44 protein-coding genes, 1 pseudogene and 1 riboswitch (1 of these 46 running past the window's edge) are annotated in these 50,659 nt (G+C 46.1%); of the genes and pseudogenes, 27 read left to right on the forward strand and 18 right to left on the reverse strand.

Annotation, left to right across the window (positions count from 1 at the left end):
• On the reverse strand, positions 1-876 hold the start of the coding sequence (locus JCM15124_RS04235) for a 3'-5' exonuclease (RefSeq protein WP_024998431.1). It extends 1,824 nt beyond the left edge of the window; 876 of the gene's 2,700 nt are visible here — the first part of the coding sequence; it begins with the start codon at positions 874-876; the stop codon falls past the left edge of the window.
• 966 nt (positions 877-1,842) lie between these two features.
• Between JCM15124_RS04235 and JCM15124_RS13225 the strand changes: the two genes are divergently transcribed.
• Positions 1,843-3,465 (forward strand): hypothetical protein, encoded by a 1,623-nt coding sequence (locus JCM15124_RS13225; RefSeq protein ID WP_051527354.1) that lies wholly within the window; start codon positions 1,843-1,845, stop codon positions 3,463-3,465.
• Between the two features lie 50 nt (positions 3,466-3,515).
• A complete protein-coding gene (locus JCM15124_RS14530; RefSeq protein WP_051527355.1) occupies positions 3,516-3,962 on the forward strand; it encodes a hypothetical protein in 447 nt (148 codons plus the stop codon).
• Positions 3,963-4,578: 616 nt separating this feature from the next.
• Here JCM15124_RS14530 and JCM15124_RS04255 read toward each other — a convergent pair.
• A complete protein-coding gene (locus JCM15124_RS04255; RefSeq protein ID WP_024998432.1) occupies positions 4,579-5,025 on the reverse strand; it encodes a hypothetical protein in 447 nt (148 codons plus the stop codon).
• Between the two features lie 85 nt (positions 5,026-5,110).
• Here JCM15124_RS04255 and JCM15124_RS15775 point away from each other — a divergent pair, with 85 nt between their 5' ends.
• Both JCM15124_RS15775 and JCM15124_RS04265 read left to right on the forward strand, forming a co-directional pair.
• Positions 5,111-5,338, forward strand: coding sequence for a hypothetical protein (locus tag JCM15124_RS15775; protein WP_156930649.1), 228 nt, complete (start codon positions 5,111-5,113; stop codon positions 5,336-5,338).
• Positions 5,339-5,709: 371 nt separating this feature from the next.
• The gene (locus JCM15124_RS04265) at positions 5,710-6,084 is read left to right on the forward strand and encodes a RidA family protein (protein ID WP_014708736.1); all 375 of its coding nucleotides are present in this window, start codon (positions 5,710-5,712) and stop codon (positions 6,082-6,084) included.
• 1,952 nt (positions 6,085-8,036) lie between these two features.
• Here JCM15124_RS04265 and JCM15124_RS15780 read toward each other — a convergent pair.
• The 3 genes from JCM15124_RS15780 to JCM15124_RS04295 all read right to left on the reverse strand — a co-directional run bounded on the left by JCM15124_RS15780 (position 8,037) and on the right by JCM15124_RS04295 (position 9,777).
• A complete protein-coding gene (locus tag JCM15124_RS15780) occupies positions 8,037-8,282 on the reverse strand; it encodes a hypothetical protein (RefSeq protein WP_024998436.1) in 246 nt (81 codons plus the stop codon).
• A gap of 318 nt (positions 8,283-8,600) precedes the next feature.
• Positions 8,601-8,786 (reverse strand): hypothetical protein, encoded by a 186-nt coding sequence (locus tag JCM15124_RS15785; protein ID WP_024998437.1) that lies wholly within the window; start codon positions 8,784-8,786, stop codon positions 8,601-8,603.
• A 586-nt stretch (positions 8,787-9,372) separates the two neighbouring features.
• Positions 9,373-9,777 (reverse strand): hypothetical protein, encoded by a 405-nt coding sequence (locus JCM15124_RS04295; RefSeq protein ID WP_024998438.1) that lies wholly within the window; start codon positions 9,775-9,777, stop codon positions 9,373-9,375.
• A gap of 952 nt (positions 9,778-10,729) precedes the next feature.
• On the opposite strand from JCM15124_RS04295, the gene JCM15124_RS04300 reads away from it, so the two are divergent.
• The 4 genes from JCM15124_RS04300 to JCM15124_RS04315 all read left to right on the forward strand — a co-directional run bounded on the left by JCM15124_RS04300 (position 10,730) and on the right by JCM15124_RS04315 (position 14,093).
• Positions 10,730-11,440: a hypothetical protein gene (locus JCM15124_RS04300; RefSeq protein ID WP_024998439.1), complete on the forward strand. Its 711-nt coding sequence runs from the start codon at positions 10,730-10,732 to the stop codon at positions 11,438-11,440.
• A 445-nt stretch (positions 11,441-11,885) separates the two neighbouring features.
• Positions 11,886-12,632, forward strand: coding sequence for a hypothetical protein (locus JCM15124_RS04305; protein WP_024998440.1), 747 nt, complete (start codon positions 11,886-11,888; stop codon positions 12,630-12,632).
• A 125-nt stretch (positions 12,633-12,757) separates the two neighbouring features.
• On the forward strand, positions 12,758-13,417 hold the full coding sequence (locus JCM15124_RS04310) for a ParA family protein (protein WP_024998441.1): 660 nt from the start codon (positions 12,758-12,760) through the stop codon (positions 13,415-13,417).
• Positions 13,418-13,568: 151 nt separating this feature from the next.
• Positions 13,569-14,093, forward strand: coding sequence for a hypothetical protein (locus JCM15124_RS04315; protein WP_024998442.1), 525 nt, complete (start codon positions 13,569-13,571; stop codon positions 14,091-14,093).
• Positions 14,094-14,752: 659 nt separating this feature from the next.
• Here JCM15124_RS04315 and JCM15124_RS04325 read toward each other — a convergent pair.
• Both JCM15124_RS04325 and JCM15124_RS04330 read right to left on the reverse strand, forming a co-directional pair.
• The gene (locus JCM15124_RS04325) at positions 14,753-15,349 is read right to left on the reverse strand and encodes an OmpH/Skp family outer membrane protein (RefSeq protein ID WP_024998444.1); all 597 of its coding nucleotides are present in this window, start codon (positions 15,347-15,349) and stop codon (positions 14,753-14,755) included.
• Positions 15,350-15,381: 32 nt separating this feature from the next.
• Positions 15,382-15,576: a hypothetical protein gene (locus JCM15124_RS04330; protein ID WP_024998445.1), complete on the reverse strand. Its 195-nt coding sequence runs from the start codon at positions 15,574-15,576 to the stop codon at positions 15,382-15,384.
• Positions 15,577-15,652: 76 nt separating this feature from the next.
• Between JCM15124_RS04330 and JCM15124_RS04335 the strand changes: the two genes are divergently transcribed.
• Positions 15,653-17,104 (forward strand): aminoacyl-histidine dipeptidase, encoded by a 1,452-nt coding sequence (locus tag JCM15124_RS04335; RefSeq protein WP_024998446.1) that lies wholly within the window; start codon positions 15,653-15,655, stop codon positions 17,102-17,104.
• A gap of 879 nt (positions 17,105-17,983) precedes the next feature.
• Positions 17,984-18,604 carry a hypothetical protein gene (locus JCM15124_RS04345; protein ID WP_156930651.1) on the forward strand — a complete coding sequence of 207 codons (621 nt, stop codon included), beginning with the start codon at positions 17,984-17,986 and terminating at the stop codon, positions 18,602-18,604.
• On the opposite strand, the gene JCM15124_RS15790 is transcribed toward JCM15124_RS04345, so the two are convergent.
• A complete protein-coding gene (locus JCM15124_RS15790; protein WP_156930653.1) occupies positions 18,561-18,863 on the reverse strand; it encodes a hypothetical protein in 303 nt (100 codons plus the stop codon). The two genes, JCM15124_RS04345 and JCM15124_RS15790, sit on opposite strands and share 44 nt — an antisense overlap.
• A 77-nt stretch (positions 18,864-18,940) precedes the next feature.
• Positions 18,941-19,090 carry a hypothetical protein gene (locus JCM15124_RS15795; RefSeq protein ID WP_156930655.1) on the reverse strand — a complete coding sequence of 50 codons (150 nt, stop codon included), beginning with the start codon at positions 19,088-19,090 and terminating at the stop codon, positions 18,941-18,943.
• A 272-nt stretch (positions 19,091-19,362) separates the two neighbouring features.
• Positions 19,363-19,547: riboswitch (cobalamin riboswitch) on the forward strand.
• 1,124 nt (positions 19,548-20,671) lie between these two features.
• On the opposite strand from JCM15124_RS15795, the gene JCM15124_RS04360 reads away from it, so the two are divergent.
• Positions 20,672-22,300: an anaerobic C4-dicarboxylate transporter gene (locus JCM15124_RS04360; protein WP_024998449.1), complete on the forward strand. Its 1,629-nt coding sequence runs from the start codon at positions 20,672-20,674 to the stop codon at positions 22,298-22,300.
• A 266-nt stretch (positions 22,301-22,566) separates the two neighbouring features.
• Here JCM15124_RS04360 and JCM15124_RS04370 read toward each other — a convergent pair whose 3' ends face one another.
• The gene (locus tag JCM15124_RS04370; protein ID WP_024998450.1) at positions 22,567-23,166 is read right to left on the reverse strand and encodes a porin family protein; all 600 of its coding nucleotides are present in this window, start codon (positions 23,164-23,166) and stop codon (positions 22,567-22,569) included.
• Between the two features lie 28 nt (positions 23,167-23,194).
• On the opposite strand from JCM15124_RS04370, the gene JCM15124_RS15800 reads away from it, so the two are divergent.
• The 6 genes from JCM15124_RS15800 (at position 23,195) to JCM15124_RS04395 (ending at position 31,388) form a co-directional block, all read left to right on the forward strand.
• Complete coding sequence (locus tag JCM15124_RS15800) at positions 23,195-23,395, forward strand: hypothetical protein (RefSeq protein WP_156930657.1); 201 nt, start codon at positions 23,195-23,197, stop codon at positions 23,393-23,395.
• A gap of 674 nt (positions 23,396-24,069) precedes the next feature.
• Complete coding sequence (locus tag JCM15124_RS04375; RefSeq protein ID WP_024998451.1) at positions 24,070-26,247, forward strand: hypothetical protein; 2,178 nt, start codon at positions 24,070-24,072, stop codon at positions 26,245-26,247.
• A gap of 9 nt (positions 26,248-26,256) precedes the next feature.
• A complete protein-coding gene (locus JCM15124_RS04380) occupies positions 26,257-26,451 on the forward strand; it encodes a hypothetical protein (RefSeq protein WP_024998452.1) in 195 nt (64 codons plus the stop codon).
• Between the two features lie 547 nt (positions 26,452-26,998).
• Entirely contained in the window at positions 26,999-27,397 is a 399-nt protein-coding gene (locus JCM15124_RS04385; protein WP_156930659.1) for a hypothetical protein, read from the forward strand.
• Positions 27,313-28,077 (forward strand): hypothetical protein, encoded by a 765-nt coding sequence (locus tag JCM15124_RS04390; protein ID WP_156930661.1) that lies wholly within the window; start codon positions 27,313-27,315, stop codon positions 28,075-28,077. The genes JCM15124_RS04385 and JCM15124_RS04390 overlap by 85 nt, the downstream gene beginning before the upstream one ends.
• Positions 27,999-31,388, forward strand: a complete 3,390-nt coding sequence (locus JCM15124_RS04395) for a choice-of-anchor J domain-containing protein (RefSeq protein ID WP_198019119.1) — start codon at positions 27,999-28,001, stop codon at positions 31,386-31,388. The genes JCM15124_RS04390 and JCM15124_RS04395 overlap by 79 nt, the downstream gene beginning before the upstream one ends.
• Positions 31,389-31,536: 148 nt before the next feature.
• On the opposite strand, the gene JCM15124_RS04400 is transcribed toward JCM15124_RS04395, so the two are convergent.
• Positions 31,537-32,787, reverse strand: a complete 1,251-nt coding sequence (locus JCM15124_RS04400; RefSeq protein WP_024998456.1) for a hypothetical protein — start codon at positions 32,785-32,787, stop codon at positions 31,537-31,539.
• 1,039 nt (positions 32,788-33,826) lie between these two features.
• Between JCM15124_RS04400 and JCM15124_RS04405 the strand changes: the two genes are divergently transcribed.
• The gene (locus JCM15124_RS04405) at positions 33,827-36,370 is read left to right on the forward strand and encodes a C10 family peptidase (protein WP_024998457.1); all 2,544 of its coding nucleotides are present in this window, start codon (positions 33,827-33,829) and stop codon (positions 36,368-36,370) included.
• 38 nt (positions 36,371-36,408) lie between these two features.
• Here the strand turns inward: JCM15124_RS04405 and JCM15124_RS16920 are convergent, their stop codons facing one another.
• Complete coding sequence (locus JCM15124_RS16920; RefSeq protein ID WP_262499264.1) at positions 36,409-36,537, reverse strand: hypothetical protein; 129 nt, start codon at positions 36,535-36,537, stop codon at positions 36,409-36,411.
• A gap of 209 nt (positions 36,538-36,746) precedes the next feature.
• Positions 36,747-38,372: a DUF438 domain-containing protein gene (locus JCM15124_RS04410; RefSeq protein ID WP_024998458.1), complete on the reverse strand. Its 1,626-nt coding sequence runs from the start codon at positions 38,370-38,372 to the stop codon at positions 36,747-36,749.
• A 131-nt stretch (positions 38,373-38,503) separates the two neighbouring features.
• Here JCM15124_RS04410 and JCM15124_RS15805 point away from each other — a divergent pair, with 131 nt between their 5' ends.
• Complete coding sequence (locus JCM15124_RS15805) at positions 38,504-38,722, forward strand: hypothetical protein (protein ID WP_156930662.1); 219 nt, start codon at positions 38,504-38,506, stop codon at positions 38,720-38,722.
• Positions 38,723-38,728: 6 nt separating this feature from the next.
• On the opposite strand, the gene JCM15124_RS04415 is transcribed toward JCM15124_RS15805, so the two are convergent.
• Entirely contained in the window at positions 38,729-39,934 is a 1,206-nt protein-coding gene (locus JCM15124_RS04415) for an ATP-binding protein (protein WP_024998459.1), read from the reverse strand.
• Between the two features lie 320 nt (positions 39,935-40,254).
• Here JCM15124_RS04415 and JCM15124_RS16445 point away from each other — a divergent pair, with 320 nt between their 5' ends.
• The 7 genes from JCM15124_RS16445 to JCM15124_RS16455 all read left to right on the forward strand — a co-directional run bounded on the left by JCM15124_RS16445 (position 40,255) and on the right by JCM15124_RS16455 (position 44,689).
• Positions 40,255-40,899 (forward strand): leucine-rich repeat domain-containing protein, encoded by a 645-nt coding sequence (locus JCM15124_RS16445; RefSeq protein ID WP_232220078.1) that lies wholly within the window; start codon positions 40,255-40,257, stop codon positions 40,897-40,899.
• An 11-nt stretch (positions 40,900-40,910) separates the two neighbouring features.
• On the forward strand, positions 40,911-41,693 hold the full coding sequence (locus JCM15124_RS16450; RefSeq protein ID WP_232220079.1) for a leucine-rich repeat domain-containing protein: 783 nt from the start codon (positions 40,911-40,913) through the stop codon (positions 41,691-41,693).
• 260 nt (positions 41,694-41,953) lie between these two features.
• A complete protein-coding gene (locus JCM15124_RS15810; RefSeq protein ID WP_156930663.1) occupies positions 41,954-42,124 on the forward strand; it encodes a hypothetical protein in 171 nt (56 codons plus the stop codon).
• Entirely contained in the window at positions 42,121-43,131 is a 1,011-nt protein-coding gene (locus JCM15124_RS13250) for a helix-turn-helix domain-containing protein (RefSeq protein ID WP_051527356.1), read from the forward strand. Before JCM15124_RS15810 ends, JCM15124_RS13250 begins: the two co-directional genes overlap by 4 nt.
• 114 nt (positions 43,132-43,245) lie before the next feature.
• Positions 43,246-43,398 (forward strand): hypothetical protein, encoded by a 153-nt coding sequence (locus JCM15124_RS15815; RefSeq protein WP_156930664.1) that lies wholly within the window; start codon positions 43,246-43,248, stop codon positions 43,396-43,398.
• 455 nt (positions 43,399-43,853) lie between these two features.
• Complete coding sequence (locus JCM15124_RS15820; RefSeq protein WP_156930665.1) at positions 43,854-44,171, forward strand: hypothetical protein; 318 nt, start codon at positions 43,854-43,856, stop codon at positions 44,169-44,171.
• The gene (locus tag JCM15124_RS16455) at positions 44,123-44,689 is read left to right on the forward strand and encodes a hypothetical protein (RefSeq protein ID WP_024998461.1); all 567 of its coding nucleotides are present in this window, start codon (positions 44,123-44,125) and stop codon (positions 44,687-44,689) included. The genes JCM15124_RS15820 and JCM15124_RS16455 overlap by 49 nt, the downstream gene beginning before the upstream one ends.
• A 633-nt stretch (positions 44,690-45,322) precedes the next feature.
• Here JCM15124_RS16455 and buk read toward each other — a convergent pair.
• The 3 genes and pseudogenes from buk to JCM15124_RS13260 all read right to left on the reverse strand — a co-directional run bounded on the left by buk (position 45,323) and on the right by JCM15124_RS13260 (position 47,586).
• The gene (gene buk, locus JCM15124_RS04440) at positions 45,323-46,387 is read right to left on the reverse strand and encodes a butyrate kinase (protein WP_024998462.1); all 1,065 of its coding nucleotides are present in this window, start codon (positions 46,385-46,387) and stop codon (positions 45,323-45,325) included.
• A gap of 6 nt (positions 46,388-46,393) precedes the next feature.
• Positions 46,394-47,307 (reverse strand): annotated as a pseudogene (locus JCM15124_RS13255) (phosphate acyltransferase).
• 90 nt (positions 47,308-47,397) lie between these two features.
• Positions 47,398-47,586: a hypothetical protein gene (locus JCM15124_RS13260; RefSeq protein ID WP_156930666.1), complete on the reverse strand. Its 189-nt coding sequence runs from the start codon at positions 47,584-47,586 to the stop codon at positions 47,398-47,400.
• A gap of 867 nt (positions 47,587-48,453) precedes the next feature.
• Here JCM15124_RS13260 and JCM15124_RS04460 point away from each other — a divergent pair.
• Positions 48,454-50,523, forward strand: coding sequence for a hypothetical protein (locus tag JCM15124_RS04460; RefSeq protein WP_024998463.1), 2,070 nt, complete (start codon positions 48,454-48,456; stop codon positions 50,521-50,523).
• Here the strand turns inward: JCM15124_RS04460 and JCM15124_RS16460 are convergent.
• On the reverse strand, positions 50,475-50,659 hold a 185-nt coding region (locus JCM15124_RS16460; RefSeq protein ID WP_232220080.1), incomplete at its 5' end, for a hypothetical protein. The genes JCM15124_RS04460 and JCM15124_RS16460 overlap by 49 nt on opposite strands.

A 50,659-nucleotide genomic window follows, 5' to 3' on the forward strand; every position in this document is an offset into this window, starting at 1 on the left:
GTCGTCGTCAGTCGCCAGCAGGTCGATGATGGCGAGCTGAATAGTGTTCAAATCCTGCACCTCGTCTACCTGAATCCATTTGTATTTGCGCTGTGTGGCACCTTCCCTATATATATTATAGGTGTAGAGCAGAAGGTCCTCGAAGTCCAACATAGCGTGTTCCGCCTTGTATTGGGCAAAGCGTTTGGCGTAGTACATCTTGGTAACGAGTGCCCGAATGCTTTCTGCCATCTGCCGGTTGATGTACGGCGAGTCGGCTTCGTCGGCATATTGCATTGCGTTGTTGTATATTTCCAGCACCGTTTGCTCGTTGTAGGGTTTGCCCTGCGAGTGGCAGATGTGTTTGATGGCTTCGCGATCGCTGTCGGTAAGGCATTCCGGGTGAAGGAAATACTTCCATTCGTGGCGATGCTCCATTTGGAACATGAGGTGCGAAAAGAGTATTATTTGCTTGTATTCCTGCTGCCGTTTGTAGTTGTTCATTACGGTGTCTTCGCTCTCTTGCCTGTATTCGGCAATGATGCTGATGGCTTCTTCGTCGTCGATGATGGACGTGTCGGCAGATACTTTCCCCTCTTCAAACAAGAATTTGGAACAGAAATGGTGCACGTTTCCTACTTGCAGACTGCTCGTGTCGTCGTCTTTCATCACCGTGCGAATGCGGTTCAGCATTTCGCGTGCGGCACGATTGGTGAACGTAAGGCACAGCATGTCAGCGTATTCCACTCCCTGCTGCCGTGCGTGGCGTATGCGTTGGGCAAGAATATACGTCTTTCCGCACCCCGGCGATGCCAAAACGAGGTGGTGTCCGTGCTGTGCGTTTACTACTTTTTGCTGACTTTCGTCGAGCAAGTCGTATGTTTCCATTTCTTTCATAGCTTGCTTATGGGTTATGCAGACAAAAGTACGAAAAAGAAAAGAGATAGCCGAACAATGGCAAGAAAAAGTGTTGAGGAGGTGTGTTTCGCCGTGCGAAGGTGCAGGCAAAGGGTTCCTGCGTTCTTGGAGGTGCCCCATGGGGTATAGAAACCCTAGGAATTCTAGGTAATCTAGGAGAACTAGGAAAACTAGATATACTAGAAAACCTAGGAAAACTAGAAAGTCTAGAAGCTCTAGAAATACTAAAAACCTAGGAAAACTAAAAATTCTAGGAGCTCTATAGCTTCTATATAATCTATGAAAACTAAGAACCCTAAAAAATCCAAGCAAAGCAACAGCCCCTTCCAAAGCCCCTTTCCGAACCTACCCCGCCCTATCTCTACGAGCGAAAAAAAAGCGATGACCCCTCTCAGGCAACCGCTTCAAATCTTCAATAGGTATTAGTGAATTTAAGGTAAAAAAGATTGTTTTCAGGATAACGCAAGCAAAGGTATGTATAAATATCTGTAGCACCAAATCTTTTTGCTGCTTTTTTCTCGCTTTTTTAATTGTGCACGATAACGGATAGGGGCTATCGGCAAGTGAAAAATAAATAAATGCGGGCATTCAACTTGCATTCGGGCGGTCTCGAACAAGCCGGGTTGTACACCTGAACCGACATTTTCGGTATCTCCGCATTATGCTACAACCATTATAAGCCGGCTTTACGTCTTTCGGATATTTCAGGGTAGCGACGCTGCCCTTGCCAAGTTGCAAGATGGTATGCCACCTCCCACCCTACTCCGCAGCGCAAAAAAAAATACATAATATTTGATAATATAAAATAAAAGTGTTATATTTGCAAACATATTATAAGAAACACTATTTATATATAAAGGAAAGACCTAATTCATCACAAAATGCCCGAGCCTTCGATACGGCGTTGCTCCAAAAGAGTTTCAACAGGGAGGTTACTATTAACAAATGAAACCAAATCTACTAAAGAACAGTTATGCAGCAATTGTTGCACTGTTCGTTGCAGTGTTTGCCTTGCCCACGACGGCACAGGCAGAGAAGTATTTCTTAGAGATTGCAGGTAAGCAGGTGGACCACTCAAACCGAAAAGACCTTACCGTGATTAAAGGGGTAACCGGAAAAGCAAGTTACGACACGGAAACAAAGACCCTGACACTCGAGAATGCTACCATCAAATCGACCATCACAGCCGTTGCTACCGACATAGATGGTTTGACTATCAACCTTATCGGTACCAACACGTTCATCTCTGAAAAGAAAAAAGGACTCTTCATAAGGCAACAAGGAAACGTTACCATCACCGGTACGGGAAAACTCATCGTGCAGGGTTCTACAACAGCAAAATATCCTGCTGACAGAACTGCCATACAAAACATGGGCATTATCAACGTCAGCGGCTGTACGGTGGAAGCCACGGGAGGTGCCATGGGTATCACGGACGGTACATGGAACTTCGACCGCTGCAACATGCGCATAAAGGGTGGCGGCGATGCAAACAACCCTAACATCGGCAGTATATGTATGATGAAAGAGAAAGCACCGCAGTTCAACGGCTGCGAAATTACCGAACCGGCAGGCACGGAATGGAAAGAACTGAAGGTGGACGGCAAGACTGTGTTCTCGCTTTTCGGTGCTGACCGGAAGGTAGTTACCGACTGGGTTACCATCAAGCCGCAGAACGCAACCGAATATCCTATCAAGATTGCAGGCACAACCATCTCGTCTGACAACTGCGACAACCTCTCGGTAATTCCCGGCGTAACAGGTATAGCAAAGTACGACCCATTGGAAAAAGTTCTCTTCCTCGAAGATGCAACCCTGACAACCGACAAAGCACCTGCCATTCTCTCTGATATAGAGGGTCTTAAGATTGATATTAAGGGCACAAGCAACCTTACGTCGGGCAAATATCCTACTATCCGATTTGAAAAACCGGCCACCATCACCGGCGGAGGCACCATCAGCCTCGAGAGCACGGACAGCTGTGGCATTCGCCTCGTGAAGACAACACTCATCATCGAAGGCTGTACGGTGAACGCAAAGGGCAAGGAAAACGGTATCGCAGGTACTGACGGAAAGGGCGAAAGGCTCACCATCAACAACGCAACCGTAACTGCTGAAGGCAAAGAAAAAGGCTCTGTAGCACAGATAGCAAAACTTACACTCGACGGCAGCGTCATTACCGCACCAATGGGAGCGAAGTTCGACAAGCAGAAAAAAGCCATCGTGCTCGACGGCAATGTAGTTACGGAAAAGGTAACCATCGTTCCCGGAACGCTCTTCAGCTTCACCATAGCCGGCGCAGAGGTACATTCTGCCAACTGCAAGGACCTCACGGTAATACCGGGTGTAAAGGGTAAGGTTGCTTACGACAACGGTACAAGAACCCTCACACTCGAAAACGCAAGTATTGAAACCACGAAAGAAGAATACAACGGCATCGCCAACACCTTGGACGGACTCAATATCGTACTCGTAGGCAACAACACCATCACAGCCGAAAAGGGCTTCGGACTGTCTAACTACGAGATTGCGCAATTACGTTCAAAGGCAACGGCAAGCTGGTTATAAAGGGTTCAACCAACGCAACCGACGCTAACCTACGCATAGGTATCATCAACATGGGTAGCGCAACCGTGAAAGACTGCGAACTCGAAGTAAGCGCAGGCGTCTACGGCATCGGAAACGGAGAATGGACTTTCGACAACTGTAAGGTACGCGCGAAGGGCAACGGAAGCAGTCAGGACGAAAACGCAGGCAGCATCTGCTGGCTGAAGAAACGCCCCGTATTTGTGAACTGCAAGATTGTAGAGCCGGAAAACACCAACTGGAAGGACGCAGAAGTGGAAGGCAAGACCTACTTCACGCTCATAGGGGCAGACGGCAAAGCCGTAACCGACTGGGTAACCATCGGCAAGGGGCAGCCTACCGGCATCAACACAGCCACAACAACAGCCGTAGCCGCAGAAGGCATCTACACACTCAGCGGCGTCCGCATGTCAGGCGAACTGAACAAGTTGCCAAAAGGCATCTACATCGTAAACGGAAAGAAAATCGTGAAACAATAAAAATGAGGTTGCAGGCACGTCGCGATGGCGTTCCTGTCTTCCTTGGATAATAAGTTAATACTGAATCTCACGTTGGGAGTGTGGTTTTTATCACGCTCCCATTTCTCGTTTCCGCACCTCGACACCGCCCCAACCGCAAATCTGCCAAACCACCACAGCGGCTTTCCTCATACCCTAACAGCACCTCGACAAACCACCAAACCACGCACAAACAGCCTTCGCACACCTACAAACCATCGCCCCCGACCCTTGCACAATGCCCTTTCCCACGTTTAAACCATCGCCCCCTACCCTCGCACAATGCCCTTTCGCACACTGAAATCACCCAAAAATACCGCGAAAAAACCTTACAATAATTCTTTCGCCGCAAAACTCGTAACAATCTGATTATCAATACCTACGCTTTAACACCCTCAAACCTGCGCTTTTGCATTCCAAAACCGTAGGTTTTGCAACGCAAAAGCGGCTGTTTCGCATCGCAAAACAGCCGCTTTGGGAAAACCAACGAAAAACCTTCGGATTTCTGTAAACATATTTCACCGCTGCCGACAAAGCGAAACGGTGCGTGCCAATAGCAGTTTCGGCATTCCGCTGCTACGTTGGAAACAGCAAAAAATCATGCCCCCGCGTTCTCGCTCGGCAGATTTCGGCGCACACGGACACGCTTTATATCTAACCGCATAGGGTGCGGAATGTGCTGCTGATGGTGCAACAGCAGGTATCGCTCGGCAACGGGGCGCACCCGAATGTTCTTTCGCGCACGTATCTTCTCCAACGTTCCCGACGGATTGTGTGGCGGAACAACATTCAGCACCGCACAAACCCGATTTACAATGCTGCGGAAACTGAGCGGCACACCACGCTCGTCGAGCAGCAAACCCGACTCCCAAACAAGGTGCGACAACTCTACAAGGTCGGTTTTCGTGCTCGCCCACTGCAGTCCCTCGGCGGGTTGGCGGTTCAACAACTCGGAAAAATCGGCAACAATCATCGCCTTAATCCTGTCTACATCTTCGCGCGACCAGTGGCGGTCGGCAACTTGCGTCTTTGTAAATAGCGTCATAATGCTTAATAAATAGTTTAGTGGAAGCGGAGCAAACGCATCAAGCGTTCCTCCGCTCGCCTGAAAAATAATTAAGGTTAAGTAGGTGTTCAAAATTAAACGTATCTATATTGCTTTTATCTTTTATGCTTTCACTTTGCCATCGTCTTCACGTCGCTTTTCCGTCAGTCTGTCGCCTTTCATCAGTCGTGTAGCCCGCTACACTCCTTCTTCAAGACGGCAGACTGACCGGGAAATAGCCGTAAATACAATGTCAATTAATTATGAACACCTACTTTATAAGCAAATCGCACACGAAACATTCGCCAAGTAAACCGGAACGCAACGGCACGACTGCAACAAAAAACTGAAAAAACAAGCCCGACGACACGCGTTCTGCTCGTTTCGGGGGCAAAGATACAAACCCGATGTGCAGTATATGTGCAATTGCAGAAAAATATTCGTTAAATATAACTAACACCATTGCACTGCCACCGCAGAAAGTTGCCACCACGGAAGACGAAAAAACGAAAAGCGAACGGCACATTTCCTGTTTTCAAAAAAAGTTCGTACATTTGCAAATACAAACGTTTTCGCCCCGTCAAATAGGCAAAGCCAAATTCATTTGAACATTGCCGTGGCGAGAAAACGCACTTTTTTTGAGAAACAAAAAAATAAGTTTAACAATTTTATCAAACTAAAATTATGAAAGTAATAAACACAAGCAAGGCACCCAAAGCCATTGGCCCATACAGCCAAGCCATCGAAGCAAACGGACTCGTGATAACCTCCGGACAGCTGCCCATCGACCCGGCAACGGGCGAATTTGCACCCGGCGGCATCAAAGAACAGACACGTCAGTCGCTCACCAACGCAAAAGCAATTCTCGAAGAAGCAGGCATCAGCCTTGCCAACGTAATGAAAACCACCGTTTTCCTTTCGGATATGAACGACTTCGCAGCCATGAACGAGGTGTACGCAGAGTTCTTCAACGAACCATTCCCGGCACGCTCTGCCATCGCAGTGAAGACTTTGCCAAAGAATGCACTCGTAGAAGTGGAGTGCATCGCAGCAAAATAAGCTGACGAACAGCAAGGAAAGAAAAAGATAAAACCCCGAAGGCAGGTTCTAAAAACTACACGTCGGAGCAGCCCAATCTGCAAAAACGGTTTTTAGAACCTACCTTTTAATTGATATTAAGAACAAAAAACAAACCCTTTCACCGACTTTAAAGCCCGCCTTTTATGGCATTAAGAAAGAAAAATAAACCCTTGCACGGTTTTTAAAACCTGCTTTTTAATTGATATAAAGAATGGAAAATAAACCCTCTCACAATTCGAATACTCCGCTTTCACTCGTTGTTGAACTGCGACAAAAAGTAAAAAACAAAGCCTTTTGGATACACACAGGCTGTCTGCTCTTCCTTTTATTATACGCCCTCAAGCCCATAATCGGTTCGTCCGATACATACCGGTGGGCTGTATCGGTTTTAGAAATAATGGCTTTGCCGTATTATTGGCTTCCATAATCGCCGGATTTAAGCGAAAACTACAATTACGGCAGCGTTCTATAGCCTCTCGAAAAACAGCATATCCCTATCTCTTTATTTCCATTTTAGGTATAATTATAAGCTACATATACCAATCAACGCCATTGCCGTTTTGGATATTTATGCTCGTTTTGAACCTACTTTGCATTTTTCTTAAAAAGCCCATAAACCATAAATAGCCCCCAAAATCATAGGTATTCTAAAATACCTATGATACCTAAAACCCCTACGCCACCTATCTCCACCGCCACAAACACCCTACCGGCCCCCAACCCTATGATACCTAAAACCCCTACGACACCTACCTCCACCGCCAACAACACCTCGCCAGCCCCCAATCCTAGAGCCCCTAGAATCCCTAGGACACCTATTCCCCCCCGCCCCACACACCTCGCCGCCCCCAACTGCGACAAAAAGGGAGGGTCGCAACGACCTTTTGTTAAAATCATCATTGCCCCAAAAGAAAATATCCCTTACATTGAAAGCGCAAACTTATCAGTTCAATTAGAGTATCATTTTCTTAATCATTATAATAGATTATATAGGAACGGATAACTGTCTGATACTCAAAACTCCCCACCATCGACCACCGACAAATAAGTAACTTACCGCCGACAAATAAGGAAACGACTGCCGACAAATAAGTAATCTTGCTGCGACAAATATGTAACTCTGCGCCATCGTCGCACGACAGAAAGGGAGAATAGCTACGACAGAAAGGGAATTTTTCACTTTTTTGACGCCGAAAGTTGCCTTTTTTACCATCGAAAACTGCCCTTTTTGTTTCTAAACCGCCCCTCCCCCACCCTTTATATATGTAATCTCGCACTGCAAAACCGCCCGAAACGCTTTACATTTGAAATATTGCAACACACTGAAAACGTGATAGATACACATTAATAAGCACATATAGCGACAAAAAAGGAACAATATTTAGAACCATAAAAAACGGCATTTGCCGACAAAAAGGGAAGAAAGCGCATACACGTGCCGAATTCCTGATGCCGTTAAAGCGTGCTTCCTCGCATCGTCCATCGTTTTTGCGCTGCTCATACTTAACCGGGCAAGCGCGCAACCCTTCCCCCTTCCCAATTTTATTTGAGCATTGCCATGGCAAGAGAATGCACCTTTCGAGGAACGAGAAAAGAACGGAAAAAAGCCAATAAAAACGTAAATATTTTTCGTAACAATATCTATCGCCTAACCATCTCATCGTCAGCGCATTACAATACCTATTGTTTTGCGTTGCAAAAGCGGCTGTTTTGCACGGTAAAACCGTAGGTTTTACATCGCAAAACCTACGGTTTCGCAACGCCAAAGCGATTATATCACTTTTTAACAGAATTATCTTTACAATATTAAACCGAAAAACGCTCACTGTTTCATTGACGAACTTGCTTAAAAACATCTGCGCGATAGCCTGTTTAATCTGCTCTCTTATGCCGAACTCACGCAATATTTACAGCCTCTTTCCCTCCCCTCCTCACCCCCAAACCGCCTGCATCTGTGGGCGTCCTTCGATATTTACAGCCTCTTTCCCTCCCTCTCCTCCCCCCAAAACCGCCTGCATCTGTGGCCGTCCTTCACTGCCTGCGGCGTTCTTCCCACCCCTACCCCGTTCTATTTGCGTAGATTTCCTTTCGCATCGATGGCGCGTAAAATTCCCTTTTGCGCCGCCGCTCTTTCGTGTTAGAAGTGAAACCGCCCCACCCCTGCATTGCTGTCGCATCGTTCGCACCTTGTACGTTGCGTGTATTCAGGCGGATAAGAGCGTACTTGCTTGCGCCCCTCCTACCCACGTTGCATACTTCCGGGTGCTTATCAACGCACGGAACACGTTGGTTTACACCTCAATAACGCCGGCAAAACCCCAAGAATTGCCATCTTAAAATCATCGTTTCCCACCTTCAAAATTCTGCTTTTCCACCCTCAAATTCCCTTCATTCCACTCTCAAAATCCTATTTTTTCACCCCAAAATCCCCTCCATTTCACCCTCAAAATCCTACTTTTTTACCCCAAATTTTCCTCTATTCCATTCTCAAAATCCTATTTTTCCACCCTTAAAATCCCGCTCTTTCGCTCTCGTTTTCCTTCCATTTCCGCCTCTCTGCCGCCGCCCGACTTCCCCACCCTACAACCCTTGAAATGCGTTTCGGTTTTCTCTCCCAATTTGTCGCACATATATCGAAAAAGAACACTTCCCTTTTTGTCGCACCATACCGTTGCTCTCATTTCCGACAATCTTACTTATTTGTCGCCCATAACTGTCCGCCGAACCCCCACAAAACGCTCTCCTACCCGGCAAAAACATCTTTTCCCCACCCTTAAAGCCTATTTTTGCTGCGACATATTAGTAACAAATATCAGCGAAAAATACGCTAATGCAGAATATTCAATCCACTACAACACAGACAAATAAAGGAAAATGCTGCATTAAAACTTAAAGGATTTACAAAACTTTTCACTTTTTTGTCGCCGTTCCCCTTTAACACACCCCTTATCTACTATGTATATCAGCTACTTACGTTGCCTTTTACATATCCGAAATATATATTCCCATTTTGTCGTACCTATGCTTTCGCCGATATTTCTTCCCTTTTTGTCGCATAAAACCTGCTCGATAGCATCGCAGCGACAAATTTTCTACATTTCTTTTTCTTGGTTCTTATCGTTTTTTGCATTCTCCCCCACCCTGCTCTCGCAACCGTTTACAATATTTTTCACTTTTTTGTTGCCCATCGAAGCCGCTTTTATCACAGCAAAATATCTTCCGTATTTGTCGCACATAATTTTGAGTTTTCTATTTCGCTCGTATTTTTCAAGCGACGAAAATCGGAAATTTACTCTCCGGAATTTTCTGTTTTACAAATCGAAACTTCAATTTGCGCTTATTGCCGGCAATACCACGCTGCGACCAAAAAAGTGTTTCCGAATTTCTATCGTCGGCAGTTGCGAATTTCAAACCGGCGAGCAAAACTTGCTTTATCGCATTCGATACACCCACAAACTTGTTTCTGAAGATGCAGGCAATTTCCATTACGGACATAAGGAGCGCAATCAATCGAGTTTTCGGTATAGCCTTGCGTGCGTTCGTCATGCTGCTGCGTGCAAACCATATAATGTAAGGGCGTGCATCGTTGCATACCTTAAACAGAATAAAAATGCAATTTTGCGAAATGGCAGACAATATGCCGAAGAAGTAATAAATATGTATTTTAAACATCGCTTGCGTTGTTTATTAATCCATTCGGTTTTGCTTGCAAATATCATAATGATGCGTCGCAATAATATTAATAATGTGCGTTCGGCAAAGGAAGGCAGGTTAAGCAGTCTATATGGCAGATGTTTTCTAACCAAGACGTCCGATGAACCGGTGCGCATTTTTCCGTTTAACTTTCTAACGACAATTCCATGAGAAAGCGGCAATTGTATTTTCGCATTGCGAAACCAGCTGTTTTGCAGCGCAAGACCGTATTTGTTTAAGCATAAAAATAAAAGTAAAGTAATATAAATATATAAAAACAAAGAAATAAAAAGAATAAAAATAAGAGTTTTAATAAAAATATATACCGACATGTTATTTAGTTGTTTGTAAATATAAATATATAAAAATAAAGAAATAAAATAATAAAGAAATAAAAGAAGATTGTTATTTTAATATTCCTGTTTATAAAAACTTAAAAAACATTTTTGCTATTTAAATGTTTTGTCGTATATTTGTATTTGCAGATTTATTTAGAAGATTATGTTTTTATATAAATATATCTTTAAAAGTCTGCGGTGTTACGTTTGTAGCGAAGTAAATGCTGAGGTGTGCGAAGAGAAATGTTGTAATGTGTTACTATATAGAATATAAAGTAAATATATAAAAATATAAACGTATTCTTTTCTCCACTCTTCCTGCTCTTTGTCTTTCGCGCAAAGCGTTCTTTGAATAACTGTTTTAATATATTCTTGTTTATTTCTATAAATATATAAAAATAGATTTAAGTTTTTATTCTAACAAGTAAAAAGAGATTATAGCTATTTCTTTGAATACGTTTTTATGAAAGAATATAGATAAAAAGATATTGTAAAACATAAAAATAGAAACGTTTATATAAGTATAAAAGTAAAGAAAGAATAATATTTAAAAGTAGTAATGTAAAGATGTAAAACCATAAATATATAAAAATATGAAGATAAAGACATTTAAAATAGCGAGCCGTCGGGTTGCAATACTTGGCTGGTCGGTGGGTTTGGGCATCGCTTTGATGGTGTTGAAGTTTTTCGAGAACTTCGGCGAAAAGGTAGATGTGTCTGCCGTAGATGTGTTTAAGGTGGTAGACGGTGCAACGAATGTGTCGCCGATAGTAGGTGCGATAGGTTTGGGAATAGCACTTTGTCAAGTGGTAGCGTGGGAACAGCTTCGCCATGCTTTGCTGAAAGCCGATAAGTTTTGGTTGCAATTGGCGCAAATAGTGGTGATGGTGCTGACGCTTTTGGGCGCGGCGGTGGCTGTAATGCCTTCCGGAGCCACTCTGACAGCATCGGGTGCGATGTTGCAGACGGGGTTTGGCGCGTTCCAAGCTGCCCTGCCATTCTACAATAACTTTGCGATTGGCATTGCAAATTTGCTCTTGGGTGCAGGTTTGGCAATGAAATTTGCCGGTAAGGTGCGCCTTTACGGAGTTGCACTCTTGGTTTTGCCGGTGCTTTCGTTGTTGGCAGGCGAATTTTACACCTATTTATATACGAGCGTTGGCGGCTTGACGTTGCAGACGTTGGAAACCTATCGCACCATGATGCTTGTATTTCAGTTTGCCGTTCAGGCAGGATTGTTGGTGTTGCTGCGCCGCACGATGAGTGGAGTAGGGGAGGGCGATGCCGAAGTCAGCGAAGCATAAAGCGCATGAATGTAGCGATTTTGTGTGTTTAAAATCGGGCGGAACTTATCCGATACATGTTTAAAAGCAATTCCCCAAATAGGCAAACATGCAGCGATGCGCATTTAAAGGCAGCCAAAAAGTTAAGCAAATATGCAGCGATACACATTTAAAAGCAGCCGAATTGTTAAGCAAACATGCATCGCAATACATTTAAATGCAGTACGGAAAGCGAAAGAAAGATGCGATATTTCGCATTTATAAGCAGGCAAAAGGCAAAATAAGAGTGTATTGATGCGCATCTGATTGCAAACAAAAAGATAAATACAATATTACCGATATACGTTTAAAGGTAAATAAAAAGATAGAAAAATAATTTTAAATATAAATATATAGAATATTGATAACAATGCTTTTACAGCGTGTTTATTTATAAATAGATTTAAAGAAATAAATATATAAAAATATGTTCAAGTTGTTAATTGCCCATTTTGACGTTCGTCCCGTAGAGCAAAAGCTGCTCACGGTGCTGGAGTTTATATTTGGTTTCAGTCTTGTGGGCTTGTTTCTTGCCGTGTTAAATCAGAGTGGCGAGAAGCTCACTGCGGGCAGCGTGTTGGTTTCCGATAGCGTTTCCATTGTGTGCGAGTCGCTGGTTTGCCTGTCGTTGGTAGGTTTGTTGGCAATTTTGCGTTGCGCTTTGTGTAGGGTAAGGCAGGTAGGCGATGTTGCAAATCGTGTGCGTTTCCTGACGGTTGCCATCGTTTCAGGCATCGTTTACGTAGTTGCGGGCAAGTTCTCGCTGTTCTATTACGGTACGGAAGAGTTTCCTTTTCTCCTCGACTTGGTAGTTACGATAGCGAGAGTCATTTTTTTATTGTATAGCGTGTATGTGTTTTCGTGGATTCATTCCCACGCCGTACGACAATTGAAACGCTATACCAACCGTGCAACCGTGGCAATTTTGGCAGCAATATTCTTTGCTTTCGTCGCCGTGTTCATTGCATTTATCGACCTGCCTGTCGCTGTTATGGGTGCATTTTGGGCAATTTCGCTTGTTGCTCTCTGCTGTTGTTTCGTGCTGTTGAGCCGCATGCTGAAGTTCGATGGCGGCGCACGCTCATCGCGACTGTCAGTGTATGAAGTCGAAAGGGTGTGTACAAAACGTTCCATGCTGCAGGACAGTTTTCCGCCAACAGACGAAAATGTGTAACATGCAGATTGATAATGCGTTCCGCTTGGGGCACAATCGGTTGCACCGTAAGGCAGAAACGCATGACGAACGAGGCGCAAGTTCTTTTTAAAAATGGAAATATAATAATATAAATATAAAAAGGTATGAAAAATATTAAGGTAGTATTTGCCAATCAGAAAGGTGGAGTAGGGAAGAGCACGCTGTGCATGCTCTTTGCCAATTATTTAAGTTGGAAGGGCAAGCCCGTGTGCATTATCGACACCGACTTGCAGAAAACCATTCTGATGCAGCGACAAAAAGATGTACAGATTTACGACGAAGAAGAGCCATACGTTGTCCAGAGCTTCGACGTAAGCGAGCCGGAGCTGATGCAACAGCTCATGGATTCGGCATCGCAAGTAGAAGGTTACGTGCTGTTCGACTCGCCGGGTAACGTCAGCGAAGACGGTTTGGTGCCCCTTTTCACCAATGCCGACTACATCGTTTGCCCATACGAGTACGAGGACAAGACGCTCGACTCCACCGGAGTCTTCGTCCAAGTGGTGAATGCGCTCAAGGAAGTGAACCCCGACATGCACGCACAGATATTCTTTGTGCCCAACCGCATCGACCCCCGCATCGGTACGTCCGACGAGCAGCGTATGTGGAGCGACACCAACGACATATTCTCGCAGATTGGCAAGGTTACGCCGATGGTGAACAGTCGCGCCACGCTGAAACGCATCAACACCTTCGAACTGCTGGGCACGCAGCGCGAGGCAGTGAAGGGCGCATTCGAATATATGATACGCCGAATGAAATAAGGCATCGCCCCGCCGCTTTCGTCCGCCGGTTGTTGCGCTGCGGATATATAAAAAATTGTAAGTCAGCGTATTACATAGCTGCGTAGGCGAATAGGGTAGGGCACGATAGTCTGCCGAAACAAACGAAACAAAAATAAAAACGACATATATTATGGCAAAGAAAAAGACAAGAGTAATCATGCCCGGCGGCATTTCCGGGTTAGTAAACAAGGTGCAGGGCATAGAGAAACCTGTTATTGCGACTCCTGCAGAAACAGAGACGGAGGAGCCGACAGCCCCTGCGCCCACCCCCGCGCCCGAACCGGTGCACACCGAACCCGTCGTGAAAACCAACCCAACGCCGAATACCGACGAGAAAGACCGTTCGGCACCGGCAGCCAAGAAGTTGCCCAAAGCCGAAGGAAAAGAGCTTGCCCGCGAATACACGCTTGCGCAAGGCGGCACCGACGACAGCTGGCAAATGTTCCTCGACCTCGCCAAAGAGTATAAGTTGCGCGACTCCAAGCTCGCCACGGTGTATATCGACTCCGACCTGAAGAGCGTGCTTGACCGTCTGAAGTCAGCCAACAGCATCAAGATGCCATCAACGGCACTGCTCAGTTCCATCGTTGCCCGCTTCGTGTTCGACCACGAGAAGAACATCAAGGAAGCCATCTACGGCGATAGTTTGCTTTAACCCCAAGGCTGCAGGTTGCGTTTTTTCTTTTTAGAACCCCCCGGGAGTGGTAGAAATTTCGGGGGGTCTAAGTTGCCTTTTGCCTTTGGAAAGGGGGGTATAGAGTTTATAGGGGCTCTAGTTTTCCTAGGGATTCTAGTTATCCTAGGGGTTTCTGCGGTTTTAGGGGAGTTTCTGGGGGTTCTAGTTTTCCTAGGGATTCTAGGTTATCCTAGGGGCTTTTGTGGTTTTAGGGAGGCTTCTAGAGCCTCTAGTTTTCCTAGGGATTCTAGGTTATCCTAGGGGTTCTATGTGGTGGTTAATGGGCGCGCGCCTTTTGGCGTGCAGTTTTTGGAGAACGCAAAAAGCCGGCTTAGAACGCAACAAAGCCTGATAAAAGCCCGCAAAAGGATAGATTAAAACTGGCAAAAAGCCGGCTAAAAGCCCGCAAAGGATAGATTAAAGCTGGCAAAAAAGCCTGATAAAAGCCCACAAAGGATAGATTAAAGCTGGCAAAAAGCCGGCTTAGAACGCGAAAATAGATAGATAAAAGCCCGCAAAAAAAGCCGGATTACCTCACGGTTGTCCGGCTTTCTAACCTTTTTCTATTGCTTCTCTTTCTATAAATCGCTTACGAAAAGAGATAAATAACTATTATCCAATATATTTCTATGATACTTTTATTTTTTCATTCCGGTGTATGCTTTGTTCATTCCTTTCACTACTTCCGACGTAATGTTGCAAGCGTCGTCGGCATAAAGAATGTTGTCGCCGCTCTTTGCAAGTATCATTACATACTTCTTGTCTTTGTTAAAGCTCTTCAAGTAGTTGTGCACACTGTCGGAAAGTGCCTTGTTATAGTTGGCAACTTCCTTCTGATACTCTGCTCCCAAACGCTGTTGCAAGGCTTCGGCATCGGCAGCTTGCTTCTGAATACCTGCCTGAATTTGCTGTGCCTGTGCCTGTGTGTACTTGTTGGTCTGAATGTTTCGCTGGAAGTTGGCTGCTGCCTGCTGCAACGTCTGCTGTTTTCCTGCGAGCGTCTTCTGTATGTTCTTTTCCTTTGCTTCAAGGATTTTAGCCACCTCTTTCCAATAAGTGTACTGCGTCATTATGGAATCAATCTCCACGTATGCTATCTGTTGCGCGCCTGCTGTTGCGGTTGCTGTGGCAGGTTTTGCAGTTTCCTTGGTGTCATTGGCTTTTGGCTGATTGTTGCAAGACATTATTCCGAATGTCATTGCTGCGACAGCCAACGCACTTAAAGTCTTTTTCATCTTTATATTTGTTTTATTAATATCGTTGTTTCTTAGTATGCCTTGTTGGCAGCACGTGCCTCTCTGTCTTGGTCGATAACGCAATGTATTCCCTTTTTGCGCAGGTACTTGCTGTCGTGAATATGCTGCGACCGGAAGCTTGCGCCCTTCTTCAGAAACACTCTTACGGAAAGCAACACCATTGCAATAGCAATTATTAACACACTCAGCAGTAAAGTTTCAACCATTTTGCTTATCTTTGCATCTATATTTTTGGCAAAGGTAACACAAATCAAGAATATACCAAAAGAAATACTATAAAAAATGACAAACATGGAATTAAAACCTGCTCGCGTATTCGAGCATTTTGCGAAAATCAACCAAATTCCTCGCCCGTCGAAGCACGAGGAAAAGATGATTGAATACCTTGTTGAGTTCGGCAAGAAACGCAACTTGGAAACGAAAGTAGACAAAACGGGCAACGTGCTTATTACGAAACCTGCAACCAAGGGTATGGAAAACGCACCCACCGTGATACTGCAAAGCCACATCGACATGGTGTGCGACAAGCTCGTTGATTTGGATTTCGACTTCCACACCGATGCCATTCAGACCTATATCGATGGCGAATGGCTCAAGGCAAAGGGCACTACGCTGGGTGCCGACGACGGCATCGGCGTGGCTTACGAACTTGCAATACTCGACTCGGACGATATTGAGCACGGCAAAATAGAATGCCTTTTCACCGTAGACGAAGAGACCGGACTGACCGGTGCTTTCGGTTTGGAACCGGGCTGGCTTACAGGCGACTACCTTATTAATATCGATTCCGAAGACGAAGGGCAGATTTTCGTGAGCTGTGCAGGCGGTATTGCCACCGACAGCGTGTTCAAATTCGAGCGCGAAGACGCTCCTGCGGGCTACTTCTTCATGGAAGCAAGCGTTAAAGGACTTATTGGCGGACACTCCGGCGACGACATTAACAAGAAACGTGCGAACGCCATCAAGCTGCTCGGACGCTTCCTTTACATGCAGCAAAGCAAAATGGACGTGCGCCTTGCAGAGTGGAATTCGGGTAAATTAGATAATGCGATACCGCGCGACGGTAAGGTTGTTTTCGCCGTGCCGTCGGCAAACAAGGAAGACGTCATGGCAGACTGGAACGTCTTTACAAAAGGCGTCGAGGAAGAATACCACGTGTCCGACCCTAACCCGGTATGGGGAATGGAGAGCACAGAGGCTCGTCCGGTGGTCGAAAAGGAAGTAGGTCGCCGCCTTATAATGGCTGTTCAGGCAGTAGACAACGGTCCTTTAACCAACTGTCAGGACGAAGCCATCGCCTATATGGTAGAAACTTCGAGCAACATAGCCGTAGTGAAGACCGAAGAAAATGCCATCACGGTTATCGCTTCGCAGCGTTCCAACGTGCCGAGTGCGCTCACCAATATGGCAAACACCATCAAGGCGTGCTTCGAAATGGCAGGTGCAGAAATTTGCCAACACGACGCATACCCCGGCTGGAAGATGAACCCGAACTCTAAACTCGTGGAAGTTGCCGTAGAGGAATACAAGAAACTCTTCGACAAAGAACCACAGGTGCTCGGCATTCACGCAGGTTTGGAATGCGGACTCATATCAGAAAAATATCCCAATGTAGACATGATGAGCGTTGGTCCTACCCTTCGCTTCGTTCATACCCCCGACGAGCGTTTGCTTATCCCTACCGTACAAATGGTTTGGGACCACTTGCTCGCCGTCTTGAAAAATATAAAATAAAGGCACTCACTTCTAAAGAAACACACAGAAACGCGCCCGTTCTGCTCGCTCCGAGCAGGCGGGCGTTTGCTATATAATAATGTGAACCCGGCATAAGCGAGCAGGTTGAACAAGCAATCTCGCAGTTGCTTTTAAGCAATTCCGCTGCCGGCATAACGAGCGTTTTTCGGTTCAAAATTGTAAAGATAATTCTGTTAAAAAGTGATATAATCGCTTTGGCGTTGCGAAACCGTAGGTTTAACGATGCAAAACCTACGGTTTTACCGTGCAAAACCTACGGTTTAAGAACGCCAAACAATAGGTATTGTAATGCGCTGACGCATAGATAGTTATGCAATAGCTATTCTTGCGAAAAATGTTTACGTTTTTTCGGCTTCTTTTCGTGTATGAACAACGTGCGTTCGGCGAAAGAAAGCTGCCCCCACAATAGCCGTGTTACAGCACTTTTCTTAAATCTTCGATGTATTTGGCTTGTTGTTTCCTCAAGTGCATCTTTACAAATGGAAGCAGAAACCACTTCTTTTGAAATCAAAAAATATAACATTGTGTTTGGCAGTATGGAGGAAATGTCGTATATTTGCAGCGTAGACGAAAGCGTGAGAAAAGCATTGCCGATGCGGCAACAACCTCAGCGATTTTATGGCAACGTATATATAATAATGTAATAGAAGCGTGAGCATTGCTCTCGACAGCCATTTCAACAATATTACGACAACGTTGCCATATAATAATGTGGTGGAATTTGACTGTTTAGAAGGCTTACCGTTTCGCTGTGAAGAGAAAATATAAGACAAAACAATTATTTATAACCCAAAACACCCATACCTCCGAAGGTGTTCCTCTCAATAGGAAGAGGTTAAGGGGAGGCGCACAAAAACAATGAGACAAAACAATTTTTTTGCGACTATGGCAGGCAAAACGCTTGTGTTCGCAGCAGTAGTGATGATGGGTATCGGCTTTACGGCATGTTCGAGCGACAATAACGATGACCCCCAAAAAGAACAGAAAGACCCAAAAGAAGACGAACCCAAGCAGGAAACATTCACAAACACCGTAAACTTCGACGGCAAAGAAGTGAAGATAGCCGTTGCCGAACTCGCAAACGTAAAAGATAACATCTACTGGCTCACCTTAGGAGTGGAAGACGGCTCCGATGTAGCACAAATCGTGGTCAGCTTTATTCCCGACATTCATAACATGGGTAACGAGATAGACCTTTCTCAACAGAACGACGAGGGCAACATGAGCAACAGCTGGTCTATCATGGGACTGAACAAAGAACAGATTATCTTCTGCGGTCAGGAAGCCACCGACATTGCTTATAAGTTCAAGAGCGGCAAGATGAAACTTAAGTTGGATATGGCAACCCGAGAAACCGAACTGACTATAACAGATGCCGTAATCGAGACTTCGCACGAAAAAGGCTTCGGCGATGGCAACGAACACCGTTTCAGCATCAGCTATAAAGGTACGGCAAAAGAGCAGGCTGTTCAGATGTAACAACCTGTTTGGCAAGCATTCGCTGCAAAAACAAAGCGACAAAAATAATAGAAATAAAATATAAAATAAGTAGGTGTTCATAATTAATTGACATTGTATTTACGGCTATTTTCCGGTCAGTCTGCCGTCTTGAAGAAGGAGTGTAGCGGGCTACACGACTGATGAAAGGCGACAGAATGACGAAAAAGAGACGTGAAGACGATGGCAAAGTGAAAGCATAAAAGATAAAAGCAATATAGATACGTTTAATTTTGAACACCTACTTAAAAGCGCAACCTTTTATCGGGTTGCGCTTTTATAGTGTGTGAGTAGGAACTGTATTGTCAGATGGTTGTATCATGTGTACCATATTTCGCCTCCTATAAAGTTGTTGTACAATGTTTCTTCGTCTTTACGATTGTTGTTTTCTACATTTTCATCGTTCCTACGTTCGTCCTTTTCTACTTTGTAACTCTTGTACCATTCTGAATAACCCCGGCTTTTCATAATAATCTCCTTTCTTTTTTATACAGTTATTAAATCACCACAAATATACTACTTTTATCTCAAAATAGCAAGTGTAGTTAGCAAAATGGGCACGTTTATTAATGTTTTTTATACAATAAGTCAGATAAATTGGTATTTTCTTTACAATTGTTCTTTTATTATTACAAAATATGAACGAAGTTGTTGAAGCTCCGAAAACTACCCGATAAAGGAAAAAATGCTTTTTTTGAATATTTTTTGTATTATCTCTTTGTAATTCAATTATTATTTTTACCTTTGCAGTATCGAATGGTTCGCGAAAGCGATTAATAGGGAATTGGGTGCGAATCCCAAACAGTCCGGCTGCTGTGTGTTGCCTCCTTAGACACAAACAGATGCCACTGAGTGTACAAAAGCTCGGGAAGGTGTTTGTGATCAGGCAACGAGTCAGAAGACCTGCCATTACGAACGACTTCAAATGTAGCCTCTTGGGATAGGCGAAGAAGCAACGACAAGCATGTACGACAAACAGAAGCAAACCGCTAAGGCTGCGTGAGTATGCCTCGCAAGCGTGTAATATGTTCCCCGGAAATGGTGGGAAGGCTCTGTTGTATGCTTAAACGGAGAACGCTGAATATCTAAACCGAAAAACGTTGCACGTTGGTTAGGAATGTATTGAGCGTTTATCTTGAAAAGCGTTGTACATTTAAAAAACTGAAAAAATTGAGGTTCCAATACTTATGAGGGTACGGACAGCTCTGCGGAGCATGTTTGAAACCAATGCGAGTGGAAATCTACTCTGCGCTGTTTAGTATCTCGTTGAAGTGTAACTATTAAGAGAAAACGTCATCGCACATAGTTATTGATTGTTGCAGAGAACGTTTTCGTTCAGCCAAATGAGCATTGCCAAATTTATTTGAACATTGCCATGGCGAGAAAACGCACTTTTCGAGGAACGAGAAAAGAACCGTTTTTCGCAGCACCTTCAGATGGGTTCGTAACATCGCACATAGTTACCGATTGTTGCAGAGAACCATTCGGTTGGGAGCAAGTCGTTGCCGGTAACAAGCGAAATTAATTAGGTTGTGAAATGAAAATAATCAGATTGTGAAATCAAGTTAATCAAATTGTGAAATTAAGTTAATCAAAATGTGAAATGAGAATAATTGGGATAAGAGATGAAATGAATTAGGTTATGATAGGTTAATTAATAAAGAATGATACTGTTACTTTTCTAAGTACAGTTATATGAGTTTATATTTTCGTATTTTATAGTTGCTTTGATAGCAACAGAAGTTTTAGAAAAGAAACAAGGTATTGTTGTGAAATAATACAATTCTTTAATTCCTCTAAACAGCAAAAAGCCGTATGTCGAGATGACACCCGGCTTTTTTTATTTCGTTTTTTTTGAAAATAATTGCTCATTTTGTTCGTATATACAAGAAATTAATGTATTTTTGTAGGGTGTTTGTGCCAATATGGCGAATACCGGTAAAAACTTTAGAGGAATTTTACCGCATGTTCAGGGGCAAGCCCATGGTTGCATAGAGGAATAAAAATGAATGTAGAGAAAATATTTACTAACATAATAACTAACGCATTATGACTTTTTTAATGATTGTTGAGCTGCTTGTGGTGCTCATCGCCCTTTGGATTGGCGCGCGCTACGGCTCGTTGGCACTTGGTGCTATTTCCGGTATCGGCTTGGCCATTCTTGTTTTCGGGTTCCAACTTAAGCCCGGCGAACCGCCTACCGACGTTATCTACATCATCATAGCTGCCGTAACGTGTGCCGGAATATTGCAGGCTTCGGGCGGAATGGACTGGATGATACAGATTGCAGAAAGGTTATTGCGCAAGCACCCCGACCGTATTACCATTCTTGCGCCGCTCACCACTTTCTTCCTTACCATTCTTGTGGGAACGGGGCACGTTGTCTACACGCTCATGCCCATTATCTGCGACATTGCATTAAAGAAGGGCATACGTCCCGAACGTCCTTGCGGCATTGCCAGTATCGCATCGCAAATCGGTATAACGTGTTCGCCTATCGCTGCCGCCGTGGTAGCCTTCGCGGCTATTTCAGCCGACAACGGTTTCCAAGTGTCCAACATTCAGATTATCATGGTTTCCATTCCGGCTTGTCTTATCGGTATCTTGGCTGCCGTGGGGTATAGTTGGAGGCGCGGATTAGACCTTGACAAAGACCCTGCATTCCAAGCAAAACTGAAAGACCCGAAGCAGCGCGAGTACATCTATGGCTCTACTGCGACCACCCTCGATAAAGAGATTTCGAAGGAAAGCAAGCGCGCCGTTTACATCTTTATGGGTGCATTGGCGATTATCGTGGCAATTTCGCTCACCGGTATGTTCGGTCTGAACGTATTGCCCGAATACAGCAACGTGAAGGCGGCGCACCATGCGACATCTTTGAACGTAACACCTACAACGCGCGATACGGTTTGCGTGCGTTCGTTTGTGGCGGTAAACGGCAAGAAAATGTTTCTCGAGGACTCCAAAGCCGAAGAAGCTGCTTTGGCAAAGGGTATGACTATCGAACACCAATCGGACACGTTAAGGGTGAAAGCCGACCCCAAGACGGTGAACATCAATGTTAAGAAGCTCGTAAGAAGCAGCATCGTGGTAGACGGCGTAACCGAAAAAGGCAAAGCACCGCTGACGATGAACATCGTTATACAGATAATAATGCTTGTGGCGTGTGCCCTGATGATAATATTCTGCAAGGCGAAACCAAAGGCAGCCATTGCCGGACCGGTATGGCAAAACGGTATGGTGGCAGTGGTAGCCATTTACGGTATTGCGTGGATGAGCAACACTTACTTCGACAACTACCAAACGGAGATGCAACTGTTGCTGGGCGAAATCGTGCACCAATATCCGTGGTCTATCGCCATTGCCTTCTTTGCCGTGTCCGTACTCATCAACTCTCAGGGTGCGGTAGTGGTCAGCATGTTGCCTCTGGCTTACGCGCTCGGCATTCCGGGCTGGATTCTTCTTGGCGTCATGCCGTCGGTTTATGGTTATTTCTTCATTCCGAACTATCCGTCAGATATTGCCACCGTGAACTTCGACCGTTCGGGAACGACCGTCATCGGCAAGTATTTGCTGAACCACTCGTTTATGATACCGGGGCTTATCCACGTTATTGTGGCAACCATTGCAGGCTTTGCCATCAGCTACGTTTACCACTTTTGGCTCGGAATGTACTGATATAATCTCGGAATGTACTGATAAATAAGGTGTATTGCCGTATGTCAGGATTTGTCGGACGGAAATAATTAAACCCCAAAATAAAAGAAGGCGCAAACACGATGAGCAGTGCTTGCGCCTTCTTTATGTATATCTGTGCATGCACACGGCATTCACGTGCGCTGCGGAACGGTTCTTTTCTCGTTCCTCGAAAAGTGCATTTTCTCGCCATGGCAATACCCAAATAAATTTGGCATTGCTCATTCGGCTGAACGAAAACGTTCTTTTTAAAGTTCGAACTTATAACCGAGTGTAATTTGGAATACCGAGTTTTTGTAGTCTCTGTTCTTGAACACCTTTGTCAGACCCCAGTTGTAGCGCGCATCTATCTGCAAGTTAGACACTTCGTAAGAAATACCTACAGGGATAGAAAAGTCGAAAGACTCTATTTCAGGGTCCATGGTTGCCCTTCTGATAACCTTTCTTTCCGTAGTCTTCTCGGTTATTTCGCTGTTCACTTTAAAGCCCGGCTGAACGCCCAACTTCACTGCCAAGCCATTTGCCACATAGACGTTAGCCATGATAGGAACGTTAATGTAGTCCAACTTTGTGGTTTTTGAATGCTCTTTATTTCCGGTTGTCCATTCTCTCTTTACACCCTGCATGGAGTAGATACCGCCAATCGACAACGAGAAGATGTCGGAAGCCTGATATTCCAACTCCAAACCTGCTGCCAGACCAATGCGCGCCTTTGCGTTGTCGTAGTCCGTAAGGGTTGCAATGTTCATACCAACCTTGGGTTGCAAGTTGATTGAACCCACTGCGTGCTGTGCATAAGCACCCACAGAAGCAAGCATAATAGCTGCTGTTAAGATGATTTTCTTCATTTTTCCTTTTATTTTATGAGTTAAGTAGGTGTTCAAAATTAAACGTATCTATATTGCTTTTATCTTTTATGCTTTCACTTTGCCATCGTCTTCACGTCTCTTTTCCGTCATTCTGTTGCCTTTCATCAGTCGTGTAGCCCGCTACACTCCTTCTTCAAGACGGCAGACTGACCGGGAAATAGCCGTAAATACAATGTCAATTAATTATGAGCACCTACTTATAAATTAACTGAACACGATGCAAATGTACGATATTTTTTCTTTTATCATCAAATGTTTTCATTGAAAGAAGGGTAAAAATAGTAAAAAATAATAAAGAGTAAATCGGTCGATTTCTTAATTATAACGTGCGTTCGGTGTAAGAATTGCGCCGGTATATTATTCATAAAATACTTCAAGAAAGAACCGATTATAATGTAATATGCCTACAATAAAAAAGCGGTGAAACTATCCCATTACATTCTTTTACAGTTTTTGACTTGCATATTTAAGGAATAATGTTTACCTTTGCACCAACTTATGAAATGGTAAAATAAAAAGAGTGTACCACGAGGAATTAAATAACTTAGAGGAATACCACTTATATTTATATAACAAAGGTATAGGCAAGTTGCAAGGAAACAAGGGTTTTCGTGCAATTTTCAGCTTATTATATCCGGTGGTTCGAATATTTTGCCAACACATAGGCGCAGCGTCGCCACACCATTGCACCCATATTTTAATGTACGCACGCAGGGTATGCGTGCAATTCCGACAGGAAAAGGAAACCAAACGATGTTCTTTTCCTGAATTGTTGTGTCCGTCAGCCCGGTAGAACAGGCAATATCAAGGACACACCGCCTGCGTTTTAATCCCAATTATACAGACTTATAAATCAAGAAAAATTAATATTTTATTTTTATTATGAAACAAACAAAACTTTTATTTTCATTGTTGTCTGCTGCCCTTTTATCGGGTTTGCCTATGCTGACGATGGCACAGGGGCAGGACGCCAACTATAAATGGAACGGTAATCCGATAGCTTCGGTAACGTCTGCCACCGATGACGACATAAAGACGGTCTACCTTTACAATGTAGGAACCGGCAAGTTCCTGAACGCCGGCAGCTATTGGTCTACCGTAACGGTGGGCTATAGGATTGGAATGGGCATCAATATCACGAACTCTGCCACCGCTTCCGGCAAGTACCAGATGAACGGCGACACACAGACAACCGAAGGACAGAAGATTGCTTTCGGGCGTAAGATGGACACACCGGGACCCGACAACCCCGAAAACTACAACCACGTATATGTAGACAGAGGGTCAATGCATAACGGACACGTAAACGGTATTCTCGATTGGAGTTTTGATGAGACCGCCGCCGGTAGCAAAACCTACATCATTCATTTCGTTAATGATGAAGATTCGGAAGGCATGGGAGGAAAAAGATACCTGCGATTGAACCCCGGCAACGGAGAAGCTAAGCTGACAATGGAATATCCCAACAATGTAAATAGAAACGACCCGTACTACCAATGGAAGATTGTAACCCGAAAAGACCTGAAAGATGCTTTCAAGGCAGCGTTTGCTTCCGATGAAGCACCTGCCGATGCTACTTTCCTGATAGAAGACCAAAACTTCAGCAGAAGCCATAAAGCGATTGCTAAATGGGTAATCTCCAGCGGACTGACAAGTAAGCCTACGGACAACAATTATAGTTTCCTCTCTAACGAAGGCACTTATTACGTCGGCATGGGGTCTGCCAGAAGCGACCGTTATCAATCCAAATATGCAGCCTATTGGATAGGAAATATCCGCAATATCGGGGACAACAACCACGCCAACGGCACTGTAACGCAGACCGTCAAGATACTGAAAAAGGGCTGGTATGTGCTCTCTTGCGACGGATTTTACAATGCCGACAATGGCAGCAACATGGTATCGTCGTTCTTTGCCAAAGTAAACGGCACCACTTCGGGCGTGTCTAACGTGTCGGCAGTGCTCAATAGATTTAACGATGAGTTTAGTTACACTGTGGAAGAACTTACCAAAGTCTATGGCGGTGATGATGTGAATACAGAAAGTCCCTATGTAAAGGCAGGCAAACTGTTCGACGATGGCAAGTACAGTAACTCGTTGATGGTTTATGTACCGGCCGACAACACCGACCTGAAAATCGGTGTCGAGGTAACCGGTTCGACCGGAAGGCTCGACTGGACAACCTTCGACAACTTCCAATTGAGGTACTGTGGCGACCGCGACATGGTGCTCGACGAGGCGCAGACTTCGCTCGACTATCTCAGAAAGCAGGGTCTTGCCCCCAACAGTGCCTATACGCTGATTTTAAAACGCACGATGACGCCCAACCTATGGAGCTCTATCACCCTTCCTGTTGCCCTCACGGCGGCACAGTTCAAGACTGCTTTCGGCGACCATGCTAAATTGGCACGCCTGAAAGGACAGGACGAAAACATTCCAACCCGTATAGATTTCGAGTCGGTTAGTTTGTCGAACGATAACGCAACCGTTATCGAACCGAGCAAACTCTATATCATGAAGTCTGTTAAAGCAGCCAATGTTGCTACCGGAAGTTACGAGAAAACCCTCAACGACCATACCAAAATCACGGTTACGGCACCGTATTTCACCATCAACAACGTAGTGCTTACCGGCATGCCGAGCGAGACTTTTGCCGAAAGTTCTAAGTCTACCACCACCGAAGCGGGCAATATTCAGTTCTGCGGTACGCAAATCAACCAAACCACAAAGTTCGTTCCTGCCCACTCGTATGTATTGGGAGCGAAGAACGGAAAATGGCATTACACGTCGTCTGCCCTGCCGATAAAGGGTTTCAGATGCTGGATAGCTACCAATGTAAACGGCACAAGTCCTGCAAAAGACCTCACTTTTGCCATCGACGGCACCGTAGAGGGCGACGTTACAGGCATAGAAGGCATAGAGAGAGATTTACCGCAAATGCGTATGAACGGCGCAGTCTACAATCTGCAAGGGCAGAAAGTGGCTGACAACGCAACAGACCTGAACAGTCTGCCCACCGGTATTTACATCGTGAACAACAAGAAAGTATTGATAAAATAACCCAGAAATATGAGAAGAAGATATATAATTCCTGAAACCGGGCTTTATTCTACCGACATAGAACAGGAGCTACTGGTAAGATTTTCACAAGTAGATAACGATGGCGACGGTAAAACCGACCAGCGACCTATCATCGACGGCGACCCCGAAGATGGCGAAATAGGTGGCAAGGGAGGCTGGTTCGATGACGATTTCGACTATTAGGCAACGCCTGCACTTATTGAAAGATGAATATAACATTCGGATATGTCTCACCGCATCGGCGGTGAGACTTTTTTTATTTTACCCGTTTTATAAGCCGAAAAAGTGTAAATATTATTCGCAATAGCATCTGCCGCCTAACCTTCTCGTTATCAACGCGTTGCAAAACCTATTGTTTGGCGTTCTTAAACCGTAGGTTTTGCAACGCAAAACCTACGCTTTTACCGTGCAAAACCTACGGTTTCGCAACGCCAAACCGAAATCATCACTTTTTAACAGAATAATCTTTACAAAACCAAAGCTGTTTTTCGGCACCGGTCTTGAGTATCGACAAGCATTTTGGGGTTTAACAAAAAACAGCTGAAAAATTTGGATTTATCAATTTTAATATCTATTTTTGCTGTCAAAAGCATATTTAAGATACTACTAATAGATACACTAAAATTATTTTAGAACTCATATTCCCCTTTGTATATAAGGGTTTTCTATGCAAAACTTAGTGCGATTTTATCGCACCGGTACTAATTGTTTAATATAAATACTGTAAACTATGATGTCAAAAAAACTCTTTTTATTGGGGGGCATGATGGCAGTGCTGTTCATGCTACCTACTGAAAGTGTCGCACAACACCATTTCAGTAAACCACCGCTAACGCCTAAAAAAGTGCGGCAACTCACAAAAAAAGAAGTGATAAGCTATGCCGGAACGCAAATCGCTGCGCCGGCAAACTTCGTCGGGCAACGTTCTTACACCGAGCAATCGCCCATTCCTTGGCTGAACAAAAAAAGCCATGCGCTCAACAAACCTATTATTACGACGCCCGACGGAACACAGCTTTGGGGAAACGTCATATATGCAGACAGTTGGAAAGAGAGTTCGGAACTTCCACCTACGGGTATGTACAGCTTTACAGCAACGGAAAATCCGGTCATGACGCCGATGGTATAGTCAATTTTCCTGCTGCTACCGGAGGAGGAGTCTATTATGATGGGAAACTGAAATATCTGTATTACCTCAATTCTTACGGATACGTCATCATGTTCCTCTATACGTATGATACCGAAACATGGCAGATGCCGACCAATCCGGTGCAAATTCAGACTTACGAGTTTTACGCCGTTTCGACCACTTACGACCCGATAACCAAAAAGGCTTACGGCTGTTACTACAACCAAGACGGAACGCAGTTGGAGATAGCACAGGTGGATTACGAAACCATGACGCACACAAAGCTCGCCGCCACCGATACCACTTACTACGGTTTCGCTGCCAATAAACAAGGAGAAATATATGCCATATCGGAAGGCGGAAACCTGTATAAGGTAGATAAAACCAATGGTGCTGTAACAAAAATCGGCTTTACAGGCGTTAAACCCGATAAGTATGTACAGAGTGCCGCTTTCGATATGAGGACCGGAAAGCTCTATTGGGCTTCGCAAGAAACAAACGGTTCGCACCTTTACGAAGTAAACACGCAGACCGGAGCAGCAACACGCATCGGCAGTTTCCCAGACCATGAAGAGGTAACATGCCTTTACGTACCATGCCTTTGGCAGAAGACGGAGCCCCCGCAGTGGTTACCGACCTTGCACTCGCATTCGACAATGCTTCTAAAAGTGGCAGCGTAACTTTCAAAGCTCCTTCCAAAACATTCGCAGGAAATCCGCTCACGGGTAATCTCACATACAGAATAAAAGCCGACGGCAACGAAGTCGGGATAGGCAGGATAGAGGCAGGCAAAACCGTAACAGCCAATGTTACAGTACCTTCTACGGGCGATGTGCTGTTTACGGTTACGACCGAAAATGCCATCGGAGTAAGTCCGGAAGTGAAACAAAAGGCATGGATAGGCTACGACATACCGGCTTCGCCCGTTGTAACATTAAAAATAGGAGCAGACAACAAAGCCACTGTGTCATGGACAGCTCCCGAAGGACTGCACGCAGGATACCTCGGTGCATTGAAGTATGACGTGGTGCGCTATCCCGACAGTGTGAAAATAGCCAATCAAACAACCGCAACGACAATATCCGACCAACTTTCCGTCGGTCAGCTGAAAGCCTATTCGTATGGCGTTACCGCTTTCACAAACGAGACAAAGGGCGAAACAGGAATGTCAAACTACGTGGCTATAGGCAATCCTATCGAAGTTCCTTACTTGGAAGACTTCAGCGATGAGGGTTCGTTTGCCCTATATACGGTTATCGATGCCAATAACGACGGCAAGACGTGGGAATGGTTTGAGGGTGCTGCAGGAACCAATGCCAACAAAGAAAAGGCTGCCGACGACTGGCTCATAACGCCGGCTGTTCACCTTGCACCCGGCTATCTGTATAGTGTATCTCTCAAAGCCCGCTCAACATTTGCTACCTTCCCGGAACGCTTCGAGGTGAAGTACGGAAAAGGAAATACCATTGCCGACATGACAACCGAACTTGTGCCGGAGGAACAAATCAGCACGCCGAAGTACAAAACATACGGCAAAGAGATTGTCGTTACCGATGATGGAAACTACAATTTCGGTATCCATTGTGTAAGCGAAGCGAATATGTACAGCTTGCTAATCGACAGTATCAACATTGTAAAGAAGGCATCTCTTGCCGCTCCCGACTCGGTAACGAACCTTGTTCTTACGCCGGGCGACATGGGAAAGATGGAGGCAACGATAGCATTCCGTACACCGACACAAACCATTGCCGGAAATTCTCTGAGCAGTTTGACTAAGATTGAGATACTCCGCAACGGACAACTCATACACACTTTCAACGCTCCTGCAACGGGAACCCAACTGTCTTATAAAGACGAAGGTGTTACATTAAACGGCATCAACAAATATACCGTCATACCTTACAATACGGAATCGGCAGGTCTTCAATACGAAACTTCAGCGTTCGTAGGCGAAGACGTACCTGCCAAACCTATGGCAAGGCTCATCGACGGACAAACGAAGATAACCATAGAATGGCTGGCATCGAGCATCGGAAAGAATGGCGGATACGTAAATGCCGACAAACTTAAGTACACCATCTATGCCATTGACAACAGCGGATATAATGAACTCATTGCCGAGAACATCTCCGGCACGAGCTACGATGTTCCTTTCAATACCGACGAAGGCGACCAACGACTCATTCAATACACCATTCAGGCAGAAGGAGTAGGGGGCAAAAGCGGATTTGTAGGAACGGAAGGAATCGTCGTTGGTGCTCCTTTCACCCTGCCGTTCCACGAAGGAGTACCGGGCGGAAAGATGACGATGCCGCTTTGGTGGATAGAATCGATGGACGACATGAACCCGTTCAGAATGTTCTATGGCATGTCTTCCGACGAAGACAACGGTTGTTTTGTATGGTATTCTATGAAGGAAAACGAATGGACATCTATGAATACGGGAAAGATAAAGACAGCCGGCGGAGGCTCGAACCTCAGTCTTGCCTACGACTACTATGCACTGCCGGGCAGAAACGTAAGTCTTGCCATAAAGGCACAGAAGGCTGACGGCACGGAGGACGTGCTGCGCGAGATAGACTTCAGAAAACTTACCGGAGGCGAAGCATGGGCGACCGACATTGTGCCGCTTGCGCAGTATGCTGCCGAGCGATACGTCATACTCAAGTTCAAGTACACCAGCAACGAGAAGAGGCTGCAGCTCTATTTAGACAATATCAGCGTGCTCAATTTGGACAACAACAATCTCAAGGTGGCAGTAGATGCACCGGAGAAAGCCACTTCGGGCACGACAGCCGACTTCAAAGTACGCGTTGAGAATACGGGTAAAGCCGTTACGAACGGCTATCGACTGACTGTAACCGTAGACGGAAAAACTTTCAAGGAAGAAAACAACGAGTCGCTTGCTCCGATGAAGCACCGCGACGTTCGCATGACTATACCTATCGGTGCAGCCGAGCAGGGCAAGAAGGTTGTCAGCGTGGGCATCGACTACACCGACGACTATGCCGACGACAATGTGGCAGTAGCCAATATCAACGTTGAACCGTCGAAACTGCCACAGCCGAGAGCCTTCGAAGCCAAAGCAGAAGACGGGAATATTGTCAGAATGACGTGGCAAGCCCCCATGGAAACAACCGAAACGGGAACGGAAGACTTCGAGGCATACGCACCGTGGATTATGGAAAACATTGGCGACTGGACGGTAATCGACGGCGACAAACTTGAGACTTATAACGTTTTCCAAAACACTTCATGGCCGCATATCAACGAGCCACAGGCGTTCCTTGTTTACAATCTTGCCAACTTGGGATACGATGTAACTCAAATAAACCCCGACCATGTGCCCCACAGTGGCAATCAATGCCTCATCAGCGTCAATGGAAACGGAGTAAACGACAACTGGCTCATCAGTCCGTTGCTTTCGGGAAAAGCACAGAAAATAAAGTTCTACGCATCGAGCATGAACCCCAATTATCCCGAAACATTCGAGATTATGTACTCTGCAACGGGCAAGAATACCGAAGATTTCAAGAAGATTGCAGACTTCCCCGATGCTGAAGGAGGTTGGAATGAATATTCCGCAGAGTTGCCCGAAGGTGCGAAATACTTCGCCATTCGCCTGATTTCCAACAACCGCCTTGCCCTTTTGGTAGACGACATCACCTTCGAAGGTGCTGCCATCAACCCGACCGGCTACAACATTTACCGCGACGGAAACTTACTGAAGACGATGAATGCCGAAGCCCGTGCAGCCGAAGACCATACCGACCGCAACCATACTTACGGACTTACTGCCCTCTATGCCAAAGGCGAATCGGTGCCGGTAACTTCTAATGTTACTGCCATTACCACCATCGAAACCGCTAACGGCCGGCACTATACGGTTTACACGCTTGACGGAAAGCACGTAGGAACCCGGCTTAATTCGCTCAACAGCCTGCCTTCCGGCGTCTACATCGTCAATGGAAAGAAGATTACCGTTAAGTAATCTTCCCGGCTGAAAGGTACGAAGAAAGTACGTACACCCATAAAAAAAATGCTAAAGCATTGCGCTTTAGCATTTTTTTGTTCTTGTTCTCCTTTGCCAATCCGCCGTGCGTAGGCACGTTGGTGGGTAAAGGCTGGGGGAAAGCGGCTTATCGCTTCATCATAAAGATTGGGCTGTCTGCGTTTTCAATGTCGTTTATGTGCAGACGCCGGTCCGGCGTAGCACCGTTTAGGCTGCGAGGGGCGTTGCCGTTATCTTCTTTCGCATTGCCTTGCCCTCCCGACTGGTCGATAATTCCGCTTGCATCTGTTGTATAATTCATTGTTACAGCCTTGCCTTCGGGTGTGGTCCAATTGCCTTTGAAGGTTATGTTGCCGTTGTCGAGGGTAACCGTTATCGAACCGCCGCTGAAGAACCCATAGGCTTCGTAACCCTCACCGTCGAACACTTTGTAGAACGAACCCATCGGATAGAGCCTGCCGCTCCGCTTGTACATCATTCCGCCGATATACTTTCCTTGTTCGTAAACGGCTCCGCCAACGGGCATCACCACGTCGTACGTTCCCACGATGGTATTTATGTCCATGGGCACGGCGTATTTTGTCAGGAGCACAAGGTTGATATAATCGCCCGCACCCACAATAAATCCTTCGCCATCTACCTCGCAATTCAAGAACGAAAGGGCGTAGTCGCAGTAGTTGTCGGTAGCTCTGACATACCTTCCGCTCATGCTTTTAGGGGCGAAGGCTACGTTTTCCGTTATCGAGTTGTAGCTCTCGCCCTGCGCTTTGTTCACGAAAGTGAGGTTTCCGTCGTATGCGAAGCGTATTCTTCCGTGTTCTCTCAGCTCTCCTTCCACCAATAGTTGGTAGGTGCCGTCGGCTTTTTGCTCTACATTCAGGGTACACATCTTCAGCGAATCGAGAAATCCGTCCACCTGTCCGGCATCGTTCACCTTGTTGGTTTCTATGTAAACGCTCTGCTTGCGGTATATTCCGGCTTCGCCGACGTTCTCCACCAACGAGTAAGTTCCTGCCGGAAGTGCGGCTTTGTCGGCATTTTTCGATGCTGCCGCCATTACCGTCAGTCTTATGTCGTGCTTGTTAATCTCTGTCGGCAGACCGCCTTTGGATAGGTTTCCGTCGCACAAATGAATTGTGTATGCGGCTATATTGTCCTTTACGGTTCCGTAGTAGATGTTGTAAGTGTTGGTTGCTTTCACGTCGGCATAATAGGTGGAAACTTCTTTTTTGTCGAAAGTTATTTCCTCAACGTCGTTGCATGGGATTTCTTTTACTTCGCCCGACTTCATGCGTACTTTCATTAACCAGCTGTCTTGAGCAAGCGATGTCGTTGCGATACAGCACGCGGCAAGTGCCACGAAAGCTTTTTCTTTCATTGGTTGTTGCTTTAAAAATTTTATAGTCTAATTATGTTTTTGCAAAAATGCGTTAGTTTTATACTTTAATGGGCAGAATAGCACCATACAATAAATATACTTTTGTGCAAAGAAAGCGATTAACGGCGGTATAACCAAATGTGCCGAGTTAAAAAATACTAACTTGCGATGCAAGGAACATGATAAATCACACCCCTGCAACGCAGCAACGGTAATAACAAATCTAAGCCAATGCGTCCTAATGAACCGATTTGGGTTTATGGTTAGAATAGCTGACGTTTTTAGCAAAAAACACTCTGATTTTGTAAGAATAATTCCGTTAAAAAACGATATAATCGGTTTTGCGTTGCGAAACCGTAGGTTTTACAACGCAAAACCTACGGTTTTACCGTGCAAAACCGTAGGTTTTGGAATGCGAAACAATAGGTATTGCAATGTGTTGGTAGTTAGATAGTTACACGAAACAACTTCTTCAGAAAAATATTTACAATTATTATGGGTCTTTGAACCCCTTTTCAGCCTGTTTTATTCAGTCGGAAACACAACATCGTCAGGGCATTTCGCCTTGCTTGACAGGCAGGTCGGATTTGCTCGTAACATCTTCGGCAAAGTGTTCTCGTTGTATGCTTGAAATACTTCTGTAACATGCTGTGGTTGTTCGGAAAACTTACGGAAAGTTGAAGAACATCAATCTTTTTCCCCATTTCGTTTGTGTAGTTGAAATAATCTTTCTATTTTTGCAAAGTGGGGTAGGTATTTACCCGCAAGAAAACCAAATCTAAAAGCATATCATGCCTTACACCTTGTTTTAGTATAGCATAGGGTGGGGCAGCAAAGCAGACAATGTCCGGAAATAGAAAGAACAATCTGAGGAGTCCACAATAAAATGCCTGTACGATGAAAAAACTTTCAACGATGCTTCGTGCTGCATTTCCTTCTTCGCAGCAATGCCTGCCACAGCACACAAAGCTGAGGCTCGACACCGCTTGCACGGACAAGTTGTGGGGGTAAAGCAAAATAACTTTAAACACATAGATATATGGAAATCAAACGAAACCTATTTGCAGCCTTTGCGCTACTGATGCTCGTGCCAACCTTTACATGGGCGAAGCCGCGCACAAAGGCAGAAATGAAGCGAACGGCACTAAGCGCAATCAACCTGCAAGTTGCTGAAAGCAAACACAATCTGCGTGCACCGCAGCAGGGAGGCACAAAGGCAGCGAGCCAATTGCGCGAACTGAAGCGCACCGGCACATACACCGTATTCGGCTATAACGACGGCGGCTTTGCCATTATTGCGGCTGACGACCTTGCGCCGGAGCTGCTCGCAGTGTCCGACACTCGTTTCGAGCAATCGGACAACCCCGGTCTGAACTGGTGGCTGAAGGCTGTAGACGAAGTTATCACCACTGCCGTGAAAATCAACAAGCCGCTGGAAACAGTGTCGCCCGTATTGAAAGGCTATCCTGCAGAGGTGTCGCCGATGATTACAACCAAATGGGGACAGCAGGCACCATACAACAATTTGCTGCCCAGCGCAAAGAGCGGCAGACTGCTTACGGGCTGTGTGGCAACGGCAATGGCGCAGGTGATGAACTTCTTTGCCTATCCGGAACACGGCAGGGGCGAAAATACCATATACTATCCTTACGGCGACACCAACGGTGCGGCTATCTCTGCCGACTTCACCAATACGACATACGATTGGGCAAACATGAAGGACGACTACAAAACAGGCTATACCGATGTCGAAGCCAAGGCTGTGGCAACGCTCATGCTCCACTGCGGTGTAGCTTCCGACATGCACTATGGCGGTCCCGACAAAGGTAGCGGCACCGTTATGCCTGAATGTGTGAACGGCTTGAAACGTTTCTTCGGATTTACCGAAGCCGAAGCCATGTCGCGCTCTAAATACAACGCAGGACAGTGGATGGAACTTGTTTTTACCGAACTTGCGAAGGGTCGCCCCCTCATTTATAGCGGTGTAAGCCCCGGTTCTACGGGCATCGACGCCGGACACGCATTTGTTCTGGACGGCTATAACAGCAGTGGCTTGGTGAGCGTGAACTGGGGTTGGGAAGGAAAAGATAACGGATACTTCAGAATAGACCTACTGAACCCGAACTACATGTACTCGTTTAAAGACCACCAAGAGTTTGTTCGGGGTGTCTACGGACCTGAGAAGCAGCTCGAAAAGCGCACCATCGAACTCCCACAGGCAGGCGTATTGGGCGAGAAAATCCCTGCAAACATGCGCACGAAGATTAGCGACCTCACCCTGAAAGGCAACATCAACGCTGCTGACCTCAAGGTTATTCGCGAAATGGCAGGCTGCGACGATGCCGGCAAATCTACACGTGGCGAACTCTCAATGCTCGATTTGAAAGAAGCACGGTTTGTCAGCGGCGGTGGCATTTACCTGCAAGATGGACAGCTTACCACTGCCGACGACAACCTTCCGGAACGTTCTTTCTACGGCTGCAAGAGTCTGAAGAAAGTTGTTCTGCCATCTGTCATCAAGACAATCTCCGACGGCACATTCGCATACTGCCGCTCGCTCGAAACCGTAGAGAACCTACCAACTAACGGCGGCGACAATTTCGTTTACGACGGTGGCGTGTTCTATAACAAAGAACGCACCGAACTCATCAGCGTAATTCCGTTCACGCAAGACGACATCACCGTTCCGGAAGGCGTAACCACCCTGCACAACTATGCCTTTGCAGGTTGCAAAAACTTTAAGAAAGTCGTGCTGCCCAAGACACTTGCCGCCTTTGGCAAAGAAAGCATGGCAGCTTGCGCCAGCCTGACCGAAATAAAGATATTTGCAAAGCAGCCCCCAACGCTGGGCAAAGAGGCATTCCGCGATACCCGCACCGATGCTATCCGCCTGTTCGTTCCGGCAGGAAGCAAGGCAAGCTATAAGGGTTGGGCAAACATAACCGCCAAGAACATACGCGAATTTGGCACGATGCTCATTGTTCACGATGCGACACGCAAGTACGGCGAACCCAATCCGAAGTTCAATTACACCGTCCGTGGCGAGTTCCCGGAGGGCAAACCGGAAATCACTTGCGAAGCAAACGAGAAGTCGGCAGTAGGCAAATATGAAATCCGTATCGACTATGGCACCCTCACCGACAAGTCCATCGAACTCGTAGGGGGCACGCTCACCGTCGAGAAAAACGTCCTCGCAGTCAGCGTCGAAGACGTTATCCGTGCCGTAAACACGCCTAACCCGGAATTCGTTCTCCACTACGACGGCTTCAAAAACGGCGAAACCGAGCAGGTGCTCACCGTTCGTCCGACGGCAACCACCACTGCCACCGAAGACAGTCCGATAGGCGAATACGAAATAACCGTTAGCGGTGGCGAGGCACAGAACTACACCTTTACTTACACGAATGGTAAGCTCAAAATTGTTTCTCCTGCCGACGGCATCTCTCCTGCCGAAGCCTCTGCAACCGCAACTCCGCAGCCTGTCTACTCGGTTTCAGGCACAAAGGTAGGCACAACCGCAACCCTCTCTTCTCTTCCTCGCGGTGTTTACGTCGTGAACAAGAAGAAGGTAGTTGTGAAATAAGCGACACCGGTTGCCCCCGCCACTGCCAAAGCTCCGGCTTATCGGAAGAAAGCAGTTGTGAAGTAAGTGGCAACAATTGCGTCCTCCACTGCCAAAGCTCCGGCTTGTCGGAAGAAAGTAGTTGTGAGATAGGAGGCACCGGTTGCCCGATGTAGGTTTCTTATCATGAGACAGCGATAATCTCATTATGATACAGCGATAATCTCATCGTGCAATAACTACGAATTATACCCAACAAAAATGCTAAAGCCCCTCGCTTTAGCATTTTTTTATGTGTTTACCACCTATCACCTTCAATCATCTTTGTTTTTTAACGTGAGTTCGGCGTAAGAGTTACGCCGGAATATTATTCATTAACGTGAGTTCGGTGTAAGAATTACGCCGTCGTCCTAATGAACGGTTGGGGTTTAACCTTCCTTTTGCACTTCGTCTTTAATAATGGCAGCGATGCTTCTATCAGGCGTTCGAGCGGCACACCGCTTTTTTCGCTCATCATCTTCACATCGGCGCGCGACACAATGAGCTTGCCCAAGGGCGACTGAAGCATGCGGAAGGCTGACGCAATCTCGGGTAAACGCTTTTTCAGGAAGGGATATTGCTTTAAAAGCGTTTTAAGTTTGGTGTCCGGCGTTATGGTTGTAATCGGCTCTGCGCTGTCCTCCGAGTCGGTATCGGCTGCCGTTTCTGTTTCCGTAGATACCGTTTCTTCCTCCGTAGGTGCCGCTTGTGCCGCCTTGTCGGTGGCTGCATTGCCCTCGTTTGCCCAAGTCAGCAACGTCTGACTGCCCTCCAATTCACGGATATGCGTGCAGTCCTGCATAATTTCCAGTACACCTCTGAAGCGTCCCTGCTCGTCTCTCACAGCCACATAAACAATGTAGAGGAACACGCCGGGCTTGTTAATCCAGAACTCCGCCTTCTCTTGTTCGCCGCTTTTCAGCTTGTCTATCACTTCGCGAACAATGTGCGCGCTCTTCTTGGGGTGGCAGTTCATCACCTCACGCCCTATCACATTCTTGCTTCTCGGGAAAATTCGGTGCTCCGTATCCGAGTAGAAACAAACCAATTCGTTCTCGTCTACGAACGAAATATCGAAGGGCAGATGCTTGTATATCAGGTTGATTTGCTCCAAAGAGAGCTTGCCGGTGGTTACGTCGAGCTTGTCTTGAGGGGCTGCACCATACCCGTATTTCGCCAAAAGTGCCTGCAAATCCTGTGCAAATCCTGCACCGACGGTGTCTTTAGGCGCAGCCGCTGCCGCTTTTGGAGTGTGCTCCACGGTGAAGAAAGCAAAGCCAATCTCTTGGTCGCCCTCCTTCATTTCTTCAAATTCGGCATCGTTTATGAGCACCATCGACGTAGGATAGAGAATTACTTCCTCCTTGTGCATCAGGTCGCGGGCATATTCCAACAGTTCCTGCTGCTTGGCAACGAAAGCTTCTTCCTTGTCTTCGGCAAGCAAAGTCGCCGACTCTCTGATGATGTCGCGCACGAAATCGTCGAACGTCCACATCACGGTCGTGGGGCGCGTAAAACCTTTCTGCTCCAACACCGGATAGAGTTGGTTTTGCTTGCGCTTGAAGTGGAGGGGGTATTGGTTGAGTTTTTCGTATATTTCGAGCCATTGATTTTTAATCACAGGATACTGAACCAAGTCTTCAACGGCAAGCAGCAGCTTTCGCATCTCGTCGTTTTCGCGGTAGTATTGCGCAATGGGGTGGTCGTCGGGCAGCTCCGGACGCGAGTAGTCCATAAAGCCGTCGAGCAGTTCCAGCGTCTTTGTCATGTTCACCCGAATACATTCGTGGTCGTCTTCCTCCACCATTGTCTGTTCTATCAGCGCAATGTGGAAAGGCTTTATCTTGCCCACCTGCTCGCCAAAGGTTTTCCGTGCCTCTTCGAGCGTTATCTTTCCGGTTTCGTACAGCTCCTCTATTTCAAGGATTTTATCTAACTTTTCCTGTTCTATTTTTGGCAGATTTGCCTTCATTTTGTGCTCCATCTGTAAGTCGTTTTTAATATTCGCACGACAAAGATAGCACCTATCGGCGAACGAACAGAGTAACATTTGTGCCTTTACGATATTAAAATAAGTTAAACCCCAATCGGTCGTTAGGACGCATTTGCTTATCTTTGTTATTACCGTCATGCTTCCTTACCGGTTTCGTCCGCTTGCCGGCATCTGCGCAGCCATTACATCTCGACGTAGCCCGATACGCTTTCGGAATACGAAACAATAGCTATTGCAATGCACTGATGAGCAGAGCGTTAATCGATAGCTGTGCTTACGAAAAGTATTTACGCAACGATAACCTTACTCCTGCATTATCGTTTCCGGACAAAGCCCCATGACGGCAACTATAATCCTGCCGTGAGGAACTTTCTCAAATGAAGGTGGGTTACACCGTTATCGTCTGTCTTGCTTACCAATGGTGTCATCGAAATTACATACTTGGGGTAGTTGTCCTTAATCGAATGAAGATTACCGAACTCACGTTCGCGGGTTGTTGCATCGGCAATAATATACGAGACTTGCACGTACACTCTGTAACCGCCCGGCTTGTTGCATACAAAATCGATTTCACCGGCCTGCAACTGTCCCACAGTTACCTCGTATCCTAATCGCACCAAATGGTTATAAACAATGTTTTCTATCACCTTTTCTATATCGCCCTCTCTCGATTCGCCGCCAAGCGCGTTACGAATGCCGTTATCTTCAAAGTAGAATTTGTCGTTACTCTCAAACAATCGTTTCCCGTGAATGTCGTATCGGTTCACCTTATGAATGATATAGGCATCGCAAAGAAACTTCAGATAATTGATAATAACGGTAGAAGTTATTTTCTCGTCCTGCGATTTCATATATTTTGCAATGCTGTTGGCTGATATTATCTTACCGGTATTGTCTGCCAAGAAACGCACAAGATTTTCGAGAAACGGCACATTGCGGATTTGGTTACGCATAATTACGTCTTTCAACAGCACCGTATGATACACGTCCGTCTGATACTCTCGGGCATCTTCTTCATCGAGTCCCATCTTCAAAAGTCCGGGTAATCCTCCCAACTGAATATACTTTGCCAGTGTATCGTCCGTATCGGGCAATTGGTGGAACTGCATAAACTCCGTGTAACTTAGTGCCTGAACGTAGATTTCCTTATAGCGTCCGCCTATGAGCGTACTTAAATCGCCACTCAGAATCTTTGAGTTGGAACCCGTAATGACTATTTCTATATTCGGTTCCTCGTAATAACTGCGCACGCTTCTTTCAAATTCATCGACATCTTGTACCTCGTCTACAAGGATATAGTTCGTCTTTTCCGCATCAAGATGTTCATCAACATAGGCATTCAGTTCCTTGTATGTCTTGATGTCGTCAAACTCTTTCTTCTCCTTATCAATATAAATGATGTTGGCATTGTCCGATATTTCCACCTTGCTTTTAAACAGACGCAGAATGGAACTCTTGCCAACACGACGCTGCCCCGTCAAAATAATGATGGTATCTTTGCCAAGATACTTCTCTATTTTGTCCAAATAACTTTGCCTAACTATCTCTTTCATATCTTCTATAATCTACAAACACTGCAAATATACTAATTTTATCTTTTATAAAAGATGAATTTACGGAATATTTAAGTTTTATCCATTACAAACGCAAATAAAGCAAACGATTGGAAAGAAACACAAGATGGAGATGCTATGTTCCCACTAACCACCCATACCAATGCCTTTGCAGCACTGAATTAAAATAAACTTCGCCACCTTGTAAAAAAACTGTTGTGATTTATTTTCTTTACAAAATAAATTCCGTAATTTTGCTTTCGTTTATTGGAAACATCAGCAAAGCAAATTAATGTAGAACTTAAACTAATATTGAAATTATGAAGAAAAACTTACTCAGTGTAACGCTTGCCTTATTGTTTTCGGCAGTTTTCTCTGTCGGTGCGGGCGCAACGAACAGCGGAGACGACGAAACCGTAAGCGCAGATGTATTTCTGTTTCGTTTCAATCGCGACAAAACCGCGTTCTCTCTGTGGTTTTGCCACCGCGCCCAAGCCACAATGACGCTGCCCGACAAGGTTTATTACGACAGCCAAACGAAGACTGCCGACCTTAAACCCTTCGGAAAAGCCAAGGCTTACCCGGTAGAAAGGATAGGAGAACGTACGTTCAGAGGTAACTCTGAAATACAATCCATCACCCTTCCGGCCTCTTATCGCAATGTTGAAGGCACAGCCTTCATGAATTGTCCGAACCTTAAAACCTTTGTAAGTTTAGGCAAAGACGTTATTTACGATAAGAGTGTATTTGCCGGTTGCAGTGCTTTGGAGAACGTAACCATAAACGCGCAAACCATTGGTGCCCACATTTTTAACGGCTGCGAAAGGCTTGTCAGTCCGCATATTACGGGTACTTTAGACCACATTCCCGACGCTGCTTTCGAGAAAAGCGGCATCAGAAACATCAACTTTCTGCCTCAAAGCATTACCGCTATCTGGCCCGGTGCTTCAATGAGTCAAAGTTAGAGGGCGACCTTGTGCTTCCGGCACGTTTCGCAGTCATAGGAAACGGTGCCTTCGCATTGACGAATATCAGGAGCGTAACTATTCCCGAAGGTTACAGGGAGCTAAGAGACGGACTTTTTGCAGGCTGCAAATCGCTCACCAAAGTGTCGTTGCCAAAGGGTTTGAAAACCATTGGCAGCATGCAATTCTCCAATACGGGCATCAAGCAAATCTATATTCCGAACTCGGTAACCGACCTCGGACCGTCGTCATTCTACAACTGTTTTAGTCTTGACTCGGTTCATCTTCCCGACAATTTGGAAAAGTTGGCAGTTGCAACCTTTCACAACACAGCACTCAAACATATTTATCTGCCGGCTTCCATAAAGAACATAGAGCGCAACTGCTTTGAACTTTGCCGGCAACTCACAGATATTTACTGCTTCTCTGCAACTCCTCCCACAGCCCACGAATACAGTTTCACCGACTACGACAAGCCTACAATCCACGTTCCTGCGGGCAAACTGGCTGCCTATAAGAATGCTCCGATATGGAAGAAGTTCAAGAAATTCAAGGAAATGTCGGCTGCAGCAACCGATATTTCAACCACTCGTTCAGATGTATTGAGCCTACGCCGTACAGCTGACGCGGTGCACGTCAGTGGCATACCGACCGGTACTCTCGTGCAAGTCTATGCGCTTAACGGACAACTGATAGCCGAAACCGTCAGCCGAAACGCCGAAACCGTTCTGCCGGTAAGCACGGCATACCCCGTTATAGTGAAAGCAGGCACGCAGACAGTAAAGCTGAAATAAACCGTAACCCATGCTTGAACCCCATATAATAAAGGTCGGAACAATGCCATTCCGACCTTTTTTTACTTCACGTGAGTTCGATGCACGCTTCGCTTACAACAACGAAGATAACCTATTCATCAGCGAATTGGGGTTAAATGCGCAGGTAGAACGTTGCTCTGCCCATACTTTTTGCAGCCGTCATCGTTTTTTTTGCGCTATTTCTTGTTACTTTCTTACTTATTTGGTAACTTTACACACAATATACAAACTACCTGTTTATGCTACCTATTGAATATAGTTATACCTTGTGCATGTCGCTTTCGCTCTTGCTTTTCTTCGGCGTGAGCTTCATTGTAGGCAGATTGCCCGACCGCGACATTTTTAAAAAGTATCGCCGTTCGCGCACCATTATGGCTGCGCCCTGCTGTTGCTTTCTGCCAACTACTTGATACACCTCACCTTCAGTCCGCGTTTTACCGATTCAACGTTTGCTATTTTCATTAATCTTTGTACCTATTCGCTGGCTGCTTGGTTCTTCGGCTCGGCTCTGGTGATGCTCCTTGTGAAGAACTTCGTAACGCAACGACGCTTCATTTGGCACATTGCCGGCTGGTTTGTCTACGTTGCTGTTGCCACAACACTTTTTCTTTTGCTGCCCAAAGGACAGCCACGCACTTGGCTGCTCATCGGTATGGCAGCCGCCTTTATGGCCTATTGCTCGTGGTTGGGTACGATACTGCTGCGTGCCTACCGCCATGCCGTGCGCACGCTCGACGACTATTACTCTGACGAAATTGCGGTGTATATCCGCTGGATGTCCGTCTTTACTTATTGGGCAGTGGGCTACGGCATCAGTCAAGGGTTTCTTACGTTCATTCCCGACCGCTATGTGGTGCTGTGGCTCCTGTCTGCCATACCTTTTTTCATCTATCTTTATGTTTCTTATAAGCATTATGTGCTGTTCTACGAGAAGGTGGATGTGGCGATAGAAAACGATGAGGAACGGGAAGATTTTGCCGAAACGGACTTCTTTCCTCCGTCTGCCGACGAGCCCGCCGAAGACGAACAGGAAGACAAAAAGCTCGAAACGCTGACGCAGGCGTATAGCAACGAGCGAATAGCGGAAGGACTGGAGCGGTGGATTCAGCGCAACGGCTTTACGCAGAATGGGCTTACGCTCGCCGATTTGGCGCACGAACTGTACACCAACCGCACCTATCTGTCTACTTACATCAACGGGCATTTCCACATGTCGTTCCGCGAATGGATAGGCAGCCTGCGCCTCTCGTATGCCAAGAACCTGCTTCTGAAAGAGCCGAACCTTTCTGTGGGCAAGGTTGCACAGCGTGCCGGGTATCAGTCGTTGTCGCATTTCACATCGTCGTTTACCAAGTCGGAGGGACAGGCACCGAGCAAATGGAGAAAGGAAGCGTGGCTGGCTGCCGCTGATTCGTAAGGCTTTATTCTGTAAAGATAATTCTGTTAAAAAACGGCAATTGCGATTTGGCGTTGCGAAACCGTAGGTTTAACGATGCAAAACCTACGGTTTAACCGTGCAAAACCTACGGTTTTGGAACGCGAAACAATAGGTTTTGCAATGCGCTGGCAGTCAGATGGTTATACGATAGCTACGCTTGCGAAAAATGTTTACGGTTTTATGGGCTTTTTTTATGCTTTTTCTTGGTTTCGTTTACGTATTTCTTGGCTTCTTTTCGCTTTATAAACAACATGGAGTCGATATAGGAATTTAAGTCAGAAGAGGCTTCGCCTGCTTTCCGGTGATAAGCATATTAATCCCGAAGAGGCTTTGGTTGCTTTCCGGTGATAGGCATATTAAGCCGTAACCACCTTATTTATATATACAGCCTTTTATGTTTATCTTCTTTTCAAAACCGCAAATGTGCCGAAAACCATAAGTTGTTGCCGTGCTTTTTCCCTATTTGGCAACGATAAGAACGGTTTTTTTAATTTTTTGATAAATATTTCTAACGAAACGATGGTTTTATCAAAATAATTCTGTATCTTTGCAAATAACACATGGTACTGTTTAAAGAAAGGAGTAAAGAAATGACAAATAAACTATTAAAATATTGTTTTGTTGTATTAAAAGAAAGACAAAAATGTATTCATTAGTGCCGTAATAATTCAATACGGCGCATTAACTTAAAATTCATAGTTATGAAAAAACTTTTATTTTTAACCGTTGCAGTTGTACTGGGCATGTCAGCCCATGCGCAAACGAGAGAATTTAAGCAAGTCCTAAGTACAGCAGGAAATGCACAGTCGTTCACTTCATATAAGGCGCAGCTGCCCAAGAAGATAGACCTGCTGCCAATCAGGCTTGGTGGGGATATGGTAAGGAAACCGACAAGCGTACTGCACTCGGCACACAAAGAGCCGAAACTTACGATGCTGCTTTCTTCGTTGCCCCCGGCAATAGTGCTGTTGTGGGAAAGACCATCAAGGCAATTCGCCTCTATCTCCGCGATAAAGTGAACACAAAAGACCTCAAGATATGGATTTCAAAGAGCCTGCCTGCAGACGGCAGCAAGGCAGACTATGTTCAGAATGTTGATATATCGTCTCTGAATGCGGGCGACGAGGGCGAGGAAAAAACAGGACTTGCCAACGACATCGCACTCACCACACCATACACTGTAGGTGCTGAAGGTGTCTATGTAGGTTATTCTCTCACCATTACCAACGCTTTAGCCGTAACAAAGTTCCCTCTCGTTATATCTGACGGTAATATGCAAGCTAATAGCCTCTTTGTTCGCACCTCGGTTTCTGTAACCGATTGGACTGATGCTACGGGCGATTTCGGCCCTTTGTATGTATGGCTGCTCGTAGAGAATACCGACCCGGCAGGCATTGGAGGTATATCTGAGAACACCGGCGAACTGCAGGAAGTGGCACGTTACACCGTAGACGGTCGCAGAATCAGTACTCCGCAGCGCGGTCTTAACATCGTTAAGATGTCCGACGGCTCAACTGCCAAGGTTTTGGTAAAGTAAACATAAACGCATAAGGCATCTGCGAGATGCCATAAACAAAAGGGAAAGCCCCGACCGAATGCAAGTTTGGTCGGGGCTTTTTAAGCTTAATCGGTTATTCATACACTCAAAATATAAGCGTGTGGGAACGTGGGTTACAGCATGCGAAGGAATGTTCGGCAGACTTATGCACTCAAAATATAAATGTGTGGGAAGGTGGGTTGCAGCATGCGAAAGCAGGTTCGGAAGACTGTTTCGCAGGTGTTTTTAAAGCAAGTCGGCTGATGAACCGGTGAGGGCTTTTCGGTTTCACCTTGTAAAGATAATTCCGTTAAAAGACGGCAACTGCGTTTCAACACTGCGAAAGCGGCTGCTTTGCGATGTAAAACCTACGGTTTTACCGTGCAAAACAGCCGCTTTTGAAATACAAAACAATAGTTTTCTCAATGCGCTGATAGCGGGAAAGTTATGCGATAGTTGCGCTTGCGAAAAATATTCACGCTTTTCTTGCGGCGGTTTATCGCATTTCTGCCACCGACAAGACTATCTTCTGCCACCGACAAAGCTATTTTCTACCACCGGTGAAGCTATCTTCTGCCACCGGCGAGGCTATGCGTTGGGGGTTGCGAACGTTATGGTTTACGTTCCAACGGTTTAGTAAACCTTTATTTCCTGCTTACCTTCCAATGCCGCCAAGGCGTTCTCTGTGAGGGCGAGCATTTCGTCCTGTCCGGGATAAACCACCACGGGGGCGAGGTAGCTGATGCGCTTTTTCAGTTCGCCGACAAGGTATTCGCTGTAACACATACCTCCTGTGAGGATTATGGCGTCTATCTTTCCGCAGAGCACAGCACCTTCGGCAGCAATTGCCTTCGCCACATTCCATATCATGGCAGATATGATGAGCTGTGCGTGGTCGTCGCCCGCATCGATGCGTTTCCTAATTTCGCGGAAGTCGTTGGTGCCCAAATGTGCGAGCAAACCGCCTTGCGAGCATATTTTCTTTATCATTTCCTCCTCGCTGAGACCGCTGTGGTAGCACAGACGAACGATTTCCAGCATCGGCAACGTGCCTGTACGCTCCGGCGAGAACGGTCCGTCGCCCGACAAAGCGTTGTTGGCATCGATGGCGCGCCCTTGCTGATGGGCTGCAAAAGAGATGCCGCCACCGAGGTGAGCAATAATAAGGTTCAGTTTGTCGTACGATGTATTGTGTTCGCGTGCATAGCGGCGACCCACTGCTTTCTGGTTCAGTGCGTGCCAAATGCAGATGCGCGGCACTTCGGGCAGTCCTGTAATGTGTGCTTCGGGTGCCATTTCGTCCACCACGCCGGGGTCGGCAATGAAGCTCTGACAGCCGGGTATCATCTCTGCAATCTCGTATGCCAGCTTGCAACCGAGGTCGCACGGGTGTTGGTGAGGAGCTGTTCGCTGGTCTTCAATCATCTCCGGGCTAACTCTGTACACACCGCTTTCCACGGGTTTTGCCAATCCGCCGCGCCCTACGACAGCATCGAAGTCGAGCGGAATGTTGCGCCGTTCAAGTTCCTGCAATATGTGTTGCTTGCGGAACTCGTATTGGTCGAATATGGTATGAAAGTGTTCAAGGTCGCAACGCGCGTGCTTAACATCTTCTACGAAAAGCGGTTCAAGGTCGTGGGCTACTGATATTTTGGTAGAAGTAGACCCCGGGTTAATCGCTAAAATCTTGTATGCCATATAGTATTATTTGTTTGGTTTAGAGATGATGGTGGCGAGTGCCATACTGTAAAACTTCGATGTTACGGTGTCGCCGCGGCTTGCCAGCACCACAGGAACCTGCGTGCCCTGCAACACGGCTGCTGTTTCGGCTGCTGCAAACAGAGTAATGGCTTTGTAGAACACGTTGCCTGCCTCGATGTCGGGGAAGATTACGGCGTCGGCTTCGCCCCCTATGGGCGAGTCAATCTTCTTGTCTGCCAATGCTTCTGCCGAGCACGACGTCTTCAAATCGAGCGGTCCGTCTACGATGCAGTTGCCGAAAGCACCGTCGGCAGCCATCTTTTTCAGTTCCAAATAGCCTTCAGTGTAAGGGAAGTGCTTTCCGTCGGGCTTTTCAGAGCAGTGAATGAGCGATATTTTAGGCTGCTCGATGTGGAACGCATGGCAGAAATCGGCAATGTAGCGTATCTGTGCCGTGCGCTGTTCCTGCGTGGGGTGGGGGATAACGGCAGGGTCGGTAAAGAACAAAAGTTTCGGATAGGTGGGCAGTTTGGCTGCGTGATGTGTGTCAGCACGCTGCCTTTGGGCAATATTCCCTTTTCTTTGTCGAGAATGGCACGCAGCAACACGTCGGTATTCACAAAGCCTTTCATGAGCGCATCGGCACGTCCTTCCCGCACAAGTGCCACTGCCTTTTCGGAAGCGTCCTGCGGGCTGTCTGCCAAAAGTATTTCATACTTGCCGTTATACTTTTCGGCTGTCTGCTGCGAGCACACCAGAATGGGGTTTGCAAACCCGGCTTTATGTGCCATTTCTACAGCTTCGAGGGTGTGGCTGTCTTCCGCCCACACTACGGCAACATTCTTTTTGTTGCCTGTTTCGTTCAGGTTTTCCACCAATTGGGAAAAGTCTGCAATTCTTTTCGTGTCGTTTTTCATTTTTTCCTTTTTTCTTTTTGTGAAAAAATTCCTCTCTTGTTCTACAACCGCAAAGATACAAAAAGGTTATTTATTCAACAAAATTCCATTTTACAAAATATGTTTTTTTTGATATTTTAACCCAAATCGGGCATTAGCGTCCTTAATTGCTTTTGTTCGATTGTTGAGCAGATGTGCCGGCATTTCATCGAAGGCGTAGCGGGCTACGTCGAGATGGAATGGCTGCGCAGATGCCGGCAAGCGGACGAAAGCGGTAAGGAAGCATAACGGTACTAACAAATATAAGCAAATGCGTCCTAATGCCCGATTGGGGTTAAAGAATTTGAAGCAGAGCATTCGCAGTATTTTAGTATTTCGGAAGATATACGTAACAAAATGAAGACATACGGCTATATTATTTACTTTTTGTTATTTGTCGATTTGCTTTTTGTTTCTTCTCGGTTTGCTTTTTGTTTCTTCTCGATTTGCTTTTCGTTATTTGCCGATTTACTTTTTGTTATTTCCCGATGCTGAACTTTTTCTCTTATTTTGTAAACATTATTCTGAAGAAAAATGATAATTTCGATTTGGCGTTGCGAAACCGTAGGTTTTACAACGCAAAACCTACGGTTTAACCGTGCAAAACCTACGGTTTAAGAACGCGAAACAATAGGTTTTGCAACACGCTGACGGACAGATGGTTACACGATAGCTACGCTTGCGAAAAATGTTTACACAAATTGCAGGTTTTTGAAGTATTTTTCCGACCATTTTGCACAACCCGAATTTGAAAGTCTCCGAATAGTTTCGGTTTTATGCACAGAGCGGTTCGGTTTAGTTGCTGCGGCTTTAACAAACTGTTGCCGTTGCACCCTTTAAATGCTTTCATAGTGCGTAAGGACTGTTTGCAAACCTTACAGAATGTATAAAAATATCAATATTTTTTAGCTTTTTGTTTGCATGGTTGAAATAATATTTATACTTTTGCAAATGCCGGCAGCCTTTACCGAGAAGACAGACAAGTTGAAAAAGCATATATCGGCTTATACCTTATTTATATATAACATAGGGCTTATTTATATATAACATAGGGCAAGGCAGAGCTATTACCGGCAATTTAAAAGCGGAAAAAGCAATCTGATAAATCCAAATTTAAATATTTATACGATGAAAAAACCTTTTATAACGCTCGTTGCTGCCATCGCGTTCTTTGCAGCAATGCCCGCAGAGGCACAGACGGCTGATGCAGAGTACAACCTGTACGGACATCTTGTGGGAGCAGACGAAAACAACGGTATCTATAAATTTACGACGGCGGCTGCCTCGCCCATGACGGTGGTGCAGAAAATTGCCTACTTGCCCTACTACGGCATCGTAAAAGTGAAAAATCGCTACTACTTCTTTGTGAACGACGACACGGGTTATGGGGCAGAAAAGTATATGTACATATACAACGCCGACGACTTTACGCTCATCACACGGCATAAGGTGCCTGCCGATATGGTATCTATCAGTTGTCCCATTGCCTACGACGAAAAGACCGACAAGGTTTATTCGGTTTACAAAGACGGCTATACTTACAAGCTCTGCACGCTCGATTTGGACAAGCACGAGCGCAAGGAGGTGGGCAAACTGGGCAGCAACTTCCTCGCAATGGCTTTCAACGGCGAAGGAAAACTTTACGGCATCAACTCGGCAGGCTATGTGGGAGAACTCTCAACCGCCGATGCCGCCTTCACCGAAATACTTTCGACGGGCATGAACCCCCTCTACCAGCAGTCGGCGGCATTCGCACCGGACGACAACAACACCATGTACTGGGCAGCCACGCTCGACGATTGGGGCGGCACACCGGGCATTTACAAGATAGATTTAAAGGCGAAAACCCACACCATGCTTCGCGAATTTAAGCACGAAGAGGAATTTGGCTGGCTCTATGTGGGCGATAAAGTGGCGGCAGAAGGTGCTCCGGCAGCCGCGACAGACCTTGCAGCGAAATTTGAAAAGGGCGAACTGAAAGGCAATATCGCCTTTACCGCGCCCGAAAAGACACACGGCGGACAGACGCTCGCAGGCGAACTTGCCTACAAAATCTTCGTAGACGGCAAGGAAAACACTCACGGCAGTACGCAAGCGGGCAAGGCAACCACCGCCGAAGTTACCACTACGCAAGGTCTGCACGATTTTGCCGTCGTCTTGAACAATGCGGAAGGCGATGGCGACAAAGCCGAAATAAAGAACATATACGTAGGGCACGACACGCCGAAGCAGGTGCAGAACGTGCGGCTTGTGCAGGGCGACGACGCCGAAAAGCTCACCCTGACATGGGACGCTGCCACCGAAGGCATGCACAACGGGTATGTAGACCCGGCGGAAGTGAAATACCAAGTGCGCAAAATGCCCGCAGGCGAAATGGTAGACAACGCTGCCACCTCGCCATACACCTACACCGTGGCGCAAGAGAAAGCCGAAAAATGCTTCTTCGACGTAACTCCCTACATCGACGAAGACCACAAAGGAGTGCCTACGGCATCGAACAAGATAATGATAGGCAAGCCTTTTGAAGTGCCTTACACAACCGGTTTCGATACCAACGACGAGGTGTTGCTCTTCACCACCGAGCACATCGGCGAAGGAAATGCCTACTGGGACTGGGACTACGAATATAAATTCATGAAGATATACAGTTCGACGGCACCCAAAAACGACTGGCTTTTCACGCCCTTTATTGCTGTAGAAAAGGACATGATATACAAGCTGACTTACGACGTGCGCACTGTAGGCACCGAAAAATATGAGGTGAAATACGGCTTTGCACCCGAAGCAGCAGCCATGACCCGGCAGTTGGTGGCAGACACCGAAGTGGAAAGCGACAACTTCGACACACGTTCCGTCGAGTTCACTGCCGACAAATCGGCTGCCATCTACATCGGTTTCCATGCCAACACCACCGATGTGGAGAAAGGTATGAACCTCTATCTCGACAACATACGCTTGGAAAAGGTGGGTGCAACCGCCATCGGCAGTACGCCTGCCGCCACCGCTGCCATTGCCCGACTGCGCATTGCCGACGGAGGATTTTATGTTCTCGACCGCGACACCCGCGTCAGCGTGGTGCGTACAGACGGCACCGTCGTGCTCGACCGCACCCTTCAAGTCGGACAGCACGTAGCCCTGCCGAAGGGCATCTACCTTGTGCGCATCGCCGGCATCACACACAAGGTGGTGGTGAAGTAGGGTTGGGCTGACCGCGCAACCATTGCCGTTCCCCCTGCCAAGCGCAAACAACCAATATAAATACTGTGTAAGACGCCCCTCGCTGCTGCCCCTGCAGTCGGCGTCAGGCTTCTTGCACAGCCTATAACCATTTTTT

Origin of the sequence: Prevotella falsenii DSM 22864 = JCM 15124 (genome assembly GCF_000613945.1) — a bacterium.
Taxonomy (GTDB): domain Bacteria; phylum Bacteroidota; class Bacteroidia; order Bacteroidales; family Bacteroidaceae; genus Prevotella; species Prevotella falsenii.

Coding starts and splice junctions, on each gene's coding strand:
- JCM15124_RS04325 (WP_024998444.1), bottom strand. CDS start 15,349: ATGAAAAAGACTTTAAGTGCGTTGGCTGTCGCAGCAATGACATTCGGA.
- JCM15124_RS15780 (WP_024998436.1), bottom strand. CDS start 8,282: ATGCGACAGCAATGCAGGGGTGGGGCGGTTTCACTTCTAACACGAAAG.
- JCM15124_RS04415 (WP_024998459.1), bottom strand. CDS start 39,934: ATGAAAGAGATAGTTAGGCAAAGTTATTTGGACAAAATAGAGAAGTAT.
- JCM15124_RS04305 (WP_024998440.1), top strand. CDS start 11,886: ATGTTCAAGTTGTTAATTGCCCATTTTGACGTTCGTCCCGTAGAGCAA.
- JCM15124_RS04300 (WP_024998439.1), top strand. CDS start 10,730: ATGAAGATAAAGACATTTAAAATAGCGAGCCGTCGGGTTGCAATACTT.
- JCM15124_RS04360 (WP_024998449.1), top strand. CDS start 20,672: ATGACTTTTTTAATGATTGTTGAGCTGCTTGTGGTGCTCATCGCCCTT.
- JCM15124_RS04265 (WP_014708736.1), top strand. CDS start 5,710: ATGAAAGTAATAAACACAAGCAAGGCACCCAAAGCCATTGGCCCATAC.
- JCM15124_RS04410 (WP_024998458.1), bottom strand. CDS start 38,372: ATGGAGCACAAAATGAAGGCAAATCTGCCAAAAATAGAACAGGAAAAG.
- JCM15124_RS14530 (WP_051527355.1), top strand. CDS start 3,516: ATGGGTAGCGCAACCGTGAAAGACTGCGAACTCGAAGTAAGCGCAGGC.
- JCM15124_RS15785 (WP_024998437.1), bottom strand. CDS start 8,786: ATGAGAGCAACGGTATGGTGCGACAAAAAGGGAAGTGTTCTTTTTCGA.
- JCM15124_RS13225 (WP_051527354.1), top strand. CDS start 1,843: ATGAAACCAAATCTACTAAAGAACAGTTATGCAGCAATTGTTGCACTG.
- JCM15124_RS16445 (WP_232220078.1), top strand. CDS start 40,255: ATGAAGAAAAACTTACTCAGTGTAACGCTTGCCTTATTGTTTTCGGCA.
- JCM15124_RS04375 (WP_024998451.1), top strand. CDS start 24,070: ATGAAACAAACAAAACTTTTATTTTCATTGTTGTCTGCTGCCCTTTTA.
- buk (WP_024998462.1), bottom strand. CDS start 46,387: ATGGCATACAAGATTTTAGCGATTAACCCGGGGTCTACTTCTACCAAA.
- JCM15124_RS04330 (WP_024998445.1), bottom strand. CDS start 15,576: ATGGTTGAAACTTTACTGCTGAGTGTGTTAATAATTGCTATTGCAATG.
- JCM15124_RS04370 (WP_024998450.1), bottom strand. CDS start 23,166: ATGAAGAAAATCATCTTAACAGCAGCTATTATGCTTGCTTCTGTGGGT.
- JCM15124_RS04335 (WP_024998446.1), top strand. CDS start 15,653: ATGACAAACATGGAATTAAAACCTGCTCGCGTATTCGAGCATTTTGCG.
- JCM15124_RS04255 (WP_024998432.1), bottom strand. CDS start 5,025: ATGACGCTATTTACAAAGACGCAAGTTGCCGACCGCCACTGGTCGCGC.
- JCM15124_RS04460 (WP_024998463.1), top strand. CDS start 48,454: ATGAAAAAACCTTTTATAACGCTCGTTGCTGCCATCGCGTTCTTTGCA.
- JCM15124_RS15820 (WP_156930665.1), top strand. CDS start 43,854: ATGAAAAAACTTTTATTTTTAACCGTTGCAGTTGTACTGGGCATGTCA.
- JCM15124_RS04405 (WP_024998457.1), top strand. CDS start 33,827: ATGGAAATCAAACGAAACCTATTTGCAGCCTTTGCGCTACTGATGCTC.
- JCM15124_RS04295 (WP_024998438.1), bottom strand. CDS start 9,777: ATGTTTAAAATACATATTTATTACTTCTTCGGCATATTGTCTGCCATT.
- JCM15124_RS04400 (WP_024998456.1), bottom strand. CDS start 32,787: ATGAAAGAAAAAGCTTTCGTGGCACTTGCCGCGTGCTGTATCGCAACG.
- JCM15124_RS04315 (WP_024998442.1), top strand. CDS start 13,569: ATGGCAAAGAAAAAGACAAGAGTAATCATGCCCGGCGGCATTTCCGGG.
- JCM15124_RS04380 (WP_024998452.1), top strand. CDS start 26,257: ATGAGAAGAAGATATATAATTCCTGAAACCGGGCTTTATTCTACCGAC.
- JCM15124_RS15810 (WP_156930663.1), top strand. CDS start 41,954: ATGCTACCTATTGAATATAGTTATACCTTGTGCATGTCGCTTTCGCTC.
- JCM15124_RS16920 (WP_262499264.1), bottom strand. CDS start 36,537: ATGATAAGAAACCTACATCGGGCAACCGGTGCCTCCTATCTCACAACT.
- JCM15124_RS04310 (WP_024998441.1), top strand. CDS start 12,758: ATGAAAAATATTAAGGTAGTATTTGCCAATCAGAAAGGTGGAGTAGGG.
- JCM15124_RS04345 (WP_156930651.1), top strand. CDS start 17,984: ATGAGACAAAACAATTTTTTTGCGACTATGGCAGGCAAAACGCTTGTG.
- JCM15124_RS04385 (WP_156930659.1), top strand. CDS start 26,999: ATGATGTCAAAAAAACTCTTTTTATTGGGGGGCATGATGGCAGTGCTG.
- JCM15124_RS15795 (WP_156930655.1), bottom strand. CDS start 19,090: ATGAAAAGCCGGGGTTATTCAGAATGGTACAAGAGTTACAAAGTAGAA.